47 protein-coding genes (1 of these 47 running past the window's edge) are annotated in these 57,671 nt (G+C 47.6%); 22 read left to right on the top strand and 25 right to left on the bottom strand.

Features of this window, described 5'->3' with window-relative positions; translation table 11 throughout:
• Together urtE and ABD744_RS11285 are read left to right on the top strand one after the other, a co-directional pair.
• On the top strand, positions 1–564 hold the 3' portion of the coding sequence (gene urtE, locus ABD744_RS11290) for an urea ABC transporter ATP-binding subunit UrtE (protein WP_344798562.1). 132 nt of this gene lie to the left of the window's left edge; 564 of the gene's 696 nt are visible here — the last part of the coding sequence; its start codon lies off the left edge, out of view; the stop codon is at positions 562–564.
• Positions 565–760: 196 nt separating this feature from the next.
• Positions 761–1,711 (top strand): DUF2167 domain-containing protein, encoded by a 951-nt coding sequence (locus ABD744_RS11285; RefSeq protein WP_344798560.1) that lies wholly within the window; start codon positions 761–763, stop codon positions 1,709–1,711.
• Between the two features lie 96 nt (positions 1,712–1,807).
• Here ABD744_RS11285 and ABD744_RS11280 read toward each other — a convergent pair whose 3' ends face one another.
• From ABD744_RS11280 to ABD744_RS11255, 6 genes are all read right to left on the bottom strand, one after another.
• Positions 1,808–2,320, bottom strand: a complete 513-nt coding sequence (locus ABD744_RS11280; protein ID WP_344798558.1) for a DUF3299 domain-containing protein — start codon at positions 2,318–2,320, stop codon at positions 1,808–1,810.
• A 12-nt stretch (positions 2,321–2,332) separates the two neighbouring features.
• Positions 2,333–3,595, bottom strand: a complete 1,263-nt coding sequence (locus ABD744_RS11275; RefSeq protein WP_344798556.1) for an ABC transporter permease — start codon at positions 3,593–3,595, stop codon at positions 2,333–2,335.
• Positions 3,592–4,329, bottom strand: coding sequence for an ABC transporter ATP-binding protein (locus ABD744_RS11270; RefSeq protein ID WP_344798554.1), 738 nt, complete (start codon positions 4,327–4,329; stop codon positions 3,592–3,594). The genes ABD744_RS11275 and ABD744_RS11270 overlap by 4 nt, the downstream gene beginning before the upstream one ends.
• A gap of 106 nt (positions 4,330–4,435) precedes the next feature.
• Positions 4,436–5,122, bottom strand: a complete 687-nt coding sequence (locus ABD744_RS11265; RefSeq protein WP_344798552.1) for a ZrgA family zinc uptake protein — start codon at positions 5,120–5,122, stop codon at positions 4,436–4,438.
• 102 nt (positions 5,123–5,224) lie between these two features.
• Positions 5,225–5,701, bottom strand: coding sequence for a transcription elongation factor GreAB (locus tag ABD744_RS11260; protein WP_344798550.1), 477 nt, complete (start codon positions 5,699–5,701; stop codon positions 5,225–5,227).
• A gap of 132 nt (positions 5,702–5,833) precedes the next feature.
• Positions 5,834–6,607 (bottom strand): ferredoxin--NADP reductase, encoded by a 774-nt coding sequence (locus ABD744_RS11255; RefSeq protein WP_344798548.1) that lies wholly within the window; start codon positions 6,605–6,607, stop codon positions 5,834–5,836.
• 128 nt (positions 6,608–6,735) lie between these two features.
• Here ABD744_RS11255 and ABD744_RS11250 point away from each other — a divergent pair, with 128 nt between their 5' ends.
• Both ABD744_RS11250 and ABD744_RS11245 read left to right on the top strand, forming a co-directional pair.
• Positions 6,736–7,623, top strand: a complete 888-nt coding sequence (locus ABD744_RS11250) for a LysR family transcriptional regulator (protein WP_344798546.1) — start codon at positions 6,736–6,738, stop codon at positions 7,621–7,623.
• Between the two features lie 113 nt (positions 7,624–7,736).
• Complete coding sequence (locus ABD744_RS11245; protein ID WP_344798544.1) at positions 7,737–8,336, top strand: SCO family protein; 600 nt, start codon at positions 7,737–7,739, stop codon at positions 8,334–8,336.
• A gap of 14 nt (positions 8,337–8,350) precedes the next feature.
• Here ABD744_RS11245 and ABD744_RS11240 read toward each other — a convergent pair whose 3' ends face one another.
• Positions 8,351–9,592 (bottom strand): methyl-accepting chemotaxis protein, encoded by a 1,242-nt coding sequence (locus ABD744_RS11240; protein WP_344798542.1) that lies wholly within the window; start codon positions 9,590–9,592, stop codon positions 8,351–8,353.
• Positions 9,593–9,825: 233 nt separating this feature from the next.
• Between ABD744_RS11240 and ABD744_RS11235 the strand changes: the two genes are divergently transcribed.
• The 4 genes from ABD744_RS11235 (at position 9,826) to ABD744_RS11220 (ending at position 15,136) form a co-directional block, all read left to right on the top strand.
• Positions 9,826–10,023, top strand: coding sequence for a (2Fe-2S)-binding protein (locus ABD744_RS11235; RefSeq protein WP_344798540.1), 198 nt, complete (start codon positions 9,826–9,828; stop codon positions 10,021–10,023).
• A 302-nt stretch (positions 10,024–10,325) separates the two neighbouring features.
• Positions 10,326–12,653, top strand: a complete 2,328-nt coding sequence (locus ABD744_RS11230; protein WP_344798538.1) for a methyl-accepting chemotaxis protein — start codon at positions 10,326–10,328, stop codon at positions 12,651–12,653.
• A 160-nt stretch (positions 12,654–12,813) separates the two neighbouring features.
• Positions 12,814–14,505, top strand: coding sequence for a thioredoxin domain-containing protein (locus ABD744_RS11225; RefSeq protein ID WP_344798536.1), 1,692 nt, complete (start codon positions 12,814–12,816; stop codon positions 14,503–14,505).
• A 100-nt stretch (positions 14,506–14,605) separates the two neighbouring features.
• The gene (locus ABD744_RS11220) at positions 14,606–15,136 is read left to right on the top strand and encodes an HD domain-containing protein (protein ID WP_344798534.1); all 531 of its coding nucleotides are present in this window, start codon (positions 14,606–14,608) and stop codon (positions 15,134–15,136) included.
• 163 nt (positions 15,137–15,299) lie between these two features.
• Here ABD744_RS11220 and ABD744_RS11215 read toward each other — a convergent pair whose 3' ends face one another.
• Positions 15,300–16,271 carry an SGNH/GDSL hydrolase family protein gene (locus ABD744_RS11215; RefSeq protein WP_344798533.1) on the bottom strand — a complete coding sequence of 324 codons (972 nt, stop codon included), beginning with the start codon at positions 16,269–16,271 and terminating at the stop codon, positions 15,300–15,302.
• Between the two features lie 253 nt (positions 16,272–16,524).
• On the opposite strand from ABD744_RS11215, the gene ABD744_RS11210 reads away from it, so the two are divergent.
• Positions 16,525–19,452 carry a DUF748 domain-containing protein gene (locus ABD744_RS11210; RefSeq protein ID WP_344798531.1) on the top strand — a complete coding sequence of 976 codons (2,928 nt, stop codon included), beginning with the start codon at positions 16,525–16,527 and terminating at the stop codon, positions 19,450–19,452.
• Positions 19,453–19,492: 40 nt separating this feature from the next.
• Here the strand turns inward: ABD744_RS11210 and ABD744_RS11205 are convergent, their stop codons facing one another.
• The 4 genes from ABD744_RS11205 to ABD744_RS11190 all read right to left on the bottom strand — a co-directional run bounded on the left by ABD744_RS11205 (position 19,493) and on the right by ABD744_RS11190 (position 24,684).
• Entirely contained in the window at positions 19,493–20,233 is a 741-nt protein-coding gene (locus tag ABD744_RS11205) for a substrate-binding periplasmic protein (protein WP_344798529.1), read from the bottom strand.
• 80 nt (positions 20,234–20,313) lie between these two features.
• A complete protein-coding gene (locus tag ABD744_RS11200) occupies positions 20,314–21,654 on the bottom strand; it encodes a transporter substrate-binding domain-containing protein (protein ID WP_344798527.1) in 1,341 nt (446 codons plus the stop codon).
• 16 nt (positions 21,655–21,670) lie between these two features.
• The gene (locus tag ABD744_RS11195) at positions 21,671–23,299 is read right to left on the bottom strand and encodes a methyl-accepting chemotaxis protein (protein ID WP_344798525.1); all 1,629 of its coding nucleotides are present in this window, start codon (positions 23,297–23,299) and stop codon (positions 21,671–21,673) included.
• Positions 23,300–23,415: 116 nt separating this feature from the next.
• The gene (locus tag ABD744_RS11190; RefSeq protein WP_344798523.1) at positions 23,416–24,684 is read right to left on the bottom strand and encodes a methyl-accepting chemotaxis protein; all 1,269 of its coding nucleotides are present in this window, start codon (positions 24,682–24,684) and stop codon (positions 23,416–23,418) included.
• Positions 24,685–24,951: 267 nt separating this feature from the next.
• Between ABD744_RS11190 and ABD744_RS11185 the strand changes: the two genes are divergently transcribed.
• Both ABD744_RS11185 and ABD744_RS11180 read left to right on the top strand, forming a co-directional pair.
• On the top strand, positions 24,952–25,551 hold the full coding sequence (locus ABD744_RS11185; protein ID WP_344798521.1) for a hypothetical protein: 600 nt from the start codon (positions 24,952–24,954) through the stop codon (positions 25,549–25,551).
• Positions 25,551–26,282, top strand: coding sequence for an oxygen-binding di-iron domain-containing protein (locus ABD744_RS11180; RefSeq protein ID WP_344798519.1), 732 nt, complete (start codon positions 25,551–25,553; stop codon positions 26,280–26,282). The genes ABD744_RS11185 and ABD744_RS11180 overlap by 1 nt, the downstream gene beginning before the upstream one ends.
• A gap of 70 nt (positions 26,283–26,352) precedes the next feature.
• Here ABD744_RS11180 and ABD744_RS11175 read toward each other — a convergent pair whose 3' ends face one another.
• Together ABD744_RS11175 and ABD744_RS11170 are read right to left on the bottom strand one after the other, a co-directional pair.
• Entirely contained in the window at positions 26,353–27,393 is a 1,041-nt protein-coding gene (locus ABD744_RS11175; RefSeq protein ID WP_344798517.1) for an NAD(P)H-dependent flavin oxidoreductase, read from the bottom strand.
• Between the two features lie 116 nt (positions 27,394–27,509).
• A complete protein-coding gene (locus ABD744_RS11170) occupies positions 27,510–28,154 on the bottom strand; it encodes a TetR/AcrR family transcriptional regulator (protein ID WP_344798515.1) in 645 nt (214 codons plus the stop codon).
• 289 nt (positions 28,155–28,443) lie between these two features.
• On the opposite strand from ABD744_RS11170, the gene ABD744_RS11165 reads away from it, so the two are divergent.
• From ABD744_RS11165 to ABD744_RS11155, 3 genes are all read left to right on the top strand, one after another.
• On the top strand, positions 28,444–29,487 hold the full coding sequence (locus ABD744_RS11165; RefSeq protein WP_344798513.1) for an efflux RND transporter periplasmic adaptor subunit: 1,044 nt from the start codon (positions 28,444–28,446) through the stop codon (positions 29,485–29,487).
• Positions 29,488–29,640: 153 nt separating this feature from the next.
• A complete protein-coding gene (locus ABD744_RS11160; protein ID WP_344798511.1) occupies positions 29,641–32,673 on the top strand; it encodes an efflux RND transporter permease subunit in 3,033 nt (1,010 codons plus the stop codon).
• Positions 32,674–32,868: 195 nt separating this feature from the next.
• A complete protein-coding gene (locus ABD744_RS11155; RefSeq protein WP_344798509.1) occupies positions 32,869–33,411 on the top strand; it encodes an Eco29kI family restriction endonuclease in 543 nt (180 codons plus the stop codon).
• Between the two features lie 56 nt (positions 33,412–33,467).
• Here the strand turns inward: ABD744_RS11155 and ABD744_RS11150 are convergent, their stop codons facing one another.
• Positions 33,468–34,619, bottom strand: coding sequence for a DNA cytosine methyltransferase (locus ABD744_RS11150; protein WP_344798507.1), 1,152 nt, complete (start codon positions 34,617–34,619; stop codon positions 33,468–33,470).
• Positions 34,620–34,972: 353 nt separating this feature from the next.
• On the opposite strand from ABD744_RS11150, the gene ABD744_RS11145 reads away from it, so the two are divergent.
• From ABD744_RS11145 to ABD744_RS11135, 3 genes are all read left to right on the top strand, one after another.
• The gene (locus tag ABD744_RS11145; protein WP_344798505.1) at positions 34,973–35,710 is read left to right on the top strand and encodes a glutathione peroxidase; all 738 of its coding nucleotides are present in this window, start codon (positions 34,973–34,975) and stop codon (positions 35,708–35,710) included.
• Between the two features lie 146 nt (positions 35,711–35,856).
• Positions 35,857–37,281, top strand: coding sequence for a dihydrolipoyl dehydrogenase (locus ABD744_RS11140; protein ID WP_344798503.1), 1,425 nt, complete (start codon positions 35,857–35,859; stop codon positions 37,279–37,281).
• Between the two features lie 564 nt (positions 37,282–37,845).
• Positions 37,846–38,157 carry a c-type cytochrome gene (locus ABD744_RS11135; RefSeq protein WP_344798501.1) on the top strand — a complete coding sequence of 104 codons (312 nt, stop codon included), beginning with the start codon at positions 37,846–37,848 and terminating at the stop codon, positions 38,155–38,157.
• Positions 38,158–38,232: 75 nt separating this feature from the next.
• On the opposite strand, the gene ABD744_RS11130 is transcribed toward ABD744_RS11135, so the two are convergent.
• From ABD744_RS11130 to glpK, 5 genes are all read right to left on the bottom strand, one after another.
• The gene (locus ABD744_RS11130) at positions 38,233–40,143 is read right to left on the bottom strand and encodes a hybrid sensor histidine kinase/response regulator (RefSeq protein WP_344798499.1); all 1,911 of its coding nucleotides are present in this window, start codon (positions 40,141–40,143) and stop codon (positions 38,233–38,235) included.
• A 31-nt stretch (positions 40,144–40,174) separates the two neighbouring features.
• A complete protein-coding gene (locus ABD744_RS11125) occupies positions 40,175–41,305 on the bottom strand; it encodes a response regulator (RefSeq protein WP_344798498.1) in 1,131 nt (376 codons plus the stop codon).
• A gap of 167 nt (positions 41,306–41,472) precedes the next feature.
• Positions 41,473–41,829 carry a glutaredoxin family protein gene (locus tag ABD744_RS11120; RefSeq protein WP_344798497.1) on the bottom strand — a complete coding sequence of 119 codons (357 nt, stop codon included), beginning with the start codon at positions 41,827–41,829 and terminating at the stop codon, positions 41,473–41,475.
• Between the two features lie 162 nt (positions 41,830–41,991).
• A complete protein-coding gene (locus tag ABD744_RS11115) occupies positions 41,992–42,162 on the bottom strand; it encodes a hypothetical protein (RefSeq protein WP_344798495.1) in 171 nt (56 codons plus the stop codon).
• Between the two features lie 302 nt (positions 42,163–42,464).
• Entirely contained in the window at positions 42,465–43,952 is a 1,488-nt protein-coding gene (gene glpK / locus ABD744_RS11110) for a glycerol kinase GlpK (RefSeq protein WP_344798493.1), read from the bottom strand.
• A gap of 209 nt (positions 43,953–44,161) precedes the next feature.
• On the opposite strand from glpK, the gene ABD744_RS11105 reads away from it, so the two are divergent.
• Positions 44,162–44,917, top strand: coding sequence for a DeoR/GlpR family transcriptional regulator (locus ABD744_RS11105; RefSeq protein WP_344798491.1), 756 nt, complete (start codon positions 44,162–44,164; stop codon positions 44,915–44,917).
• Between the two features lie 162 nt (positions 44,918–45,079).
• Entirely contained in the window at positions 45,080–46,585 is a 1,506-nt protein-coding gene (gene glpD / locus ABD744_RS11100) for a glycerol-3-phosphate dehydrogenase (RefSeq protein ID WP_344798489.1), read from the top strand.
• A 129-nt stretch (positions 46,586–46,714) separates the two neighbouring features.
• Here the strand turns inward: glpD and ABD744_RS11095 are convergent, their stop codons facing one another.
• From ABD744_RS11095 to ABD744_RS11085, 3 genes are all read right to left on the bottom strand, one after another.
• Positions 46,715–47,512, bottom strand: a complete 798-nt coding sequence (locus ABD744_RS11095) for a crotonase/enoyl-CoA hydratase family protein (protein WP_344798487.1) — start codon at positions 47,510–47,512, stop codon at positions 46,715–46,717.
• A 35-nt stretch (positions 47,513–47,547) separates the two neighbouring features.
• The gene (locus ABD744_RS11090) at positions 47,548–47,976 is read right to left on the bottom strand and encodes an STAS/SEC14 domain-containing protein (protein WP_344798485.1); all 429 of its coding nucleotides are present in this window, start codon (positions 47,974–47,976) and stop codon (positions 47,548–47,550) included.
• A gap of 251 nt (positions 47,977–48,227) precedes the next feature.
• Entirely contained in the window at positions 48,228–50,681 is a 2,454-nt protein-coding gene (locus ABD744_RS11085) for a hypothetical protein (RefSeq protein ID WP_344798483.1), read from the bottom strand.
• A 275-nt stretch (positions 50,682–50,956) separates the two neighbouring features.
• Between ABD744_RS11085 and ABD744_RS11080 the strand changes: the two genes are divergently transcribed.
• Positions 50,957–52,081, top strand: a complete 1,125-nt coding sequence (locus tag ABD744_RS11080; RefSeq protein WP_344798481.1) for a helix-turn-helix transcriptional regulator — start codon at positions 50,957–50,959, stop codon at positions 52,079–52,081.
• Positions 52,082–52,109: 28 nt separating this feature from the next.
• On the opposite strand, the gene ABD744_RS11075 is transcribed toward ABD744_RS11080, so the two are convergent.
• Entirely contained in the window at positions 52,110–54,083 is a 1,974-nt protein-coding gene (locus ABD744_RS11075) for an acetoacetate--CoA ligase (RefSeq protein WP_344798479.1), read from the bottom strand.
• 298 nt (positions 54,084–54,381) lie between these two features.
• Between ABD744_RS11075 and ABD744_RS11070 the strand changes: the two genes are divergently transcribed.
• Together ABD744_RS11070 and nudC are read left to right on the top strand one after the other, a co-directional pair.
• The gene (locus tag ABD744_RS11070; protein ID WP_344798477.1) at positions 54,382–54,849 is read left to right on the top strand and encodes an aminoacyl-tRNA deacylase; all 468 of its coding nucleotides are present in this window, start codon (positions 54,382–54,384) and stop codon (positions 54,847–54,849) included.
• Positions 54,850–55,023: 174 nt separating this feature from the next.
• Positions 55,024–55,866, top strand: a complete 843-nt coding sequence (gene nudC, locus ABD744_RS11065; RefSeq protein WP_344798475.1) for an NAD(+) diphosphatase — start codon at positions 55,024–55,026, stop codon at positions 55,864–55,866.
• A 31-nt stretch (positions 55,867–55,897) separates the two neighbouring features.
• Here the strand turns inward: nudC and ABD744_RS11060 are convergent, their stop codons facing one another.
• The gene (locus tag ABD744_RS11060) at positions 55,898–57,334 is read right to left on the bottom strand and encodes an aminotransferase-like domain-containing protein (RefSeq protein ID WP_344798473.1); all 1,437 of its coding nucleotides are present in this window, start codon (positions 57,332–57,334) and stop codon (positions 55,898–55,900) included.
• Positions 57,335–57,671 lie beyond the last annotated feature (337 nt).

Genomic DNA, 57,671 nt, shown 5'->3' with positions numbered 1-57,671 from the left:
AAATCCATCACCGGCCACCTTGCCCCCCAGTCCGGCAACATCAGCTGGGAAGGGAAAGCACTGAATACCACCAAAGCAGCAGACAGAGCACACATGGGCATTGCCTCAGTGCCCCAAGGCCGGGAGATTTTTCCACAATTAACCATTCTGGAAAATCTACAAACCGGTTATGCATGCTTGCCAAGATCGGAACGTCACATCCCCGAGCACATCTTCGAGCTGTTCCCTGTATTAAAAGATATGCTGAAGCGCCGGGGCGGCGACTTATCCGGTGGTCAACAGCAACAGCTGGCCATTGCCCGTGCGCTGATCACCAAACCGAAGCTGCTGGTACTGGATGAGCCTACCGAAGGCATCCAGCCGTCCATCATCAAAGACATCCAGCGAGTCATTGCCATGCTTCGAGACCAAGGCGAAATGGCCATTGTTCTGGTCGAGCAATACCTGGATTTTGCCAAAGAACTGGCCGATGAATATTTGGTGATGGATCGTGGTGAAGTGGTGTTGTCAGGAAAAGGGGCTGAGATGGACGAAGAACAAGTGCGGTCGTTTATGATGGTTTAACATCGCAACCCCTTTTTCTTTAAAACTTTCTTACACGCCAAAAGTACAAGAACCGTGTGAGAAAGTTCCATTCATCTCGTTCTTCACGTCATTTCCTTGCTTCCGCTATCAAGTTGGTTTCCAATTACTTCCCTCTGTAAATACACATGGAAGCCCAGCTCCGTCGGGCCTAATTACAAAAACAAAAGGAACTTGAATGAACATTAAAGCCTTCATCAGCAGCTTATTGCTGTTTTCAGCCGTCAGCAACTACGCTTTCGCCAACAGTTCAACCGACACTGAAACAAGCACCAGCGAACCTATTACCTCTGAGGCCGCTGCCGAAGCATTTTCGGCCGAAGAAGAACAGTACATGACCTGGGCCACCAACCTTTGGCAATCACTGAACCCGCAAACCGGAGAAATTAAGCTACCAAATGCGGTAGCAACCGTGAAAGTACCTGAGAATTTTTATTACCTGTCTCCACAAGATGCAGAAAAGGTATTGGTCGAAGTTTGGGGTAACCCTCCGGGTAACTTAACACTGGGCATGTTATTCCCGGCGGACACAACGCCCTTCGACCAAGAAGCCTGGGCGGTAACCATCCAATACGAAGAAGACGGCTATGTCTCTGACGAAGACGCCGACGACATCGACTACACAGACCTGTTGGAACAAATGCAAAAAGACACCGCCGAAGGCAGTAAGCAACGTGTCGAGATGGGCTATGAACCCATCGAATTAATCGGCTGGGCGACCACACCGTATTACGATGCCGCTTCAAATAAAATGCATTGGGCCAAAGAAATTAAATTCGGCGATGATCCTGTTCATACTCTCAACTACAACATTCGAGTACTTGGCAGAAAGGGTGTGTTGGTTCTGAATTTCATTGCGGGTATGCACCAAAAGCAGCTGATCGAAACCAATCTGGATGACGTCATTGCGATGGCCGAATTTGACCAAGGCGCAAAGTACGCCGATTTCGACCCAGACATCGACCAAGTCGCAGCCTACGGTTTAGGCGCTTTGGTGGCAGGTAAAGTGATTGCGAAAACAGGATTCTTAGCCGCAGCCATTCTGTTTCTGAAAAAGTTCGGTATCTTTATCGTGATCGGTATTGGCGCACTGCTGAAAAAGATGTTCAGTCGTAAGTCTGCGGAATAGACCGCCAGCCCAAGAACAATACTGACCAATAACTCAAGCCAGGAAAGAGAAATGAAACCGTCTCTGCTCTGGCTTTTGTTTGAAGAGGTAGTCTATTCACTCACCCTCAAACACAGTCACAGCATCCGCCGTCAACGTATAACTGGCGGCGCCCAGGCCATTGTCAAAAGAGTCCAGACTCAACACCCCTTCAATTTCATACGGGTACCAAATGCCTTCGACTTCGGCACCTTTTGGAAATTTCACATGAATCAGTTGATTCGGTGGTGGTGGCGGCACATGCACGCAAGCACCCATGTATGGAGCTAAAAAGAACTCGGTAATTTCACCTTTGTCATTCGATTCCAGTGGCACCATATAACCGGCAATGCGGATGTTCTTTTGCTCATAGGTATCAACTACGGAAGAAGAAAACATCACCTCCGGCAGGTTTTCTTTATCAAACGGCGTTTCATGGGTGATTTCCGGCATGGTTTCCATGGCTTCAAGATCTTCTTTGGGCATCAAGTCCAGCCACTTTACTTCGACCGCCTCTTTGGTGACGGCCCACGCTGCCGGAACCATTAAAGCCCCAGCCAAAATCAGCCAATAAGATTTCATTTTCAACATATTCAATACTCTCTACACTTTAACAATCAACCCATCAGACAAGCTGTTTTTATACGCTCGCCAGCCTGGAATTAAACTCATCAACAACGAAGCCGACACGATGGTCGCCAACACATACAGTTCTTTTACGCTTGGCGCACCTAATGCCACATGGAAGCCAAACATCTCCATCAGGTACGGCGAAACCAACGCCAATAGCCCATACAAAGCAAACCACCCCAGCAACGCGCCCAGCAGACTAATCACCAGTGTTTCCAGCCCAAGTAAAAAGAAAATATGGTAGGGCCGTGCCCCCACGGCCCGTAGAATCGCAATCTCCCTGCGCCGCTCCTGCAAGCTGGACAACATGGTAATCATCATACCTAAGATGGTGCTAAAGACCACCAACGCAGACACCACTAATAACGATTTCTCCGCCACACCGATCAACTGCCATAATTCCTGCAAAGTTAAAGCAGGCATGATCGCCAGCAGGGGTTCTTCCCGATACTGATTCACGGAGCGCTGGAACTGGAATGCCGCGATGCGGGACGTCAATCCGACAAACGTCGCCGTGATGGTTTCCGGTTCCAGGTGGGCATGTTCAAAGTCTTGGTGCGTTAACTTCAGACTTTTGGCACTGGGTGAGCCACTGTTCCAGCCGGCATGAATGGCTTCTATGCCTGCCAGCTTTACAAACAGAGTTCTGTCCGACGGCGTTCCGGTCGGGGCGAGAATACCCACCACCTGAAACGGCAAATTGTCGTGCTTAATAAAATTGACCTTGCCCGCACCATGAGCCACTGAGATCTGAGAACCTAACTGATAGCCCAGTTGCTGAGCAACTTCCGCCCCCAAGACCACATCAAAAGTTTCCTCGAAGGGTTTCCCTTGCTGAAACGACAAGGACTGCTTGGTTCCGTATTTAATGTGCTCAAAGTAATCTTTGGTGGTGCCCAGTACCCGAAACCCTTTATGAGAATCACCCAACGAAATGGGCACTGACCATTTCACCAGCTTGCTGTCACTGATGTCCTGATAACTCTGCCAACTGATGTTGTTGGTGGCATTACCTATTCTGAACACGCTGTACAACAAGAGATTCACCGGGCCGGACCGAGCACCTACAATTAAATCTGTGCCCGACACCGTATTAATAAAACTCTGTCGTGCTTCGGTACGCACTTTTTCAACACCGAGCAATAAAATGACGCCCAAAGCAAACGACAGCACCGTCAAAATGGAGGTCATTTTGCGGTTTGCCAAACTGCGCCAGGCCAAAGTCATCAGCTTCATGCCTGAGTTACCTCCGCAGTTGCTTTCAACTCGCGTGATTGAGTATCCCTGTCATCCGACCACTGAATAATTTCCGCCACCTTTACCGTACGGTCAAAGCGGCTGGCCAGGCTTTGGTCGTGGCTGACAAACAACAACGATGATCCATGGGTTTGACACTGCTCAAATAGCAACGCCAAGTAGCTGTCCCGGGTATCTGCATCCAATGCAGACGTAGGCTCATCGGCAATAATCAATTCAGGGTTGCCTGCCAACGCTCGCGCCGCTGCAACCCGTTGTTGCTGACCGATACTCAACGCAGTCACCGGACTTTTCGCCAACGCCTCATCAATCCCCAGTTCACTTAACAACTGCTTGGCCTGAGTTTCCGTCACGGAGCGCGCTTTAGAGAATCGGCCGGTAAGCAGCACATTTTCCAAACCGGATAAGTAAGGAATTAAATTAAACTGCTGAAAGATTAACCCCAAGTGCTCCGCCCGGAAACGATCTCGCTGCTTGGCTGACATCCCGGTCAGATCTTGTCCCAAGACCGACAGTTCACCAGCCTGAGCCACAGCAACACCACCAATTAAACTCAGCAACGTTGATTTTCCTGAACCACTGACGCCCTGCAAAAACACGCGTTCACCACGAGCCACCTGCAAGTTATCCACAGACATCACAGGCGCATCTTTCTGCCATGCAAAGCGCAATTGATTAATGTTTAAAATCATTTCAGCGGGTTTAGAACTCATAATGAAAACTTCTTCATGCTTACGACGACAGGCAGAAACTATGCTTGAATCATGACATTAATATGACAAGACCGCCGATCTCAACCATCGGCGCCTGGTTTATTCGTTAAAACGACATAACGGATTGCTTTGGTGTCAGCTCGGCTTTCTGAACCGCTGTTTCACCGAACCAATTTACGTCCACTTCTTGTAAGCTAGATGATACGTCAAACAGTTTCAGTTCAAAGCCGGACAACTTCTCCGGTTGTTCGCAATGAAAATGGTACGTCATTTCAAACTCACTGTGACCTTCATGACCTTCATGACCTTCATGACCTTCATGACCTTCATGACCTTCATGACCTTCATGACCTTCATGACCTTCATGACCTTCATGACCTTCATGATGATCGTGTCCATCATGGTCAGAAAGCAAAGCACTTTCGACGCTGGCTTTTTCTAAACGGCACTCCGCTTGTGGCGTAAATACAATGACATCAGACGCGCTTAAAAGTGCCGATTCAATTTTCTCGATCAACGCCTTTTGCTGTTTATTTTCCGGTTGATGCTCGAACCCGACCATGTCCATGGCCGGAACTTCCAACGCCACTTCCACTTCATTGCCTTCCTGAGCGACATTCATCACCGCGTGACCATGTTCATGGGCATCGTGCTGGCGTTGCTCAGCCATGGCCGAGCCACTCATTCCAGCCAACACAACCGTGAAAGCACCTAACCTTTTTCGAAACACTTCTTTTTTATCGTTGACAAAAAATGATCGATTTTCTTCTGTACTTACTTTTTGATATTTCATTGGTCACTCTACTGAATAAATGCAACATTTCAGAAATGTTATAACATTACATTTTTACAATAAAGTGACTTTTCAAAATAAAGAACAAAAATAATTGAAAAATTAATGAACAGAAATAACGACGACTTGTTCATTCTGATCAGGAAACAACACCTCATCGCCTTCATAAAGCCCTAATAACTTTTTCGCTAATGGCGCTTCAGGGGTAACCAGCATGATGTCTTCACCTGCCACCTTCAGCTGCATACCGCCTGCCATCGGGCCAATAAAAAATTGCTTCTGAGTGTGATCCTGATATTCAACCGTCACCAGCGCAGTGACCCGAACCGGCGTATCTTCATCAAACTGCGCCATCGGTAGGTTTCGATAACTCTGAATGGCTTCCTGAAATTCTGCCACGCGCATGGACTGCCCATGCGCCAGATAGGAGGCTTCTAAACCCACGGTATCGTACTGGGTTTCAGCAATGCTTTCTTCATGGGTTGCCAGATCTCTGGCTTCGTTGGCAGCATGGATCGCCAACCGAAGTTCTTCTTCCAGATTATTAAGAATGGCTTGTCGTATAAGTTCTTTATTCATCGGCAAAGTGTATCACCGACACCTGATAGTTGAAGAGAAATATCAAGCGAAAACAAAATTCCAAAAAAAACGGCCTGAAGATCCACTTTCAAGCCGCAAACACAGTAATGACAGAAACAATATCAATATTGATTACTTTTCAACGAACGCACGCTCAATCACGTAATGACCTAACTCACCACCGCGTGTTTCTTTGAAACCGCGCGCATCCAACATTTGGGTCAACTCTTCCAGCATTGCCGGACTGCCGCACAACATGAAACGATCGTGCTCCGGATCTATTTCAGGCAACCCTAAATCCTCAAAAATCTTACCATTGTCAATCAAGTCGGTAAGACGCCCCTGATTACGGAATTCTTCTCTGGTCACGGTCGGATAATATTTCAGTTTATCCTTCACAAACTCGCCAAAATATTCATTATTTGGCAGCTCGTTGGAGATCATGTCCTGATACGCCAACTCAGAGACATAGCGCACGCCATGAGTCAGGATGACGTTATCGAACTGATCATAAATCTCGTGATCCTTGATGATACTTAAAAATGGTGCCAGGCCGGTGCCCGTGCTCAGCAACCAAAGGTTTCTGCCGGGCAACAGATTATCCGAAATCAAGGTGCCTACCGGCTTGGTGCCCACCAGAATTTCATCACCGACAGCAAGATTTTGAAGACGGGAAGTCAACGGTCCGTCCGGCACCTTGATACTGAAAAACTCCATTTCTTCTTCATAATTAGCACTGGCAATACTGTAAGCACGAAGCAAAGGTTTATCTTCTACTTCCAAACCAATCATCGTAAAAAAGCCGTTTTTAAAACGCATGCCCTGATCTCGGGTGGTTTTAAAGCTGAACAATGTATCGTTCCAATGATGAACACTGGTAACCGTTTCCCGAACTAATTTACTCACTGTTGTGCTCCTAAGTGAATTTCATATCTTGCGTTAGACTTGGTTTTAACTGTATGCTTCAACCCTAAATCTGTAAAACAGATAATTTTTATTTAGATAATCGCTTTTATCAATAATGGTTTTTCATCATGAGATTTACTTTCAGACAACTCGAAGTATTTTTGGCCGCTGCTCACTTTCAGAACATCACCAAAGCAGCAGACAGTTTGGCCATGTCCCAGTCGGCCGCCAGCAGTGCGCTGAAAGACATTGAATCCCAGTTTGATCTGCCTTTATTCGACCGAATCGGCAAACGGTTACAACTTAATGAGCAAGGTCGATTAATACGCCCGAAAGCGGAACAGTTATTGGAACAAGCCAAAGAGCTGGAGCGCATCATGGCGCAACACAAAGACGCTGGCCATTTAAAAGTAGGGGCGACCTTGACCATAGGTAACTATCTGGCCGTCGCCACCATGGCCGAAATGATGCAGGAACAACCCGACGCCGAAGTCACCCTCAGCGTCGCCAATACCTCCGAAATCGGCCAAAAAGTACTTAATTTTGAAATCGATATCGGCCTGATCGAGGGGGAATTACAGCATCAGGATCTGGATCTCATTCCTTGGCGGGACGATGAATTGGTGGTTTTTTGTGCGCCCAGCCACCCACTGGCCGACCAATTGCAAACCACTGACCGGCAGTTAAAAGAAGCTGAGTGGATCTTACGCGAGAGCGGTTCAGGCACCAGACAAGCGTTTGACCGGGCAATGCACGGCATCTTACCGGAAATTCAGGTAAAGCTGGAGTTGGAGCACACCGAAGCAATTAAACGAGCCGTCGAAGCCGGTTTAGGCGTGGGCTGTTTATCACGAGTGGTATTAGAAGACGCTTTTAAACGAGGCAGTTTAATTCCTCTTCCTGTACCGCACAGAGACTTTCACCGAAAGTTCTATTTTGTTTTGCATAAACAGAAATACCGGAGCGCAGGCATCGAACGCTGGATGGAACTTTGCCGCCTGTCCAATAAGAAATAGTCACCACTCAAAAAGCCAATCACGGCAAGCCCGCCTAAACGACTTTCCTGACCCGAATTATGTGCTTAACTTAACTCAAAGGAAGCACATAGATCTCAACAGGGAGAGTCACCATGAACACAAACCGCACTTTAGGCCTCATTACCGCCGGATTGGTTTTAACCGCTTTGGTTTTGGCCACCATCCGATTCACCACAGCCCCTAAAGCAATGACGGTTCCTGAAAACCTCTACGGTCAGGTCACCCCTTTTCAGTTGCCTTCAGTCACCATGGAAAGCGACCAAGGTAAAGCCGTTCAATGGCAGGACTTTGACGATACGCCGCTCTTTTTAACCACCGGGTTTACCTCTTGCGAATACACCTGCCCGATGACCATGGCCTTTTATCAAAAACTGGCTAAGAAAGTAAATAACGACGCCCGACTCGCGTTTTTAACCGTTGACCCGGACACAGATACACCGGCTCAGTTAAACCACTATCTAAAAAGCTACGGGCAAGAATTTGTGGGTTTAAGAGTGCAACAGAAACAACAACTGGAAACCGTCATGAACTCGCTCAAACAAACCTACGCTCTGGCTGGGGCAAGTAAAAACATCGGTCACCAAAGCTACATTTACCTGAAACACCCAAAACTTAAAGGGCTGATCGTTTATACCGCCGACCAGCCCAACGTCTCATTAATGCAGCAGGATCTGAAAAAGTTAAGCCTGTAAACCGTACAACCGCGCTAGTTCAACGAAAACTGATTCATTTTGGCGTTCATCCCTTCGGCAAGCGCTACCAAACGCTTGGCTTGCAGGTGAACGTCCTTGGCGGCATGGACTGTATTGGCTGCAATCTCCTCAATGTCCGTGACGCTGCCGAACACACTTTCGGTATTCGTGGCCTGCCCGTGGGCTTCTTCTTCAATGTCCTTATTACTGCTCGCTAACTGAGTCACCGATTCTGCAATTTGAGAGAAAGAGTCCTGCGCCAAATCAGCATGTTCCACCGACTCGCCAACGTGCTGCTGGGATTGCTCCATCGCCACCACGACCTCGTTGGTTAATTCCGCAAACTTGGCCAGAATATCCCCGATCTTATCCGTCGCTTCATGCGTCTTACTGGCCAGACTTCTGACTTCATCGGCTACCACCGCAAATCCTCTGCCCTGCTCTCCGGCCCTGGCCGCTTCGATGGCAGCATTCAGCGCCAATAAGTTGGTTTGTTCTGAAATGCTTCGAATGACTTCGACAAAACCACTGATACTGGCACTGTCTTCCGCCAACCGATTGATCTGTTTTGAGTTTCTTTCAACGTCACCTGCAATGACTTTGGTGGCAGAAATAATCGCTTCAATCGACGAACGACCTTCCGATAAGACCTTCCGGGCGTTATCAGAAATGGATTTAGCCTGCTGGGCACTGGCCAACACCTGGTCGGAAGAGGATTTTAAAATTTCCACTTCCTGTTTGACCTGAGAACTGGAAGTCTTCTGGGAGCTTAAAGATTGGCAGGCACCTTCCGTTTTGGTAATAAAGCTCTGGGCCACGTCATTCACTTCAGAGCTGGTGGCCTGCACGCCGGACACAATGGCATGAAACGTGGTCTGCATGTGATTAAAGCTGGAGGTCATCTGGCCAATTTCATCACTGCAATCCTGTTTGACCTGCAAAGTCAGATCCCCACTGCGCGCCGACTGCTCCATTGCTTTCATTAACGCCTGAACGTGAGTGTGGACAAACGAAATCAGAACCTGAGATGAAAATAACACCAGACACATCAATACAAACACCCAAACCGCATAGCCGATGGCCTGGCTTGCGAAGTATCCCCAAAAAGCGTCTGAGCCAAACGATTCTGTAGGGTTCAACTGCTTGAAGCTATTGGTAATGGCATACAAAGATAAAATACACATACTGATGAAAGAAAAGCCATTCACCATCCAGAATTTAAACCTTAAGGGCATATCCAAGATCATTCGGTACATTACAATCCGTCCTGTTTATTTGTATTCAGTGCCAATATTCAGTTTTTAGCAGGAATCAACAGACCGTTTATCGACCAATCATCGAAAAACCTTACTTTTTGATCAACAAATAGTCGTAGCAATTTATTCAATGCCATTCGTCGCCTCAAATAAAAACGCGTTTGATAATATTTATCATTTAGAATAATATTCACTTATCGACTAAATAGTTTTCTGTAATGAGGTTTTCATCTATGTTCGTTTGTCTTTGCAACCAAGTGACAACTCGCGATATTGAGCAGGTAATGGCTGAAAAATCTATGTCTTTCGAACAAGTTCAAGAAGAACTCGGTGTCGCTAACTGCTGTGGCCAATGCGAAGACTTTGCCCGTAACCTTGTGGATGAAAATAACGCCAAGCTCTCCGACGACATGTTTTACGCTGCGGCCTAAACCAGACAACGCACCTCATATTCCTTCTTTTGTTCATTGGCTCACCCTCGATTGTGAGCCAATGAAACACACTTAACACCTCAAGAACCCCGTCAATCCGTTAAACTCTGAACGACCGTTCATCGGCATTTTTTTATTTCATCCCTGCTTTTTCTTTGTATTTCCTATGCTTACTTAAAGAACAAGGAAGTCTGTCCGATATACATATCACCTTGGAAGATATTTGGGCTCAAGAGCTGAGTCTTTCAATAACAAATGATTGAGCCAAGGTGTTGTAACTCAGATCGAAAGGTATTCTTGTTATGCGTCTTGCCACCAAACTCATTACTGGCGCAACCATTCTGGCATTGGTTCCCGTCCTTATTTCAAACATATTAATCGAGCGTGCTGCGTCGAATACCAGCCACCAGGCTTTGCAAGAAGCCTCCAAGCGCCACCTGATGAGCGTTCGGGACACCACCAAAAACCACATCACCGAATACCTGCAAAACATGGAACACCTGATTCTCACGCTTTCCCATAACCAAACCACCGCTCAGGCCGCCCGGAATTTTGGAGAAGCTTTTCGTGATCACGGCCCGGAAACCGGCAATTTCGATGTGGATAAAAACCGCCAAGCCGTTTCAGGCTTCTATAAGTCCGATTTTCAAAATAAATATCAGTCTCTGAATTCCGGGGACAGCGCCCCTGTGGATCAATGGATCGGCCAGCTATCCGACAAAGCGCTTGAGTTCCAAAGCATCTTCATTGCCAATAACCCGAATCCCATTGGCAACAAACACCTGCTGGTCGACCTGAAAGATTACTCCCGCTACGAGCAATACCATGAAAGCTATCACCCTAATATGGTGGAATATCTGGAAGCCTTTGGCTTTTATGACATATTCATTGTTCACCCGACCAATGGCACCATTGTTTATTCTGTTTTTAAAGAAGTGGATTTCGGCACATCGCTGCTGGAAGGGCCATTTAAAGACTCTGGCATTGCCGATGTCTACCGGATGGTCAAAGGAACAACGGATAAGAACTTCACCGCCATTACCGACTTTGCACCGTATCCTCCGTCTTACCAAGCACCCGCATCCTTCCTGGCGTCGCCTATCTTTGATGGCGATGACAACGTGGGCGTACTGATTTTTCAGCTGCCTCTGGACAAAATTAACGAAATCATGACCCACCACCAGCACTGGGTGGACATAGGGTTAGGTGATTCAGGTGAAACTTACCTGATCGGATCTGATTCAAAACTTCGCAGCGAAACTCGGTTCCTGATTGAAGACAAATCCCTGTATTTGACTGCTCTCAATGATGCAGGAGTTGACCAAGGCACCATCAACAACATCAACGCCAAAGATTCAGGTGTCGGTATTCATGCCATCACCAGTGACAGTGCCCAAGCCGGGCTGGCAGGCCAAACCGGTTATCAAATCATTAAGGACTACCGGAACGTCGATGTTATCTCGGCATATGCACCCGTTAAATTTCTGAACCTGAACTGGGCCATCATCGCTGAAATAGACAAAGCAGAAGCGTTTGCCAGTGCCGACGCCGTTTCCAATCAAATCATCAAAAGCGCCATCATCGTCATCCTTGTGGTGGCGATTGTCGCCATTGCCTGCAGCTATTTATTTTCACAAACCATCAGTCGCCCAATCATCCGTTTAAAAAACCATTTACAACACGTGGGCGAAAATTCCGACCTGACCTTAACCCTGGACGCTTCCGGCAAAGACGAAGTGGCCGACATTACCAGAACCTTTAGCGCCATGGTTTCTCAATTCAGGGATAGCCTGATTAAAGTTGCTGAAGCCTCCGAGCAATTGGGCAAAGCCTCCAATGAAACGCTGGAAATCACCGCCAGCACCGCCAAACGGGTTCAGCAACAACTCGGGGAAAGTGAGCAAGTCGCCACCGCCATGAATGAACAAACTTACGCAGTGCAGGAAGTGGCCACCCACACATCGGATGCCTCTAACGCCGCCAATGACGCCAATGACGCCACCATCAATGGTCAAAAAGATGTGCAGGCCTTAATTCACACCATCGAAAGCTTGTCCAATCGCTTGTCCGAAGCGGGAGAAGTAACCGACCGGCTCGCCAAGGAAAGCGAACAAATCAATACCGTGGTTGATGTCATTCAAAGTATTGCAGAGCAAACCAATCTGTTAGCCCTCAACGCTGCCATCGAAGCAGCCCGTGCCGGTGAACAAGGTCGTGGCTTTGCCGTGGTGGCCGATGAAGTACGCTCGCTTGCCGGTAAAACGCACGACTCCACTCAGGAAATCAATCAAATGGTAGAGGCCTTGCAGAAAGGGTCGAGAGACACTGTGGCGGCGATTGAAGCCAGCCTCAACGAAGTCAAAGAAGCGGTGGTAAAAGCCGGTGACGCAGGAAAATCTCTGGAGAACATTACCTCATCGGTGGATCAGATCAATCACATGAACCAACAAATTGCCACCGCAGCGGAAGAACAAATATCGGTTTCAAAAGAGATCAACGATAACATCACCCGCATCGCAGAAATGGCGGAGCTCACCGATCAGGATGCCAATAAAACCGCCGATTCCACCCGAACCCTCTCCGACCTGGCCATTCAGTTGTCTAAGTTAATTGCCAAGTTCAAGATTTAACCATGACATAGCTGAAACACTCGCTCAGGCAGTGCCAACTGCCTGTGCCTCAGTCCCTATTGCCCACCCGGTATTTGCTGCGACTGCTATAGTGAATTCAGCATAAAAGAATTGAACACTCGACCACAAAATAACAATAAAAATTCCTTCGAGATCGGTTATGAAGACACCTTTAAAAAATGGCGGGAATCGGCTACCCATAGTTATTCCGTCGATCCTTATGTACTCACTGATGATCACGCTGACGGGTTGCAAATCGGAGGTCGTTCCTCACGATGAACAAGTCCAGCTCAACACTTCGCCAGCAGAAGAAGCCTCCATCAGTTCTGATTCCAATGGCAGGCATGTTAGTGAGATACAAACAAATAAAACCGTGGTGGCCATCGTCAACGACTACCCCATACAACAAGCGGACGTTGATCAGAAAATCCGGCTACAATTACACGACTTGGAGTGGCAAAAATATCAGTTACGCCGACAAGCCTTATCGGCTTTAATTACTGAAACCATCGACGACGATACTCGCTCGACGCCCGCCACGACAGACGAGCAAGCCGACGTCAGTATTTTGCTCAAGCCTCCGATTCCACCTAAAGTCACCTTACCGGACAATAAATTACCGCCTCAAAATGAAGGCACAACGCCGCTCACGGTGTCGGTATTTTGCAGTTTTCAGTCGCCTCACTGTGCCCGGATGCAACCTGTGTTTCGGGCGCTGGTGAACGCTTACCCACATCAGATATCGCTTCAGCATTACGACTACCCGTTGTCGTTTCATCGCAACGCCAGACCCGCCGCCAATGCCGCCCGTTGCGCAAATGAACAGAATAAATTCTGGTCATTCAGTTCGGCCCTATACGCTCGCCAGAACGACCTGAACAACGCAAGATATTTACTCATTGCCGACCAACTTGGGATGAACCATCAAGACTTCCGGCAATGCATCGAAGGTTTAAATTATCGCCATGATATTGAACAGGACGTTGCCACCGGCGAGGCACTGGGCCTCAGCAACGCCCCCGTAACCTTCATCAATGGCCTGTACATCAAAGGCCCGGCCGATTTAAATACACTCAGGTTTTACGCTGATCATGCACTTCAAACCTTGCCAGCAGACACCGCCCGTCATCATTCATCACTCATCAAGCATTCTTCACCCATTAAAAGTCAGCTGCCACTCAGGCTGCTGGCCATCAGCGTCTCGAATAAAAAGGACCAATCTTCGGTGGTGATGGAACATGTGAAATATCAGCAAAGTCGCCGCTTTTACCAAAACGACACCATTGATTTAGTGACCAACACAGAGATTCAATTAGTCGCCATTGAGCCCAAACGCATCATCATAAATCACCAGGGCCGTCTTGAGTTTCTGATGCTTTCCGGCCAATCGGACTTGTCCAAAGGGCCTTCTCACGTCGAAGGCGACAACGCAGTGAAATCTTCGCCAGACCATGACTCAGTACGAACAAACTCATCAAACCAAACCGCCTCACAAACCGACGGCCCAACCTTCAATGAAGGGCACCGCGAATTACCCAGAACAGCCATCACACCACTATCAAGGGATTGGTTGGATCAACAATTGGTGAATCAGAGCCAACTGGAACAACATTTTCAGCCAGCGGAACATCAGGTCGAAGGCCAGCATTTGCTGAAATTGGAGCAAGTTGCGCAACAGGAGTTTTACCAAACCCTCGGTTTACAAGACGGAGATGTGGTGTTGAGAGTCAACGACAAGTGGCTGCACGACAGTCAGAATACGCTATGGGACACCCTCAGCCAGCAAAATGAAATTACGGTGCAATTAATGCGTCAGGGCTTGCCCGTACGTTTAGACTACGCTGTAGAGTAGCAACCCAGAAAAGGGCGTTTTCCCAATTCATAAAAGGCAGACTTCTATTTGCCAAACGCCCGCCCCTCTTCGATAGTTAATAGGAACGAGGGGCCTTTGAATGATCAAATTTTCAGAAACCATCGAAAGCGTCATCAAACCTTACCAAGGGTTATTGGGCAAAGATTTTGTGGGTTATCGCAACCATCTTTATCGCTTGGTTAACTTGTGTGATGCGATCAAAACGCTGACCGACACCGAGTTTGAAAAGATTGCCATTGCGTCCGTGTTTCATGATTTGGCGATCTGGACTGACCATACCGCCGACTACGTTGGCCCGTCGGAACAACTGGCCAAGAACTACCTGAAAAGCATCGACTTCCCCGAGTGGGAAGAAGACGTTTGTAAAATCATCCGTGAACATCATAAAGTCACCGCTTGCGACCCGAACCTGTCGCTGGCGGAAGTGTTTCGGCGTGCCGACTGGATTGATGTAACCTTAGGGTTTCGCACCTTTGGAGTCCCCCGCAAACAGATTAACTGGATTCTCCGAGAATTCCCCGACGCCGGGTTCCATCCGTTTCTGGCCCAATTCATTCGCAGCCAGGCCTTCAAACACCCATTTAACCCATTGCCTATGTTGAAGTGGTGACCAGTTCAACGCCTCAAACCGGCGAGTAAACGGAACAAAATAAGCGCCCTTCAGAAAGCTGTGACTAACATTCATTGTTTTCACATGCCGACTGATGAGCGCGTCTTCGGGCTGAGCACGATACCTTCATTATGGTGACGGGAACGTCACTCGTGTTTGATCATTACTTACTCGGGTTACTCATCCACAAAATATCAGAGACTAAGTTCTGACCTTTAATGCTCGGATGGAAGCAATCACCGCCGTCTATTTCGCTGGCACCGAATGAACGCGTACCGGCGGAAAGCGTGTCTTCGTCCACATAATCTGCCACCACTTCAATGCCACGCGGGTTCTGTCCTGCCGAGTTCACGTTGTAGGCTTCCGCTTCTTCACGCAGAATTTCGTTATAACGTTGTTGCGCGGCAGAAACGCCAGCATAGCGCTGGGCGTGGTTTTCACCATTGTAGTTACCGCCGGCGGTGGCGATTTCACACACATTAAACGTCGACCACAAGCTTTCGCAGTTCACTTTTCTGGATTGGCTCTGCTTCTCCAACCCTGCGGCTCTCAGGTCCTGAACTCGGGGCACACTGCCTAAGTGCACCGAAGAACCCGCAGGCAAATCCGCCACCAACACGTCTAGTCCGGCGCGCACCGATTCTCGCCATTGGCCATCGGTATACAGTGGATCATTGCAATTTGCCGGATAGGTACAACCCCGATTGCAGATGTCGTTGCCGCCAAGCTCTACCGTCACATGATCCGGTTTGGTGGTCATGGCGACGATCTGCTGCGCCTGAGTGGCAAAATTGTTGTCACCACCGCGCAACTCCGAACCGGAAGCGGCTGCCGCTTTAGTAGAATTCACGCCGGAACTCATAGCATCCCACTTATCGTCCATACTGTTAACCTGACTGGACGAACCGTTGAACCAACTGTGCTCCGGCTGGTCGCCGCCCAACAGACAGAATAAATCCCAGAACCAGACATTGCCGGTACAGTCGGCGGCAAAACCCATGGTAATGCTGTCTCCCACCACGGCCGCTTTATCTGGCACCTCAGCCTGAGAGATTTGAGAAGATAGAGAGAGTGTTGCCACTAACATGGCGAACAGAGAATGCTTGGCAAGCCAAGACTTTGGTGTAGTTTTCATCATTTACCTCGAATGTGCTGTATGTAATTATTTTTTTGATCAGCCCATTTCCCAGTCTAGAACCCGATTTTCACCGCTATGTTTGCATGTCTGCCTTTTTTTGTTGATTAGCGTCAGTTATGACTGATCAAAAGTCATACAGGACTGTTGTCGGTTTGATTAATATTTCATCAACATCAGCAATCTCCACTGGCATCATTGATGAATCTGTATAGACTAGCCATGTAGATCTTTTCGGAAGGAAAACACACTCATGGAAGCCCGCACCAGCCGCTCGACATTCAGTTTCAAATCCCACCCTGTTTTGTTTTCTGTGCTGGGATTCTATGTCCTCTATTTATTCATCGCCGGCTTACTGCTACCACACTACCTGAAAAGCCAAATTCCACAGTGGGTTGGACAATTACCCAAACTGAGCGCGGAAGTGGCCTCGGTCAGCTTTAACCCGTTTTTGCTGCGACTCACCATCAACGATCTCCGCATTTCAGAACCCGCCAGCTCGCAGCAAACCAGCTCAGCTCAAGCGGAAAAGCAGCCACTGTCACAGCTTGCCGGTTTTACCCAAGTCACCGCCGATTTGCAGTTGTCCTCCTTATTTCGTCAGGCGGCAGTGTTGTCTGAGGTGATCATCACCGAGCCATATGGCCGACTCACCAAAGATCAACAAGGGGCCTTTTTGTGGCAAACCTGGCCGGACAAGGCCGAGCAACCTGACAATGCACCAGCAAGCAAGCCTTTTCCTCTGATCATCGAACATTTAGCAATTACCCAAGGTGCGTTTGATTTTGAAGACTTCAGCCGAAAGACGCCGTATCAGACCACGCTGGGACCGATTGACCTGACCTTAACTAACCTATCCACCCTGCCGGAAGATGAAGGCAACTATCAGCTGAACATTGCGGTGAAGCAGGGCGAGGAAACGGCTGAATTCAGTTGGAAAGGCCTGATCGCTTTGGACCCTTTCTACAGTGAAGGCCGTTTGACGTTGGAAAGCTTGTCACTCAATTCAGTATGGGATTACATCAAAGACGATGTATTTTTTGAAATTCAGCAAGGTAAATTGTCTCTGGGTTTTGATTATCAAATCCAAAAAGATCAACAGTTCGAGTTGGCGCTTCAAAACGGCGAAACCGAAATTAACAACCTGATCATTTCAGAAAAAGGTCAAAGCACACCGCTAATCACGCTAAACCATCAAGCACTCACCGGTCTGTCGTTTAATCTTCAGGATCAGGCCCTGTTTATTGATGAACTCAAACACGACGGTTTGAACGTAGTTTTGAACCGAAACGCAGACGGTGAGCTGGAATTAATTCGGATTTTGTCTGAACGCCCGATCCAGCAAGCCACCAAAAAAGCCTCGGAACGTGCCAGCGGCAAAAGTGACTGGCAGGTGGCCATCAACCACACATCGCTGGTTGGCGGCCAGCTGACGATCACCGACCAAACCACAACACCTGCGGCCACATTTGAATTGTCCGACCTGGAATTGCAATTGACCAACGCATCAACGGACGCAGATCAAGTGTCCGAGCTGATGACCTCCATGATCACCAACCAAACCGGCAACCTGAAAATCAATGGCGAGCTGGCCTTACTTCAGCAACAGGGAAATCTGGAAATCGACTTAAAAAGTTTCCCCGTAGCCTCACTTCAGCCCTACCTGAATCAAGAAACGGAGTTGTCGATCGACAATGTACTGTTTGATGTGAATGGCCAGATCAAGCTCAAAAAAGGCGGCCACGCCTTTCACGGCTCCAGCCAAATACGCGACATTAAGTTAACCAACAAAGTACATAAACAAGCAATTCTGGCCGGAGACGGCATTTATCTGGAGAACATCGCGTTCAGTGAGTCGCAAAAATCACTGGCTATTGGGGAAATCCTGCTGGATCAAATGCTTTATCCACTGACCATTCTGGCACGCACCGACCAGGGCACCCGCACCAATTTGTCTGACCTGGTCAAGCCACCAGCTAGCGGTTCTTTACAAGACAGCACTTCACAAAACGGTACTTCACCGGCAAGCGAAGCCCCTATCACTGCACCCGCTGAAGAGCATGCCGACAACGACTGGCTGGTGGAAGTAGAGAAAGTTTCCCTTCGCAAAAATACCGTCCAGTTCAGTGACCGGGGACTACCAACACCGGTTTACTTTAATATCGAAAGCCTGAACGGCTCAGTCGATAAACTGTCCAGTAACAATTTAAGTCGCGCCGACGTCACCATATCAGGCGAGGTCAACGGCTATGCTCCGTTCAGAGCCGAAGGAAAAATTAATCCGCTCAGTGAAGAAGCCTACACCAACCTGGACGTCACCATGCAAGACGTGGCAATTTCCACCTTTTCACCCTACGCCAGCCACTTTCTGAATTACCCACTGACCCAGGGCAAGTTATCCACAGAACTGAAATACAAGCTGAACAACAAAGATCTGGTGGCCGATAATCACGTTTTCATTGATCAACTGGAATTAGGCAAGTACACCAAAAGTGAGGCCGGGCTAGGGCTGCCAATACCACTGGCGGTCAGCTTGTTGCAGGACAACAAAGGCGAGATAGACATTAATTTGCCGATTAAAGGCAACCTCAATGACCCCGATTTCCATTACGGCAGCGTCGTCATCAATGCCTTTGTCAACATTCTGACCAAAGCCATTACCTCGCCTTTCACCTTATTGGCCAATATCGCTGGCACCGATGAAGACCTCAGCGTGTTGATCTTCCAGCCAGCGCAATCTGCACTTACGCCAGAGGAAACCGCCAAGCTCGCCAGCATCGCTGAAGCCATGAACAAACGCGCTGCACTGAAACTCAGCATCACCGGTCAAACACTGACTCAGGATACCAGACAACTGCAAATCAACGCCTGGCAGCAACAATTAAGCAGAGACAATATTCAAGCCGACCCGGCGTCTCCTGAATACGCTCAGTACCTCGCTCAACAAACCAGCAAACCCTTGCCAACCAGTCCCGAGGCATTCAAGCGACTGGAACAAACACTCATTGAAGCCATGTCTGTGCAAGCATCGACTTTAACCGAAATTGCCCATCAGCGAGCAATCAACACCCGTAAGCAGTTGATTGAAGCTGGCATTGCGGAAAAACGTTTGTTTATTCGGGAAGCAAAACTGAACCAGTCCAACGATGTGTTGGAAGGCGTAACACTGGAAGTAAAATAACCACGTAGCAGCCTGGGATGATGGCGCGGATTACCACAGATCATTCATCCCAGTCTTTAATGCCGTATTTATCCAATAAGGTTTTGAGTTTGCCATTGATGCGCATCTCAATGATGCCTTTTGAAAAGTAATCTGCGTACTGCCGGGAAGATCGCTTTTCAGGCGAACAGGCAATGTAAATATAATCCGCCTGCTCCAGATCTCCGGCCGCCTGAATTTGATTCGACAGGCCAAGGTCTCTCAACTTGGCTTCCATCACCAAATCAAACGCCAGCACAGTATCAATAAACTTCCCCTTCAGCTTACCAATGTTCTGTCGCAACGCATTGTTGGCGTTGACGATCTGAACATTGGAATTCTTATGCTGATCAATGTAACGATCCATTTTATCGCCATAGGAATAGCTGCCAATGACCCCGAGCACCCTATGATCAAGTGAACCAAGACCGTCATACTGCCACTGGTCTTCTGCATCGACGTAAAATGTCGACTTAATTTTGCCCCAGGGTTCTTCGGCAAAGATAAAGTTCCTGGCTTCTACTTTATCCGTGCCCACCACACAATCAAACGCGCCTTTCTCCACCATTGCTAAACTGCCCAGCCAGGGCAGTACCTGATAGTCCACGGTATGACCATGCTCTTTTAAGATCATTTCGGCCAGCTCAATCATGTAACCGGGCCGATCCGAGTCGGGCTTGCCATTAAAAGGAAACCATTCATCCGCACGAATGGTAACGACCTCCGCCACCGCCACACTCAACCAACTGACACTGAGCAACAAGCCCAATATCCGGGTTACTGATCGCCTCCACCCTACCGCACTGCGGGCAGTTTTCATGCGATGGATTGGATCATGCCTGATCATGCCTGAGGAATGACTTTTCTGGTGACTTTCGGCGCCGGGACTTTTCTGCCCTTAATCAAATATTCACCGCCATTCTTACACTCTTTGCCTGGGTCCATCTTGGCTGAAAACACTTCAGGACGTACCAAGTCAGCGCTTTCGTCCACGATATCAAACAACCCTTGGCTGTTAACCCGGCCAATACGGGGACGCAAATGCGTATGCAGATTTTCCGAATCAATTTTGACTTTACCTTCCGGTGCCTGATATTCAAGCCCCCGACAGGCGGCAACAATCGCTTTAGGGTGAACACTGTTGGCTTTTCTGGCGCCCTCAATGAAGGCCGTAAATCCGGAATAAGCCGCCTGCATCACACCAGACGTCACCGCCGGACCGGAAACAATGCCCGGATTGGCCTTCAGGTACGCTGTAAAACGGGCCACAAAGTCTTTATTTTCCGGGGTGTCAATGGACTGGAAATAAGTAAACGATGTGTAGTGTCCCACGCAGTTCTCAATGCCCGCTGAGTGCACCTCTGGCTCAGTTAAGGGGTACGACATAATAGGGACATCCTCAGCGGTCAGCCCCGCTTTTTTATAAGCCCGCATGAAGGCGTCGTTTGAGGCCCCCACGACGTTGGACAACACCCAGTCGGCCTTCTTGGCTTTGATGTCTGAAATCGCTTTCTGAAAATCCGACTCCTGATCGGCTTCCAATGCTATGTACTGCTCACCTACCGCTACCCCGCCATGCTTTTTGAGCGCCAACTTGGCCGCTTTGTTCATGGTTCTCGGATAAATGTAATTGGAACCGATGAGGTACACTTTGCCTCCGTATTTATTAATCATCCAGGGGACAGAGTTATCCACTTGTTGGTTCGGACAAGAACCGGTCAAGATCATACTTGAGCTGCATTCCCGCCCTTCGTAATAAGTCGGATAAAACAACAACGCACCACCACGCTGAAGCACCGGCAACATGGATTCACGACTGGCTGAGGTATAACAGGAATGAAAGATATTGATGTTCTGATCAAGCAGCTCTTTACCGAAGCTGGCGTATTTGGACCAGTCACTGCCCGGGTCCCGGACTTCGGCAACAATCTTCGCACCGTTAATCCCGCCTGCGGCATTCGCTTCTTCGATCGCCATATTCAACACCGCAATCTGATACGGTTCAACCACGCCCATAAAGCCCGTACTGGATAACACCAAGCCTACTTTTACCGGTTTTCCGGGGTCAATGGCAGGCCAGGAGGCCCCGGCCGCGATTTGAAAAGTCCCCCATGGCATACTCAGCGCCAATAACGCCTGACCACTTCTGGCCAGCATTTGCCTACGAGAATATTTGCTGTTCATGTCTTACTCCAAACATTCAGTGCGTTTTAAATTCATTCAATAACGTCTTCACTTGCTTGGCATATCCGGCAACTTCCTGACTGTGTTGATCGGCCTCATTGGCTTTGTCTGATACGTCTTCGGCAATAAGATTGATCCGGCTTGTGCTTTGATCGATGGTATCAATCACGCTGGCTTGCTCTTCCGCCGCCGTTGCAATCATTTCATTCATTTCATAGATGCGGTTCACTGAGGTGATGATTTCTTCCAGCGCATGGCCGCCCTCTTCCGCTTTATCAATGGACCCCTGAGTTTCGGAGACGCTGCGGCGAATGACCACATCGGCCTCTTTGGTGCCGGCCTGTAAACGCTCAATCACGGTTTCAATTTCTTTGGTGGAGTCCTGAGTCCGCTTGGCCAACGTTCGAACCTCATCCGCCACCACCGCAAACCCTCGTCCCATTTCGCCGGCCCGCGCGGCCTCAATCGCTGCATTCAGCGCCAGCAAATTGGTCTGATCCGCAATATCCCGAATCACATCCAGCACCTTAGCCACATGAGAGCTCTCTTCGATCAACTCTTCCAACACTTTCAAAGTATTATTGGCATGACTGGACAACCCCAGAATCGCATTAGTGGTTTCCTGAACCACCTGCTTGCCTTTTTTGACACTGCCATCCGCTTCTTTGGCCGCACTGGCAGCATCGTTAGCGCTGCCCGCCACTTCGCTGATGGACGCAGCCACTTCGGTGATGGCACTGGCCACCTGTTCCACTTCGTTGGTTTGTTCGTTTATACGATCCCGGCTTTCCCTGGACACCCTCAACAGGCTTTCACAGGCTTCCGATTGCGCGACGGAGGTGTCATCCACTTTTTTCAACGCCTCAGCAAAACTGACCAACATACTATTAAACGACCGAACCGCCACACCGATTTCATCGTTGCTGCTGATCTCAACCTGTTGCGACACATCTTTGTTTTTCTCAACGTGGCGAGCGGCAATGCCTAATTTATTAAGAGGAATAACAATGGTCCGGATCACCCAGGACATCAGCAAAAAGATACCGATACCCAGTACCGACGTGGCCAGAATAAAGGTGCCAAATAACGCATCCACCTGTGCGGTAGACGCTTCATTCATTTGTTCCATATTGCTGGTGTGCCAATCCGCCACATGTTTTAGCCCTTCCATGGCTTTATCAAAGGCCACCTTCCCATCCCCCACCAGTAACTTGAGCGCATCTTCTTTGGCAAAGTTCTGACTCATCGCCAAAGCCTCGGTCAGAATGGTTTTTTCAAACTGATTCCAGTCGGCGGTGAATTCCGCAAACGGGGTTGAATCGAGGTTTTCAGAGACCGACGAAAATGCCAGGTATTGTTCTCTCAGTTGCTCAGCCTGAGCCGTCAAACTGTTGATTTTGGTTTCGGTATTCGCCATTTCAACGTCATCAAAATACGAGGTATGAACAATCGCATTAACCAACACATCCCAGGAAGTGTCCCGTAGCTGATTCAGCTTTAATAAAGGCAGCGTTTGTTCACTGTACAATTTGGAAGAGTTTTCGGAGAGGTCTTTCGCACTCCAGTAACCCAGAGTGCCTATAAATGCCACCGTGAAAAGAGAAACCACCAGGGTCAGATAGAGCTTTACTCGAATGGATAACATGAAAATACGGCCATGTTTACTGCTTAAATAGAAAGTAAAGCACAAGCCTGTTTATTTTTTGATCAAAAGTTAGACTGTTTAGGCTCATAAAATATCGTTTATAGCGCCAATCTGAATTAAAAAAGCTCAATGTCTTCATGAATGACCGCTTCCATTTCTTCATGACGGGTCGAAACTCTCAGTTCATGATCCACGGCTTTATCTGTCAAAATAAACCCTTCCAGCTTTTGATGCAGGCACCGACTCAAGTTAATTAAATCGTTGGCTGACACCGACTGATATCTGGCATTGTCGATGGTCGTCTGGTTAAACTGCATCAGCTGATCAATTTCATTGGCCGCTTCCGAAGAAATCACGTGCTGATCATCCACTTGCTCACGAATGATATTGGCATAGTCGGAGATGTCATGAATGGCTTCCACCAATTGATTTAATTTGGCCTGAGCGGACTGCACGGAAGACACGCTTTCTTCCGTCTGAGAGCTGCCTTTATTCATAGTTTCATTGGCAGAATTGGTGCGCAGTTGAATCGTTTCAACCGCTTTACGAACATCTTCTGTTGCTTCTTGCGTTCGAACCGCCAAAGACCGAACCTCATCAGCCACGACGGCAAACCCCCGACCGGACTCTCCGGCTCTGGCCGCTTCAATGGCAGCGTTAAGCGCCAGAAGATTGGTCTGATCGGCAATGGAACCAATCACCGCAATGATGGAGTTAATCTGCTCGCTCTGAGCTTTAAGTTGGCTGATATCAGACGAAGCCGCAGCCACCGATTCAGACAGCAAACCAATGTCGCTCACGACTTTATTCATCGCAGTAATTGAGCCATCCACCGACTGCTGTCCCTGATTCGACGCCTGGTGTATTTTTTTCACATTATCCGTTACTTCATCCTGTTTCTGGTAGAGCTTACTGTTGATGTCTTTCACCAGGTCGGCGTGTTGTTTATTGATGATCGCCCCTTGCGCGAGCGCATTGTAGGAATCCCTGATGCCCTCCGCCATTGGCACCAGCCGTGAAGCTGAACGGTAAATACCGCTCAACGCTTTATCAGTCTGAGCCATGACGGTATTTAATATTTTCCAGTTTTTTCTAAAAAAAAAGCGGCTCAATGCTTTTCTGCCAGGCATGCGTAAAGTCAGATCAACAACTACGGTTTTATCTTCCTCTAAAAATGCAAACAACCGGGGAATACGCTGCGTCGGTGCCAACACCAATAAATAAACCAACGCAGCCAATAAAGAAGCCATCACCAGATCATGCACGGTAAGCCAGAACAACAAGCTGTCCGGGTCAGCCAGCTGAACGGCGACTAAGTTAAGGAGAAAGCTGACGGAAAACAGCACCAAACCAATCAAAAAAACCAACAATAACGTACGACTCATAAAAAAACCTGCTACGAATGGATCAACTCAGCCCGTTTAAGATTAGTTGGTCTTTGAAGGTTTACAGTTAAAACTCGATATAAAACGATTAAAGCGGATGTTTTTTAATCAAGTTCGGAAGAAACAATGCCGATATATCTCCTACACTAGATTCATGAAGAGATTAAACAGACGCTGTTAAATCAGACTATTTAATTCAACACGATTAAATAAATGCGGCTTCAATCAGCACACTTCAATCGTGAGCCAAAGGAATGACGACCAACCATGCCTAACAGTGCCAGCCTGTCGATCAAAACTGCGTCAGTCGCCGCCGAACTGGACAAAGCAGAATCCATTGCCAAAGAACTCTCGCTGGCTGCAAAAAACGCGCGTTTTGTGGTGTTTAGGGCTGGCAGCAAAGCCGCTGGACTGACCGTAATCACCAGCTATTTTGCTGAATTGGCGGAAAATACCATTCAACTCGCTCATACCATCAATGATATTTCACTGCGGGTCGCCACGGATTCGGTCAGGGAATGGAAAGCCAGTTTATTGATTGAACATCTCAACCATGCTGCCGAGCACCTCTTTGAGGACGCGCATAAACAAACGTTGGCCACGGTCATCCACAATGCCCAAAAGACCTTAAGAGCCATTTCAGATCAACTCAAAAAAGAGCTGAGCAAACTGGACGCGCAACTGGAAGAAATTCAAACACTGATGCGGGCTGCCAGCGTTATTGTGGTGACTTCACGTCTGGAGTCCAACCGCACCGGAGAGTTTGAACAAAACCTGCGGGAAATGGCCGATAACATTCAACGGTTAACGACAAAAATCAAAGATCATGCAACGGAATCACGCAGAATTTTAACAAGGGACACGTAATGAAAGCGCAAAAGATTTACCAGGGAAATCACGATTGGGTGTTGTTTGGCCGAGACCCACATAAACCCGATAAAATCATCGACACGAATCAATATATGATCGTTGCTGACGGCCAGGCCCTGTTGCTTGATCCCGGTGGTATTGAACTGTTTTCTTCCATGTTTGCCAGCGTTCTGAAGCACGTAAAGCCAGAGCAAGTCACCGCGTTGTTTGCCTCGCACCAAGATCCGGACATCATCTCCTCCTTAGGACTGTGGGATCAGGTCATCCCCAACGCCAAACTCTACAGCCCCTGGTTGTGGGAGGGTTTCATACGCCATTTCGGCATGGAAAATATCGAGTATTCGCCCATCAAAGACGAAGGCGGCAGCTTTAAGCTCGGTTCTCTGGAGTTACAGTTTATTCCGGCCCATTACCTGCATTCGTCCGGTAATATGCACATATACGATCCGGTGGCCAAAATTCTGTTCAGCGGCGACATCGGCGCAGCTCTGGAGCACGGGGATTTCCCTTTATACGTGGAAGATTTCGATCAGCAAATCGATAAAATGCGATACTTCCACCAACGATGGATGCCATCCAATCAGGCCAAACAAAACTGGATCAACCGCGTCCGTCAGCTGGACATCGAATTCATGTGTCCACAGCACGGTCGAATCTTCAAAGGTGAACAGGTGCAAACGTTTTTAAATTGGTTTGAAGCCTTGGAAGTCGGCATTGCCGTCAATTAATTCGTTCGCAATACTCGAGTTCTTCACAATAAAAAAGGTACTGAAATCAGTACCTTTTAAGCCAGACAAATTACACGCCTTGTTGTTTACGAACCAGCTCCAACGACAATGTTTCCGCATCATGAATGATACGATCCATCAGAATTTGAACGTTCTCCACATCATTGATAATGCCTTGGGACTGACCAATGAACTGCACGCCTTTATCCAAATCACCGTCAATGGTTGCGGCTTCCAGTTTTTCAGTGGCGGCACCGAATAACGACAACATCCGAATTTTATCAAACTGAGCCAACATCCCCGCCATCAGCTTCCATAACGGCATATCGACCATTTTGGCCGCTTTAAACGATTTCAGCGCCGCCATAATAAAATTCATTGGCCGGCGAGTGGCTTTTTCAGCCATTGGTGTTTTCATCACCCGTGCGTACAAGCCATCAAAGTTATTTGAATAAATGGTCTCTTCCACCCGCTTATTCACCACCGTCGACTTCACATTCGAGTGCAACGGGCTTTCCTGACTGGTTGCAAACCGCGAACCCATGGCAACCCCGTCCGCACCCAGCGCAAGTGCCGCCAATAGCCCCCGGCCATCGGCGAACCCACCGACTGCAATCACCGGAATGTCCACCAAATCGGCAATGGCAGGCACGAGGCACAAAGACGTCACCGATCCGCCGTGCGCCGCAGCTTCGTGACCTGTCACCATCAATGCATCCACCCCGGACTTCTGAGCCGCCAAAGCATGCTTTTCAGTCACTACCGTCGCAATGACCTTGCCGCCGTATTCTTTAGCCGCCTGAACCAACCAATCTCCCTTCCCCAGGGAAAAGTTAATCACCGGTACTTGTTCTTCCAGGGCAACTTCCGCATTTTCTTTGGCGCCCGGCATCATCAAAGTGACACCAATACCGAACGGTTTATCGGTCAGTTCCCTAATACGTCGAATCGCATCACGCGTTTCCTGACGGCTTAATGGCCCGGATGCCAAGATACCAAGGCCTCCGGCATTAGATACCGCAGCCACCAATTCAGGAACTGAAATCCAACTCATGCCAGGTAAAATCACCGGATGTTGAATGCCCAATAATTCAGTAATGCGTGTTTTCATTTATCACCTATTCAATCTTTACCGACTCAGTCTTTTTCGACTGAGGTCTCCGACGGTTATGTAGTCAGTACTTAAGCAACCCACATTCAAGTCATCTACGTTTAAGCCATCTTCGTTTAAGCAAGAATGCCATGCATGATCAATCGCAGATTATTCTCCAACAGTGTCTCCAGCGAACACTCGCCAGACGCTGGACATGCGATGCTGAGCTGGCGAAACTTCTGAGCATCCTGCTCAAAAAAACCATCAATCAACAAACTTGAAATGCCGTGTACCATCGCCCACGTCGGATCGGCCAGATCCTGAACCGGTACATCACGAAACACGCCCTGCTCGATCCCTCGCCGAATGCTGCGCAGCAACATTTCATAAGAGTCGCCGGCGGCTTGAACCAAATCGGGATCACCCAAACGATCTCCAATGGCTGGCCCAAACATCAATTTGTATTTTTCCGGGCAGTCTCCGGCAAATTGAATGTAAGCCTTTCCTTTCAGCTGAAACTCATCAAGCACGTCTTTGGCGATGTCCTCAACTTCTTTCATTCGCTCGACCAGCTCTTCAAAGCCGACCACAGCAATGGCAATCAACAACGCACGCTTATCCGAAAAATGCCGGTAAGGGGCATTCGCAGAAACCCCAGCCTGTTTGGCAATCGCCCGTAAACTTAAGCCGTCTACGCCTTTGTTCCGAATATGCTCGCAGGCAATATCCAACAGCGTCTGACGCAAATTACCATGATGATAGTTGCTTGTTTTTTCCATGAATGCTCCAAGTTCAACCGGCGGAATAATAACACAGCTACGCGCTACCCTACGATTCAAACACGCCAAAGATGACTCAATATCCGATTTTCTTATTTTTATGTGTTCACTGCACACATTTCATGTTGACACTGCATACTTTACGATATTAACATGTGGGCATCGTCAACATCAACGAGATCTTTACACTGTAAAATTCAAAATGATTTTGACTCACCATAAAATAAATGGGCACCAAACAATCATGGGTAATTTGAACGTCAACCGCAGCGGTCAATTAGGGGGCATTATGAATAAGCTATTATTGTTAATTTCTTTTGTGATCAGCAGTACATCAGCAATTGCCAATCAACCAGTCGACACACAACCCATCGAAAAAACCACCAGCGCCATTCGCTTTTATTCGTCTGGCCTGGTCACCAATAAAGCGCAATCCCGGTTATCGTTTAAAACCTCGGGCATCATTGAAAAGCTCACAGTGGAAGAAGGTCAAAAGGTCAAAAAAGGTGACTTACTGGCCCAGCTGGATCTTTCTGAAATAGTGGCCCAGCAACGTCAGGCTCAGGCAGACTACAAACAAGCCAATCTGGACGTAGCCCGTTTGGAAAAGTTGGTCAGCCAGCGTCTTGCTCCGAAAGAAAAGCTGGATAACGCTCAGATTCGCCAGGACAAAGCAAAAGCGGCACTGAACATTGCCGAATTCAACCTGAAACACTCCCAGATTAAAGCCCCTACCGACGGCATTATCATTAAAAAACACATAGAGAAAGATGAGCTGGTCAACGCAGGACAACCCATTCTGGTCTTTTCACCCAACAGCCAGGGCTGGGTCGTCAAAGCAGGCCTCATTGACCGCGAAGCGGTGTACGTGAATATTGGCGATCAAACCACCATTGAACTGGATGCTTATCCTGGCCATCAATTAACGGGCGTGATCAGCGAAATGGCGGCGCAAGCCAATGAAAATACCGGGCTATTTGAAGTTGAGGTTCGTATAGAAGATCAACAGTTGAGATTGATGTCCGGCCTGTACGCGCACATTAATGTACTGCCAGCCCAACAACCGGTGTTATACCGCATACCAACCGCCTCCCTGATTTCTGCCAATGGCAAAACGGGCACGGTGGCGCAAATGAACCCGGTCAGCCGCAACATCGAACTTAAAACCGTCAAAATGCACTCGTTAAGTACCGACTCCGTGTATGTTGCGTACGGATTAAATACCGAGTGGCCCATAGTGTTAGGAACCCCATACAACCTCAGGGCGCAATTAACGACGACACCGACAACCCTCCCGGCGGAAGCGGTGAGTTCAACCCTTTCGGGTCTATAATGACCACCCATCTTTTTTAGAGCCAGCGGCTACGCTGAACGTCTATACCAGCCTTCTGGTAGATGAACAGCCAACCGCTATTTGCGGCCTTGCTCAGGCAAGGTTCGCTTTTTTTCTGTGACTTATTTGACCACTCAGACGTGAGGTTCTAACGTGCGCTTACCAGCCATTGCCATCCAAAACCACCAATTCGTATGGGTCGCCGTGTTAATTCTGACCATCCTTGGGGTCGTGTCTTATCAGACCATGCCGCGCTCAGAAGACCCTCAATTTAACTTCCCATCCAGTCTGGTGACCGTTATTTATTCCGGCACCAGCCCGTTGGATATGGAAAGCCAGATTGTGGATAAGGTGGAAGAAGCCTTAAATGAGCTGGACGACATCGACGACGTGAAAACCACCATTCGCGACAGCGTCTCCACGACCCGCATTCAATTCGTCTATGGCACAGACCCGGACGATAAATACGAAGAGGTCATTCGGGCCGTCAACCAGATTCGGGATCAACTGCCGGATGGCATTCAAAAGCTGGAAATCAAACGCATCTCACCCACCGATGTCAACATCATGCAGGTGGCTTTAACGTCCGAAACCAGCCCGTACCACCAGCTGAAGTATTACGCTGAAAAACTGGAAGATCAGTTAGAAAAAATCAAACATGTCAAAGAAAGCGACACCTGGGCCTTTCCGGAGCAACAAATTGAAATTGGCCTGGATTTACGAAAACTTGCAACGTTAGGCATTTCATCCAATCACGTGCTGGATGTGTTAAGCGGTAACAGCCGAAACATTCCAGCAGGTTTCATCTATTCCGGTACCGAGCGACTCACCGTACGAACCAGCGGCTTATATCGCTCCATTGAAGAACTCGGCCGTACTCCGATTTACTCTCAGGATTATCAGGTGCTTCACCTCGAAGACATTGCCACCATTCGCCTGGCCGACGCACCGGCCAGACACATCGCCCGTTACGACGGTTTTCGCAGTGTGTATGTCTCTGCCGTACAACGAGAAGGCTCGCAAATTTTCGCGGTCATGGACGAAATCCATCAAGCGGTGAACCAATTTGAAACCGGTTTACCGGACGACATCAAACTGGTGTGGATTTTTGACCAAAGCACCAGTGTTAAACGCCAAACAGACAACTTCTTCGCCAGCCTGATGCAAGGCATCGGCGTCGTTGGCGCGGTGTTGTTGCTGCTCCTCGGCATTCGCCCTGCGGTCGTCGCCATGGTTTCAATTCCGTTATCGATCATCATCGCTGTCGGCTGGGTGGATACCGCCGGTTTCGGCATTCAACAAATGACCATTGTCGGTTTAATCGTTGCCCTGGGGTTATTGGTTGATAACGCCATTGTGGTGGTTGAAAACATACAACGCTTCTTAAAAGAGGGTTACAGTGGCCTTGATGCCACACTCAGGGGTGCCTCTCAAGTGGGTTGGGCCATCACCAGTGGTACAGTTACCACCATACTGTCTTTTCTACCGTTACTGTTGCTGCAAAGTGGCTCCGGCACCTTCATGCGCTCCATGCCGGTCACTGTGGTATTAACCCTGATTTGTTCGCTGCTGATTGCCTTAACCATTATCCCCTTGATCGCCCGGTTCTTATTAAGCAATAAAAATGGCCCGATTGCGGCCACCAGCACCGCCGGTTTCCACTGGCTGAACACAAAAGTGTATGGCCCTTTATTGAACTTTTGCCTGCGCTTTCCATGGCTGGTGATCATTATCTGCATCGGCCTGTTCATCAGTTCGCTGGGTTTAATGAAATCAGTCGGTGTCTCCATGTTCCCCAAAGCCGATAAGCCCCAGGTTCTGATTGATATTAAAATGCCGATAAACAGTCGCATTGATCACTCCGATGCCATTACCCGGAAAGTCGAACACGTCATCAGCAAACATCCGTCGGTCACCCACGTCGCTACCAACGTCGGCAATGGCAACCCCCGCATTTACTACAATAAAATTCCAAAACAGGGCCTGCCGAATTACGCTCAACTCATGGTTCAGCTGGACAGCGAAAGCATTGAACAAACCATCAAAATCACCGAAGAACTGCGCGGGTTATTGGTCGACTGGCCAGAAGCCGACATCAAAGTGGAGCAGTTTCAACAAGGCCCGCCGTACGAAGCCCCCATCGCCATTCGGGTGATCAGCGACGATCACGACCGTATTCGGATGATGGCAGCGAAAGTCGAAAGCGTCATGCGCCAAACAGAAGGGGTGATTAATCTGGACAACGCCGCTGCGGACGAAATGATCACCGCCCGTATCCGGATCAAGTCCGACAAAGCCGCTCTGCTAGGCGTCAATGCCTACGAGTTGGATCAGTCCGTTCGAACGGCCTTAAACGGTGCTCAGGTTGGGGTTTACCGGGATAAGTTAGGTGAAGATTACAACATCGTATTGAAAAGTAATCACTACAATCAGCCCGACAGCAAAGAGTTTGATCGCATCATGCTGACCAGTTCTACAGGCGCTCAAATTCCGTTGCGTCAGGTGGCCGACATTGAGCTGGAATCCTCCCAGGCCAAACTGCAGCATTACAACCTGCAACGCATGATCTACGTTACTGCGGACGTGTCTGACGGATACAACGTGGCCGCCGTCACTCAGGACGTCATTCAAGGGCTGAATGCGCTGGACTGGCCAGACGATGTCAGTTGGGTCGCAGGTGGTGAAGAAGAAAGCCGAAACAAAAACTTTGCCGGCCTGACCAAAGCCATGGTGGTCTCATTGCTGGGTATTTTCGCCGTACTGGTACTTCAATTCCGTTCGTTCCTGCAACCGGCCATTATCTTCATCGCTATACCGTTTGCATTAACTGGCGCTATCTTAGGGTTGTACATCAGTGGCTACTCGTTCTCGATCATCGCCTTCGTGGGTTTAATCAGCTTAATGGGCATTGTGGTAAACAACTCCATTATTCTGGTCGACTACGCCAACCAGCTGATCGCCCAAGGGATGGGCGTCACTAATGCCATACATGAATCCGCTTCCACACGATTAATGCCGATCATTCTTACTACCCTGACCACCGTAGGCGGGCTCTTACCTCTCACCATTCAGGGTGGCATCATGTGGGCACCTATGGGCTGGACCATCATTGGCGGGCTGGCGGTATCCACCGTGTTAACGCTGATCTTAGTGCCAGTGCTTTATAAGTTGTTCACTCGCGATTAATACTTCTCCTACCTTTCAGGCAGATACTTAATCCTCGCTCCGGCGGGGATTTTTTATGTCTGATCAACGTGATCTGATTCATAAATCCATCATCCCTATCTGACTGGCTTCATATTTTCCGGATCACCGACTGTCCAATAAAAATGCAGTGAAATAACATCCGCTTTCCACAAGGAAATCAAAAGGAGAAGATAAGTGGTAGATGTAACAAGACAGGTTTACAGGTCAAATGTTCTAATTCAACTTTCAAAAAATGCAATTCAATTTCTGGAAAATACCCCAAAACACTCATTTCCTATACCAGCGACTTTTTATGGATCTGGCGTTTACGCACTGTATTACACGGGAGACCACCCTAAGTACAAAAGTATATCAAGAGGTATAAAGCCCATTTATGTAGGAAAAGCAGTTCCTACAGGTTGGCGAACCGGCGCCATTTCCAGAAAAAACGAACCAAAGCTGAAGTCCAGATTATCTGAACATGCCAGAAGTATAGAGCACGCAAATGACTTAAATATAAAGGATTTTCAATGTCGGTTTATTATTATTCCACCTGAAGACGCTGCTATTATTTCAGTAATAGAATCAACATTGATCAGTTCGTACAGGCCCATATGGAATACAACCATTGACGGTTTTGGAAACCATGACCCCGGTAGCGGCCGTTATAATCAGGCAAAATCTCAGTGGGATATATTGCATCAGGGCAGGCCATGGGCAAATAAGTTAACAGGATAATTCAACGAACCACTTACAAGGCCATTCTTGTGAGTGGTTCAAAGCTATGTATTAAATTATTTAATTTCCTTTAACACACTTCTGCCAATGATTTCTGCCAATTTGACCGGAACAGCGTTGCCTAGTTGGCGCATCGCCTCAGTCCAAGAACCTGTCAGTTTGTATTCATCAGGAAACGTCTGAATCCGGGCACTTTCTCTGACTGTAAAGTATCTAAATGTAGATTCGTCATACCGAATCATATTCTCACCACCAGGCACGCCATGCACCCCAGCTTTTAGCGTTTTTGAGGGTGAATCAATGTGACTTCCAGTATGCCCCGGATAGCTTCTTGCTCCCCCTCTAAATACATGATTGTGGAATTTTTGATTGTCTTCATCTATATATGGTTGCGGCAAATCATTTAAAGCATCCCTGATAGTTACCCAAGGCTTTTGAACAGGAGCAAACATCCCAAACTTTTTAAGTAAAAATTTCTTTTTAGCTTCTTCTTTAACGGATTGCTGGGGCACAAGTAATCCATGATCTTGCCAGTATTCTTTAGTGACCAGTTGATGCCATAACAACGCGTCTTCAGAGTGCGTCGCTTCTGGAAAAGTCCAATGTATATTTAGATCATTTCTAAAGCCAACAATGAAAACCCGCTCTCTTTTTTGAGGAACCCCATAATCGGCTGAGTTCAAGAGCTTGAAAGTAACATTGTAATTAAGTCCTTTTTTGTCCGGTTCTATGTGGTACTGATCTAACTGTGACCGATGTTGTTCCCAGGACTCTCCCTCCTTTTTCTGAACACTTGGGTACTGAAGCTGCAGAAGAATGTACTCAAAGTAATCAGTAAATGATTTTCTTAACAACCCTTTCACATTTTCAAAAATAAACGCTTTCGGCTGTAGTTCACGAATGGCCCTGACTGCTTCAGGAAACATATCCCTGTCATCTTCATGGGCTGAATGTTTTCCGCCCAATGAAAATGGCTGACAAGGAGGTCCTCCTGACACAAGATCAATTTTTAGGTAATTAGAGTAATCAATGGAGCGCACGTCACTTTGGATGATCTGACAATCTTTACCCAGAAGATTATTAATTTGAAGCGTATCGCAAGCCGCTTTATTAGTTTCAATGGCTGCAAGTGTATTGAACCCGGCTTGATGAAGCCCTATTGCTAAACCGCCTGCGCCAGAGAATAACTCGATAGAGTTGTTTGTCATGAGAGTAACGAGTCGAATGGATGGTGTAATACCCGCTGATAAACAGGATCACTGACTTCGCACTAAATCCAATAAAATCAAAAACTTAAAAAATGAAGCACGACTACTGTTTATCATTTTATTGGCTGCCTTTAGTTCATGCAAGCGTCGATTCATGATCCAGTTACTTTATTCAAGCAAGATCACGCCTTATGTAAGCCTTCAGCGTGCCATCTTATTCCTATTCAAACAATAATAGTAAAAAACTATTAAATATATTTTTATAATTAATTTTAATTAATACCACAAATCCCAGATACTGCCCTTATCGAAACAAAACAACTTAATGCAACACAGTGAACCAGGAGTTCAAAATGACAAACTTAATAAACAAAGAAGGCCAGCAAGTACCACAAGTTACGTTCCCGGTTCGCCAAGGCGATGAGTGGAAGCAAATGACCAGCGACGATTTGTTCAAAGGTAAAACCGTCGCAGTATTTTCTTTACCGGGCGCATTTACACCAACGTGTTCATCCACACACTTGCCTCGCTACAACGAGTTGGCAAAAGTATTTAAGCAAAACGGAGTGGATGAAATTGTCTGTATCTCGGTGAACGACACCTTTGTGATGAACGCATGGGCAGCCAGCCAGGAAGCAGAAAACATCACCATGTTGCCAGATGGCAACGGCGAGTTTACCGAAGGCATGGGCATGTTAGTGGATAAGAATGATCTGGGCTTTGGTAAACGCAGCTGGAGATACAGCATGTTAGTGAAGGACGGCGTGGTCGATAAAATGTTCATCGAACCAAACAAGCCAGGCGACCCGTTTGAAGTGTCAGATGCAGACACTATGTTGGACTACATCAATTGCGAAGCCAAATTGCCGGAATCAATTACCGTTTTCTCAAAGCCAGGTTGTGCTTACTGTGCTAAGGCAAAACAACAGCTAACGGACAAGGGTTTGGAGTTTGAAGAAATCGTCTTAGGCCGCGATGCATCCATCACCAGTATCCGGGCCGTGACGGGTAAAGAGACTGCGCCACAGATCTTCATCGGCGGCCAATACATCGGTGGCAGCGAAGCGCTGGAAGCTTACCTTCAACAGTAAGAACGTGCCTGAGAGAACTGGCAGACGACTTAGCCCAATGGGCTAAGTCGCACTGACCGGGCCTTTCAGACCGAGTCCTTCAGACCGAGTCCTTCAGACCGAAACATCACAAAACAATCAGTTAATTAATTTATGGAGTATTTGTAATGCAACCGATCAGAACCATAGAAAAAGAGGTCGTTGTTATTGGTTCAGGTACCGCCGGCTTGGCTGCTTACCGGGCGGCCAAACAGTCCACGGACAGCGTAGTCACTGTCGAGAGCGGTGCTTACGGCACAACCTGTGCCCGAGTAGGTTGCATGCCATCCAAACTTCTCATCGCTGCCGCTGAAGCCGCACACACCATAGAACACAGCAACCCATTCGGGGTGTACTCAAAAGGTGGGGTTGAAATCAGCCCGGAAGCCGTAATGGATCGGGTCAAAAGTGAGCGAGACCGTTTTGTCGGCTTTGTCTTAGAAGGTGTCGATAACATCCCAGCTGAAGATAAAATTCAGGGACGGGCGAAATTTAAAGACAGTCACACCCTAAGCATTAACCTGAACGAAGGCGGTCAGCTGGACGTAAAAGCTAAGCGTATTGTGATCGCTACGGGTTCTCGTCCGAATATCCCTGAGTTTTTCAAACAAGCAAAAGACCGCTTGGTCGTCAACGACGACATATTCAGCTGGAATACGCTCCCCAAGGCCGTCGCGGTCTTTGGTCCAGGCGTCATCGGTCTGGAACTGGGGCAATCCATGAAACGCCTTGGCGTCGAAGTCCACATGTTCGGAGCCGGTGGTAAAGTAGGCCCGATTACTGACCCGGTCGTGCATGAATACGCCGAAAAAACGTTCGCCGAAGAGTTTTACCTTGATCCGAAAGCCAATGTATCCTCAATCCAGCGTGTGGATGACGGCGTAGAAATACAGTTCACTGACAAACAAGGCAACGAACAAACCATCCTGGTCAATTACTTGGTCGCAGCCACAGGTCGCCGAACCAACACCGACAACCTGGCCATTGAAAACGCAGCACTCGATCTGGATGCGTTTGGTGTTCCGGTGGCTGACCCACGCACGATGCAAACCAGCCAGTCGCATATTTTCATCGCCGGCGATGTATCAAATCAGCTGCCATTGCTTCATGAGGCGGCCGATCAGGGAAAAATAGCAGGAGACAACGCCGGAGCCTACCCGGACATCAAACCAGGGTTGCGACGCAGCCCTATCAGTGTGGTGTTTTCAGACCCTCAAATCATGATGGTTGGCAGCACGTACCAACAGCTGGCGGAACAGATAAAGGCGGGAGATGTGGTAACAGGCGATGTCTCTTTTGAAAATCAGGGACGAAGCCGGGTGATGTTAAAAAACAAAGGAGTCTTGCGTATTTACGCAGAGAAAGCGACCGGTCAATTGTTAGGGGCTGAGATGATCGGGCCTAGTGCTGAAAACATTGCTCACTTACTGGCTTGGGCACATCAGCAAGCCATGACGATTGACCAGATGCTGGAGATGCCTTTCTATCATCCGGTGATCGAAGAAGGGGTAAGAACTGCATTGAGGGACACCGCATCTAAAATAACCGCTTAAATTTAATGCCCTAGGCAGGCATTGACCGACGCTCAGGAAAACACAACTGAGCGTTGGTCTTCTTTCGTTTTATCTTTCTTAAAAATCCCTCATATGGATCTCTTAATTTCCCTCTTGAAAGTCAAGCGTTTTATGCATTATTAACACATAAAACCTCATGACACTTCCATGTAGAACCCAAATTCAAAAAAACACTCACATTCCCCCACAAAAAATAAGCCACTGATTTTAAACGATTAATTATAATCGTCTATTTTTGAATCTATTTTCATAGAGCCATATAAAACGGGCGTTTGAAGTGCTTACGAATAACTTACTCACAAACTTATCCACAATAGCTGTGCATAACCAAAATTTCTGCTTTAAAAGTAACTTATTAGCCTAAAGAGTGAACAATATTTCCGCATTAACTACACTGATTCAAATGCCCGTTATTCTCTAATAGCACAGACCAATGCTAACTCACCTTGTGCGACAATTAGTCTCTAGGCGTGTGAGAAATAACCAAGTAAGATAAATGACTTACCGTGGAATACATAAGTGACTCTTGATGAGGGATAATAAATGAAAGTAAAAACAATCATCGCAGCAGCCATGATGGCTGGTTTATCATTTACAGCTCAGGCAGCCGATATTGCAGCCGGCAAAGCGAAAGCCGCAACGTGTGCAGCATGTCACGGGGCAAATGGCATAGCGGCCATTCCAACGTACCCAAATCTGGCGGGACAAAACGCAGGTTATCTGGAAGCGGCACTGAAGGCCTATAAGGCAGGGCAACGCACCAGCCCACAAGCGGCCATCATGAAAGGCATGGCCATGCCACTTTCAGACACAGACATTAAAAACCTTTCTGCTTATTTCAGCAGTCTGAAGTAAGTTCTCTTTTAGACAGCCAGCGCCTTCTCAGCACTGGCTTTCTTTAAACATTCCAAGGCCATCCAACTAAGCCTTTTAACTCGATAATGCCTTCAAGACCTTTTCCAGCAAAATGAAATCTACCGGTTTGGTATGAACCAAGTGAATCCCCGCGTATTCACAGGCTTGCCTGGTTTCTTCGGAAGCATCCGCCGTCACGGCGATGATCGGAATATGCTGTGTGAGTGGCGAGTGATTCAACATGATCGCAACTTCAAGGCCATTTACGTCCTCTAAGTTAATGTCCAATAAAATGACATCCGGCTGAAGATTCTGAGCCAATTTAGGCGCGTCCAGGCCTGAACGCGAAACATGAAACTGCCATTCAAGATGATCATGAATAAAACGTTCCATCAAAGCAATGTTACTTTCACTGTCTTCAATATACAGCAGCTTCAATGAAGCATCGGCGGTCATTGAAGTGGTGCCGGTATGCATTTCAGCAGAAGGTTGTGGCCGATGCGGTTCATTGTCTTCGGCGAACGGTAAGGTCAGACTGAAACAACTGCCCTTTCCTTCCTCACTGGAAACGCGTACAACGCCCTTCATGCTTTCCACCAAACGTTTAGACAACACCAGGCCAATGCCCGTCCCCGGAATGCCCGACGACTCATAGCCCAATCGATTAAAAGGCTGAAACAAAGACTTCAGGTTTTCTTCTGAAATACCCACGCCCGTATCAATGAACGACACTTCAAGCATCCCCTGATCATCCACTCTGGTTATGATTTCAATGGAGCCTTTGGGCCGATTGTATTTAATCGCATTATCCATAAAATTCAACAAAACCTGTTTCAACCGGGTACGGTCTGCGCACACCCAGGCTGTCTCCTGAGCCAGTAAGGTTTTGCAGTGCACGTTATTGCTGTCGAGTCTTTGGCCAAACATATCCAGCACTTCCAGCAATAAAACCGAAAAGTCGAAAACAGAGGAAGTGATGGACAACCGACCGGCTTCGATGCGGGCTAAATCCAGAATGTCTTCAATCAGGTTTTTGAGATGCTCTCCCGCCTGAGCGATATAGGACACTGAATCTTGTTGATCTTCATTTAACGAGTTATCTTCATTCAATAAATGAGCAAAGCCAACCACAGAATTTAGCGGCGTCCGCAGTTCATGACTCATATTCGATAAAAACTCAGTTTTGGCGCGATTGGCCATTTCAGCCCGCTTGGTTTCCTTAACCAGTTTCGCTTCCGACGCTTTTAAAGAAGTGATGTCTCTGGCAAAAACCGTGACAAGTTCGACCTCCCCTTCATCATTCAGTACCGGCGAGATCAGGTTTTCATAGTAGCAACCGTCTCTTGTATCCATAAAACGTTGCGCCTTGCCGGTTCTGAACGCCTGCTGAATCAAATCATTTCGAGTCGAGGCCAAATCCGCCTGCATGAGCTGCCCCAAAGATTTACCCACCATATCGGACACCGCAAAACCTAAGGATTTAGCGGCTGCGTCATTCGACAACACAATACTTCCGGAGTCATCAAATACCACAATCACTTCATCCGGCGCATTCAGAACCCCTTCAAGAATTTTTTCACGCTGAGCCAACAACGATTGAGTACGTTTTTGTTCGGTTAAATCACGAATGACTCCGGTAAAAAAATGTCGGCCTCTGATTTCACAATGACCGATAGACAAGTGGATAGGAATCAAGCGGCCATCTTTGGTCACCGCTTCCACTTCCCGCCCCTGGCCAATCACGGAACCCGTTCCTGAATTAAGGTATTGCTGAATGAACGAGTGATGCCGACGCGCCAACGCTTCTGGCATCAGCATTTGAACCGAAGCGCCCACCAGCTCATATTTTGACCAGCCGAAGACCGCCTCAGTGGCTGCATTTGCGGCCAGAACGACCCCTTGATCATTAATAATCACCAGAGGGTCTATCACCGTATTAAAGATTGCTTGAATGAACTCCTGATCCTGAATATTAGGTTCGATCATGTCCACCTTTTAAGCCGTTGCCGTCAATGACTTACTGTTCATCCAGAGATTTCCTAAGAGTTGAACTTGCCTCGATCAACTCACGTTCGAAATCATCGGTTTGGTCATACAGTTCAGCTATCCGGACATTATGCTCACGCATTTTATTTACCAAAGAGGCTTCCTGATCTTCAGACAACCCCAAAATAAACATCGATTCCTGCAGTTCCGTCATCATTTGCTCTAACCTCTCTTTCATCTCATCTGAAAACTGACTGAAGCGCTGATCAATCTTAGAAATGCTTTGCTCAACCTGAACAATCCCTGAATTTAATAACGAATTTTTATGCTTACGGGCTGAAATGTGTAGATCCAGGTTGCGAACTTTTTCCTCCACAATCGTAATGGCAATCGCAAGATGATCCCGCAACCGACCTGCAATGTTTTCATCTTTAGGCATATTCTTAACCAGAATCGAAGCCAGCGACGAATTAAACATATATAAGTGCTTATACGAAACGATCCTTTCCGCCCCGCAGCCCCTTTCCATTAAAGTACGCTCTATGGGCGTCAATGCTCCGCTAGGTGAATAAAACTGAGCACCTAAATGCTGCGAACGGAACACCACCGTGCCGGTTAATTGCAACCCTTCCAGCATACTGAAAATCAGCTTTGCGACTTCCTGAAAGTCTGTGGTTTGAAGTGAATTCACCAAAAAGTCCAATACCTGGCCAATTTCGCAGGTGCTGGTCATCGCAGTAAATGCCGCGCTTTGCGCCAAGTCTGCATGGGCCTTGGCCTCCACCAGCTTTTTACGAACATCTAACGACGCCTGAACCTTGGCTCTCAGTTCACTGGGTTCAAAAGGTTTACATACATAATCATCCCCACCCGAGCTGTACCCCTCCAATCGCTCCTCGATGGAAGCCAGCGCGGATACAAAGATCACGCCTACGTGATCCAGTTCCGGCTTTGCCCTTAAATTACGGCAAAATTCATAACCGGATTGCTCTGGCATGTTCACGTCGAGCAAAATCAAATCAGGCTGAAACTCATCGATTTTATCCCAGCCTTCCTGAGCGCTCATAGCCAATAAAACATCGTAGTGCGGAGACAGAACCTTATTAATCAGGGCCTGATTCGGGGGAGTATCATCAATGGAAAGTATCTTATTTAATGTCATCCTGAACCTCTCATACAACACATTCTACCTTCGAGTATGGACTAGAAATTGCGCAAGGTACGAAAGAGAAATGACAGACCCAGAGTGCGAATCTGGCCATGGCTTATGACATATTTCAGGCAAAAAAAAAGCGATCAAATGACCGCTTTTAAAAAATCCAAATCAGGCTAAAGCTCCAGTATCTGCTTATAATCATCGTCACTGAAGCCGGAAACTTTTCGGTCGCCCACGACCAAATAGGGAATGCCCTGGCCACCTTCCGCTTCCAGGCGATCAATGTATTCGTCGGAAACATCCAGATCCAGATTGGTGTAATGAATATTGTTCGATTTTAAAAAAGCTTTGGCATCATCGCAGTAACCGCACCAAACGGCCGAAAACAGCACAACCTCTGAGGACGTGACCGCAGATGAATCATTTTGGGCAAAAGAAGCCGAAGAAGAGAACAGCACAACAGGCAATGCAACAGCAACCACTGACTTACGGAAAACGTTCTTAACAACGTGAGTACGAAACAACTTCATACGACTACACCCTAACGGTTAAACAACTGACAAGAATTGTACGTTTTTTAACCAGCCATTCTGTATGCTTTTCACCCTATTTCCGTAAAATTATGTAAACCATAAAAACATGAACGTAAAAAAACCCCTGACAATATCAGAGGCTTTTTTAACAAGCAGTGATTAATTGGCGCAATCCAAATCACGCTTGCGATCCGTACGTTTTCCGTATGGACAAACGGGATTTGCCTTGTCTACGTCAGTAAAGCCAACACCGGTAACTTCAGAAGCGGTGGTCACTGTGGCAAACGAAGCAAAAATCATGGCGAACAAAGTTGATGTAATGACTTTCATAACTTACCCCTCACTCTTACGAGCAATAGAACGTAATTATAATTGTGTTAACTTCCACAGAATTAGAGAGAAGAGTATTCGATTAGTTCAAGCGTTATTAAGAACAATCATGCATATACTGATCAAAAAACGATCTATAAATTAATGAAACTTTCCATCAAACCATAGAAACAATGGCATTTATTGTGACCAGTAAAGTAAATAATCTGTGATTACGAAAACAGCGCTAATGTTAAGAAGAGCATGAAAACAGAAAAGAATGATCGGAAATACCAGAACGGTATTTCCGAAACGATCAAAGCTTAAGACTTGGTTTTAACGCGCTCAACCGCATCCAGCCAACCCTGATACAACTTATCGCGCTGCGCCTCATCCATTTGAACATCAAATGAACGCTCGCAATACCAAAGATCGCGAATCTGATCCAACGACTCAAACAACCCTACCTGCATTCCCGCCAGGTATGCCACCCCCAACGCAGTGGTTTCCGTGACTTCCGGTCGCTCAACTTTGGCATCGAGCACATCCGATAAAAACTGCACCAGCCAGTTGTTGCTCACCATACCGCCATCCACGCGTAACGTAGTGGGTTTGGCTGCACCGTCAGCCTCCATCGCCAGCATCAAATCTTTGGTTTGATAACACACCGACTGCAAACCGGCGGCAACAATTTCCGCAATGCCTGTATCACGGGTTAATCCAAAAATGGCGCCTCGGGCATTCGGGTCCCAATAGGGCGCACCCAACCCGGTAAAGGCAGGCACAAGATAAGCGACAGATTCGGCGTTTGCGTTTTCAGCCAGTTCTTCGGTTTCACGCGCGTGTTCGATCAAGCGAAGTCCGTCACGTAACCATTGCACCGCTGCCCCGGCAATGAAAATACTGCCTTCCACAGCATAAGTGACTTTACCATTCAGTCGATAACCGACCGTGGTTAATAACCGATTTTCCGATTTAACCGCTTTATCACCGGTATTCAGTATCAGAAAACAACCCGTGCCATAAGTACTCTTCGCCATGCCGGCTTCAAAACATGCCTGACCAAACAAGGCCGCTTGCTGATCGCCCGCCATGCCTGTCACCGGAATTTCACCACCAAAGTGCGACGCATCGACCAGACCAAAATCTGCGCTGCAATCCATCACTTCCGGCAACATCGCTTTTGGAATATCAAATAAAGCTAATAGTTCATCATCCCAGCATTGCTCATGAATATTAAACAGCATGGTACGAGACGCGTTCGTCGCATCCGTTTTATGAGAAGCGCCATTGGTCAAACGCCATAATAAAAAGCTATCAATCGTACCGAACAAAAGCTCTCCCGCTTCTGCACGTTCGCGGGCACCCTCTACATTTTCCAGAATCCACCGAACTTTGGTTGCCGAAAAATACGGGTCGATCAACAAACCGGTTTTATCAACAATGCTCTGCTCGTGCCCTTCCAGACGAATCTGTTCGCAATAATCGGCCGTCCGTCGATCCTGCCACACGATCGCATTGTACACTGGCTCACCGGTAACTTTGTCCCAGACTACGGTCGTTTCACGTTGATTGGTGATGCCCACTGCCGCCACATCGCTGGCGGACAAGTGCCCTTTCTTCAGACAACCACGGCATACCTCCAGTGTGGTCTGCCATATCTCATCGGATGAATGCTCTACCCAACCATCGTGGGGAAAGATCTGACGAAACTCTTTTTGATCACTCCATAGAGGCCGACCTTTATGGTCAAATACAATCGCGCGAGAACTGGTCGTGCCCTGGTCTATGGCAAGAATATATTCAGACATTAAGAGAGTACCTTTTCGATTTCGTTATTATCAGAGTGTAGGGTCAATCCCAAGCCCCACCGCTAATTCTTGTATTTATTATTAAACATGTTCTTTATACTGAGCGAAGAATGTTCGGTTTATTTTCGATTTCGAACATATTACTGCATAATACCGAAAAAAACGCGCATTACATCACTTATCAATTATTTATCCGGTAATTCTGGTTTATGGCAAAACAATCTCGTCACGATCTCATTCTGAAATTGGTCTCGGAACACGGCTACATCAGCATCGAAGAACTGGCCAGCCGATGTCAGGTGACCCCCCAAACCATTCGCCGGGATCTCAACGAGCTGGCCGATAATCAACAACTGAGCCGCCACCACGGAGGCGCCGCCACCAATACCAGTGTGGCCAATGCGGCCTACTCTGAACGCAGAGTGATGCAACATGAACAAAAGCAACGCATCGCGCAAACCATCGCCGACAGCATTCCGAACTTCTCATCCCTTTTTATTAATATCGGCACCACCACTGAAGAAGTGGCTAAAGCGTTACTGCATCACACCGGCTTACAGATCATCACCAACAACCTGAATGTTGCCAATATTCTGTGCAACAAAGAAGACTTTGACGTTTTAATCGCCGGAGGTACCGTCCGCAAAGACGGAGGCATCGTCGGTCAGGGCACCGAAGACTTCATCAATCAATTCAAAGTCGACTTTGCCATTCTGGGCATCAGCGGCATCGACGAAGACGGCGCTTTGCTGGATTACGATTATCGTGAAGTGCGTGTTTCTCAAGCCATTCTCAAAAATTCAAGACAAGTACTGTTGGCCGCTGATCACACCAAGTTTGGCCGCAATGCAACAATCCGCCTGGGTAATATTACCGAAGCCAGCCAGGTATTTACCGACCAAATGCCCCCTTTGAGCATTAAGCAATTACTCAAAGAACACAAAGTCACCCTTAACGTCTGCTAACGCGAAACACCAACAACCCGAAACTCTGCTATGTTTTGTTCATAAATCATCATAAAGACGTTTTTCATCGCAAAAATATGTTCGAATACGAAAATTAATGTTTGTTTTCGAACATAAAGACGTCTAAACTCAATCGCAAAATAACCTTTACGAAAGAACATTATGACTTCCCAAACATTCGATCTCATTATTGTAGGTGGTGGTATCAATGGCGCAGGCATTGCTGCGGATGCAGCAGGTCGAGACCTTTCGGTATACCTTTGTGAACAAAACGACTTCGCTTCAGCCACATCGTCGGCCAGTAGCAAGTTAATTCATGGCGGTCTGCGTTATCTGGAACATTATGAGTTTCGACTGGTAAAAGAAGCCCTCAAAGAGCGTGAAGTACTGTTAAACAATGCTTCGCACTTGGTAAAGCCCATGCGCTTCATCCTGCCACATCAGCCTCACTTACGACCGGCCTGGATGATTCGCTCCGGCCTGTTCTTGTATGATCACTTAGGCAAGCGTGAAAAACTGCAGGGCTCTCACAAAGTAAAATTCAAAGGTGAGTCTTCGCTGGATGAAAAGATCAAAAAAGGTTTTGAGTACGCGGATTGTTGGGTGGACGATGCCCGATTGGTGATTACCAACCTGATTTCTGCTCAGCAAAACGGGGCAAGCATTCACAACCAAACCCGTTGCATTGATGCCAAGAAACACAAGGGTTTGTGGCATTGTAAGATGGAAAACCTGTTAACCGGTGAACAATACGATGTGAAGGGCAAAGCCTTAGTGAATGCAGCCGGGCCTTGGGTTGCCAGCTTCATCAAGGATCAGGTAGAAACCAAATCCCCGTATGGCATTCGTTTGATCAAAGGCAGCCACATCGTAGTACCGAGAATTAACAAGGGCGACGAAGCCTTTATTCTTCAAAATGAAGACCAGCGCATTGTTTTCGTCATCCCATACCTTGAGAAGTTCTCATTGATTGGCACCACAGACGTCGAATACCAAGGAAATCCATCGGATGTCACCATTTCAGCCGAAGAAGTCGATTACCTGTTATCCGTCACCAACAAACACTTTAAGCATAAATTAACGCCAGCGGATCTGATCTGGACGTATTCAGGGGTTCGCCCGCTCTGCGACGATGAGTCCGACAACCCATCGGCGATCACTCGCGATTACACTTTGGCCATTGATGACCCAACGGAGAATCCACTGTTGTCGGTATTTGGCGGGAAAATCACCACGTACCGTAAACTGTCAGAAGCGGCGATGACCAAATTGTCGGATTTCTTCCCGGAAATGTCCCCCGCCTGGACGAAGGATAAACCCTTACCTGGTGGCGACTTCCCGCACGGCAAAGCACAGTTCATCCATATGTTGTCAGAGCGTTTTCCTTGGCTCAGACAAGACACCATCCAACGCTACGCCGATGCATATGGCACCCTGGCAATGAAATTTCTGGAGAACATTCGTTCGCCGGAAGACATGGGCGAACATTTTGGCGGCGGCTTATACAGTTGTGAAGTGGACTATCTGGCCAACCACGAATGGGTAACCAGCGCAGAAGACTTATTATGGCGCCGCTCCAAGTTGGGACTGTTCCTGACTCACCAGCAAAAGAATCACTTAAATTATTACTTAGCGAAGCATTATCAGATCACGCCCAACTTCAGTTAGGAGCCGCTTCAGCTAGGGGTTATTGCAACCAGAAATACAAAGGTTTACACCAGCTTCCTCTGGTGTTTCAGGTCGTTTAGTCTCCCCGGGCTAATACGACCTTTTCTTTTTCTGAGCACGCTGAAAACATTATTTCCCCTGAAAGGAAGGGGCCCGCTTTGCCAAAAAAGCGTCCACCGCTTCTTTATGATCCTGTGTGTGATGCATACGCGCCTGAACCTGAGCCGACGTTTCTAACAACTCATCCAAACTGGCAGAGCGCCCTTGTCGTAATAACCTTTTGGTTTCTCGGATCGTCAATGGGGGGTTCTTGGCGATCCGCCCGGCCAATTCAAAAGCGACATCCAACAACCGGTCGTGTTCAACCACACGGGAAACTAACCCCCATGCCAGTGCTTGTTCAGCCGAGACCACATCCCCGGTGAAAGCCATTTCAGCGGCACGTTCATAGCCTGCAACACGCGGCAAAAACCAGGCTCCACCGTCGCCAGGAATGATCCCCAGTTTGATAAAACTTTCAGCAAAACATGCCTTATCACTGGCAATCCGAATGTCCGCCATCATCGCCAGGTCACAGCCAGCACCGATTGCAGCACCGTTAACGGCGGCGATCACCGGCACATCCAAATTGAAAATAGCTCGCGGAATGCGTTGAATGCCTTGCCGATAATTCTCGGCCAGCGTTTCCGTATCTCCGACAAACATGCCGGATTTGTCCTGCATGTGTTTAACGTTGCCACCCGATGAAAAGCCTTTCCCTGCCCCGGTAATAATAACCACACTGATGGACAGATCCGCCTGAACATCAAAACACATGCGCTCAATGGCCTCAATCATGTCAGGCTCGGAAATCGGGTTTCGTAAATCAGGACGATTAAGCGTGACTAATAACACCTGTCCTTGTTGTTCCTTCAATAGACAACTCATAGAAACGTCCTTTGTTGTTGAATGCCGGAGTGTATTCAGCTTACTTTAGATTGGTTTATTCCTGCTTGCGACTCACTCACCGTCGGCGACAAATGCTGTTCCAGCCACGATAAAGCAGCTGCTTCATCGTCAAATATTTTCATCTCTAGCCCCGATGAACCAATGTACTGCTCCACCAGAAAATTCATCATTTGCGACTTGGAGACCACCGCCAGCCACTGACAGTTATTCTGAGCGGCCCAAGCGAACTGAGCGCCAAAGCGCGTCATTACCTCCGGACCCGCCGTTTCAAAATTATCTAAGACTTCCATGACAGCCCAAGGACGAGCGATGACGTGTGCTATTTCCTGCGCAAAGTACCGCTCATATTCTTTGGCTCCTTCCATATTAAAGCCGCCTTGCGGCCTGCAGATAAACAGCTGCCCTTGCCGGGTAATATCCGTATGACCATGCTGATTTGCCATACATACACCTACTACTCAAATCAGGTTTTATGACAGTTTGATGACTTTTCAAACTTCTCAACCGGAGTGTAATGATTTCTCGTTGCGTTCATCAAGCCTTTCGCTCATTTATCCCTACTGGAATAGCGCCAACGGTTCTATTATTTTAGTTCATGGCTATTTATAAGAAAGGAGCGGTCAGCCCTGGCTGGGGCCCAAAACAAAAAAACCGCGCCGAAGCGCGGTAAAAGTTGCATTCTAACGCAGTAAACTTATAACAACTCTGGCGCTTCCGTCACATTGTCATCGGCCGTCGAAGAAAACGTCGATGTCCAGATTTCGCCGGAGCCGTCCGGAAAGTCAGAGTCATTTCCGTACCACAACGAGTTGGTGGAGAATATTTTCAATGACAATCGGTTATTTTCAGCATCATAACCAACCGGCGCGTAATGCTCAGTAAACGTAAACGCCACCCCTTCCAGTTCCGTTTCAATGACAGCAACGACCGTTCCATTCGGGATATTGTCATCCGCAGTGGTATTGACACTCCAGGTCAGCGCTAACGACACTTCCTCTTCTACGCCCTGATCATTTTCATCCAAAAAGGACACAGAACCGGAACCGTCCGCATTAAACGTATAAGCATCGCCGTCTTCGTACCAGGTATTTGCCGTCAATACCGCCTCGGTCACAGCAGAGTCAATCCCGCCACAACCGGCAGCATTTACTGACGCAGTGAATGCTTTCAGAGTATTGGCTTCCAAAGGTGCGCCCAGACCGTCAAATGCGTCGTCATTCCAGCCAGACTCATAGTCACAGTTCACTAAGAAAGCGTCCTGATAGAGCGGGTTAAATGCGTTCAAAACATCTCCGGCCGCTACAGTGTTAAACACCCAGGCACTTTCATCTTCTTGCTGCCCGGCCATTTGATACGCACCCGGACGAACAAAGCCATCCACAACCGCATAAATCAACGTGGTTTCACTTTCATCCAAGTCCGACGCCTGATGAATACCTTCCGGAATCGGTAACACTATGATCGACTCTCCTTCCGCCAGACCTGTCGGCGATGCCAGCGACCACACAGTATCGGACTCATCTTCCGGTACAAACAATACCCGATCTGGAGCACCGGGCTCGTCACTGGTATTTTCTGTAAAGAAACGCGCAGTACGAACGGTTGTAACGTCCTGCGTGTCTGCATTGATTGTTTCGGTTTCAAGCAACTGAACTAAAATGCCACCATCAATCCAGATACCGACAAAACCTTGTTCACCCGGTAAAGAAGCGATATTGGTCACCAAACTGTTTAACGAGGTTGGCGCAGTTTCTTCACCATCCAAATAAACGCGTTCACAGTTACCACCAAAATCTGCTGGCGTAGAGTTCTCACCCCAACAGCTATTTTCATCGCCATCATCGTATCGTAATGAATAAAGCTCATTAACGTTGGTAAAACTGATTTTCACTGCACTGGCATTCGCACTGAACATCGCATCCGACGCCATAAAGACCGCAAGATCTTCCTGATCGGCATTGGTATCCATAAAGCTTTCTACACTTTTACCTTCCAGGTCGAGTGCCTGCAATGTGCCAATGTTCATCTGAACAGATGCGACGGCTGCGTCCTGAATGGTGATGGAGCCACTTTCAGTATCTATATCCACCACGCTGAACGCGTCCGCACTGTTGGCCCAACCATTCGCCGTCAAAATCAAATCCTCAGTAGCCGTATCTGAGGTTGGATCAAACGTCTCCGCTTCACCCCATTCGTCTTCGTCGAAGTCATATTCATAAAACAGCTCAGTGCCTGTGGCACTGATTGTGCCTCGCTCTACTTCAAGATCGTCAAAATCAAAAGAATATGGGGCATTGTTCTGGCTGAATTCTACGTCCACATCCGCTTCAAACCAGTTCAAACCGCCACTGTTCACCAGATCAGCAATCGAAGTGGCCGTTGCATCGGCTATTTGATCAATCTGCTCTTCAATAATATTGCCTACGGTTTGTTCAATTTGAAGCTGAAGCGCTTCATCATCACCCAGTAAATCCGCCAAAGACGTATTGGCATCGTCTAACAAGGTTTCCAGATCCAATGCCTCAAGTTGCTGTTCAACGTTGTTAATCAGCTCTTCAATGGCTGCCACTTGGGCGGGATCATCGACGTCGTAGTCGTCAAAGTCGTCAACGGTTTTTAAGAACTGTTGATAAGCCACTGTCGATTCTAAATCCAAATCAATTTCTTTGGCTGTCGTTGGTGCAAATAAAGAATTAGTTTCAGTAATGTCATCTCCAACCTGAATAACTAATGGACCATCTAAATTGACTGCAATCAGACAATTCAGTTGCTCACTACCAGGCACAGTAATTTCATATCGCCCATTCCCAAGTTCCTCAATGACAAGATCTTCAGCATCGACCGTTTCGACCACATTTCCATCTGCATCCACCACCACAACTGAGAAATTACTGAGATCCAAGCCGGTTTTCGCTGCATACGCTTTGGGCATCAATAACGACAAAGGATTTGTCCAATCAAAAGCCGCCGAAGCAACCGAATCAGGCGCATCCGCCAAAGAAACCGTAAACGCGGTACTGCTTGCCGTGGTAGGGGTGACAGTCGTTGAAGAGCTTGAATCGCTGTCAGAACCACAACCCGCCAATGCACCAGACACAGCCAGTGCCAGCAACCCTTTCTTGAATTTAAAATGATTCGAAAGTGCCATTTCTTTCTCCAGAAAATTATTCCAACTAATGTCTTCTCAAACATTTATTTATTATTTTTTTGTCGTTTTAGAATGGAACACCCACTCTAAACAGCAACGTTATAATTCAATTTAAAGATTAAAAACTGATTACATATACGCTTAAGTAATTAAAGGTAGACCATTATTTCTAAAGTATCAGCCCTCAAAGTTTTACAAACATCTACCATCTGGTATAAAAAATGTGTCACTGCGTAAACCGATTGTTAAAGGAATAAACAACGAGGCACGATTGAATGAGTCAGATCACCACACAAATCATTCAGCAAATATACGACACCATCGACAACCCGGATCACTGGCAAGAGGTTCTGAACGAAATAAGCAAAACCACCCGTTCCAACCACACCTTCATGGTCACACGTTCAAGCGTCGATGACGAACCTCTAGGGTTCTTTGAAGAGGGCTTTGAAGAAGGCCACTTTGACCTTTACCGGGCACATTATTACCAAGTTGATGTCTGGACTAAAAATCTGGCGAACCACCCATTCAACCAATTTCACCCCAGTCACAAAGTTTTTGATGACAGACAGTTTTTGAACACCGAAATTTACAACGACTTTGCCAAACCGGCCGACATTCGTCATTCCATCGGGTGTTTATTATCGCCGGCAGGAAGTGATTTCATCACCGAATTAGCGTTCATGCGCGGTAAATCTCAGCAGCAGTACGATCAACAATCAATAGATACAGTGAATGCTTACTTACCCCACATTGAGCACAGCATGTCACTGGCCCAAAAGCTATACGCTCAAAACGTCAAAAGTAAAAATCTGTTTTCAGCGTTCGACCATTTACCGGAAGCAGTCATTGTCTGTAAAGAGGCTTTTAAGATAGAGTTTTTTAATCAAGCAGCGAGTGACATTTTTTGCGGTTCCAATCTATTTCGGGTTTCTTCGAACAACACACTCTCGTTCCAATCGACGGATACCCAAGCACGCTTTATTAAAGCATCAAATGACAGCCTTCACTCTTTGTCGGGTACGGGAAAAGGGATTCATTACCTGTACCTGAACGATCAAAATACGGCCTATCGGTTAACCATAAAACCTTGGTTACACAAACGAATCTCTCCTTGTGGAGAACTCACCTCGCCCGGCCTGATTTTAACCCTTCAAACATGCGCCACCAGCCGTACCGTTCATCCTCAGGAGATCACCTTACACTTTCCTTTAACGTCCGCTGAAGCTCATATTTGTGCGCAATTGTGCAACGGACTGAGCGCAGAGCAAATTGCCCACTACAGAAACGCACAACTCAGCACGGTCAGGCAACAAATTAAAAGCTGTCTGGCCAAAACGGACTCTTCCAGCCAGCTTGAAATGATCAACAAAATATTGAGAGCCATTTTGGTTTATTGATGCTTCGGCTGGCCCCTCCATTCGACCATCAGTCCGTTAACTCAGACAGGTTTTTAAAATAATCCAACGCTTCCGGGTTTTTCAGCGCATCGGTATTTTTGACCGGCTCACCGTGAATCACATTACGCACCGCCAGTTCGACTATTTTTCCGGAGATGGTTCTTGGGATGTCCGCCACCTGAATGACTTTCGCCGGTACATGACGAGGCGTGGTGTTTTGCCGAATGACGTGTTTAATTTCATGGATCAATGTTTCATCCAGGGTCACGCCCTCACGCAACACCACAAACAACACCACCCGAACGTCATCTTGCCACTGCTGACCAACAGCAATGCTGTCCACAACCGCATTCACCCGCTCAACCTGACGATAAATTTCTGCGGTGCCGATTCTTACCCCTCCTGGATTCAAAACGGCGTCCGAGCGACCATGAATGATCACCCCATGATTCGGTTCGGCCGTCAAAGAAGCAGGAAGGTGCGTGGTGAGTTCACCGTAATCACCGTGCGCCCAAATGCCTGGCCAACGTCCAAAATAGGCATCATGAAATTTTTGTCCGTCGGGGTCATTCCAAAACTGCACCGGCATCGAAGGAAAGGGCGTCAAACACACCAACTCGCCTTTTTCACCATACACCGTTTGGCCTTGATCATTAAATATTGAAACATTCATCCCCAAACCCAAGCATTGCAGCTCCCCACGCCACACGGGCAACGTCGGACAACCCAGAGCAAAACAAGAAATAATGTCGGTGCCCCCCGAAATAGAAGACAAGCACAAGTCGGCTTTGATGTCCCGATAGACGTAATCAAAGCTCTCATGCGCCAAAGGAGAGCCTGTGGATAACACCGCTTTTAAGGCTGACAGATCATGACTTTCTGTCGGCTTTAGTCCCGACTTTTCCAGGGCCGCGATGTATTTTGCGGAAGTACCAAACACTGAGATTTTTTCGTGTTCGGCCAGATCCCAAAGCACTTCCGGCCCGGGATAAAACGGCGAACCATCAAACAACACCACCGTCGCCCCGGTCATGAGAGACGAAACCAACCAGTTCCACATCATCCAGCCGCAGGTGGTGTAATAAAAAACCGTGTCGTCTGATGACACATCCGTATGCAAAATAAGCTCTTTAGCGTGCTGCAACAAAGTACCGCCAACGCCGTGCACCATGCACTTAGGCACCCCGGTCGTACCACTGGAGTACATGATATAAAGCGGGTGATCAAACGGTACTGGCTCAAACTGCACTTCCTTTGCCGCCGGATCAAGAAAATCATCCCAGTGTTGTGCACACCCAGGCAATTCCGACAAATCCGCCTGAATAGTCACGTAACTGACCACCAGCACTTTAGCAACGGACGTTAAATGGTCGGTGATTTGCTTCACCCGATCCAAGGAATCCAGCGTCTTACCGCCATAATAATAGCCGTCTGTCGTGATCAGTACTTTAGGTTCAATTTGACCAAAACGATCCAGCACACCTTGCAGACCAAAATCCGGAGAACAGGAAGACCAAACAGCCCCGATCGACGAGGTCGCCAACATCGCAATGACGGATTCAGCAACATTAGGCATGAACCCGGCAACCCGGTCGCCTTTGCGCACACCAATCGCTCTGAGCGATGAGGCCAGCTGCGCCACTTTCAGGTAAAGCGCTTCATAGGTCAGAGATACCCGATGGCCTTGTTCATCACAGGCCACCAGCGCTTTTTTACCGTCCCGTCGTTTTAACAGGTTTTCTGCAAAGTTAAGTGTTGCACCAGGAAACCACTCCGCCCCAGGCATTTGACCCTCTTTCACCAACACCGGGTCATACTTACTGTGACTGATCACGTCCGTAAACCGCCAGATGCTTTCCCAGAACTCACTGGGCTGAGTCACACTCCATTTCCACAGGGCCTGATAGCCCAAATCCTGCTTGCCCGCAAACGCCTGAAATCGAGATAAATTGGTCAAAGCCACCTGTTGTTCAGAGGGTTGCCACAGCGGTTGTTCAGTCATAGTGATTTCCGGTTCGTCCGTTTAATTTATTCTCTTTATTAATTTAGCAATTCATCCGGAATAAGCCTTGATCCGAACGTCAAAAATTTTCATCAAGACTAATTTACCTTAACGTAAACGTAAAGCAATATTCATTCAAACCCATGACACCGCCTGTCTAAATCTGGTGCCTGTTCATTGCAAACCCCGCACTTTAGACCTTTATTAAATAATAATGTGAAACGAACGCTCCTTTAGGCTGCCAACCTTCCGCGTGTTTCACATCACACACCCTCTAGCCGTATTGGAGGAAAGACTTATGCCCGTCCGACAACTTGAAGAATACCTCGAGGCTAACCGCGTGCGCTATATGGCTCACAACCACAGCCCGACATTCACAGCCCAGGAAACCGCAGAAGCCACCCACATCTCTGGCAAAGAGATGGCTAAACCCATCATCATCGAAGTGGCTGGTAAGCATATGATGGTCGTCACTGCCGCTTGCGAGCGCATTAATTTTGATCGCCTGAGTGATGCCATAGGTGGCGAAAAGGTTCGGCTTTGCCATGAAGATGAATTTGAAGACGAGTTTCCGAATTGTGAAACCGGCGGTATGCCGCCCTTTGGCAACCTGTTTGGTATGCCAGTCATACTGTCTGCTTATCTCGCCAGTAACGACACCATCAGTTTTAATGCTGGCTCACATACCGAAGTCGTTCAAATGGATATGTTGGATTATTGCACGTTAACGCGCCCCAGAGTTGCACGCTTCACTATCCTGCACTGAAACCTTCGTGTTGACGTGCAGGTCACGCTCTGGAGGCAATCTCAATGCCTGTACAGAGCATTCATCTGTTCAGCCAATTTATCACGCTCTCGATAACTGGCCGGAGAATTTACTCTGGCCTTCTGTCGTGCTAGCTTTAGGCCTCTGTAATCGGCTCACGGACTGACTGGCATAATGATCAACAAAGACCAACTTGAACACCCTTTGAGACTTTCCCTGCAACTGAATCTAAGCGCAGGTACCCGCTTTGTTTTATTCAAAGGCACTCAAGTCATTCTTGGTGAAGATCATTCGCCATTTCTGGAAGAACACCAAGCGAGAGCGTTACTGGCCAAAAACACCCCCTTATTCATTGGCTTTACCAAAGAAGATAACACGTCAGACATATACACCGCTCGAATTAACGACGACCAACCCTTACCCGAAGGTCTGATGACATCTAACCTCCGGTCATTAGTACTCCTTGAGCACCCGACCTTACCAAAGTTACTGGGGCGCGCTCGCCAGCTTCTCGATTGGCATGAGAACCACAAGTTTTGCGGAAGGTGTGGCGGCAAAACCGAGCAAGTTCCTCAGGAATACAGTTTCAAGTGCAACGGATGCAACCTGTTTTTCTATCCCAGAATATCGCCCTGCGTGATTGTTTTAGTTAAAAAAGGGGATCACTGCCTGTTAGCGCGCGGCACCCAACGGGTTAATAATTTCTACAGTACCTTGGCTGGATTCATGGAACCCGGTGAAACACCGGAACAAGCGGTGAAACGTGAAGTCTGGGAAGAATCCGGTATCAAAGTTAAAAACATTCGTTACTTCGGGAGCCAAAGCTGGCCATTTCCTTCACAACTGATGCTTGGTTTTATTGCCGATTATCGTGCCGGAGACATCCAGATTAACCCGGATGAGTTAGAAGATGCACAGTGGTTTCACTTTGATGACTTACCTACGTTCCCACCAATCACCAGCATTGCTGGACGGTTAATTGAGGAAGGAGTCAGAGAGTACAGGGAAGGACATTAACCCTTCCCTGCCTTGATCACGGAACTTAAGCCTACTGGTCGGCCATCCCACAGGCCATCTTGCCTAATGTACGGATGGCGTTTTTTACGTCCTCAGTCCAGGGCACACCACAACTGATCCGCAGGTAGTTTTTGAAATGGTCGGTCCCGGAAAATACTTCACCCGGAACAATGGTAATGCCCATCTGCAGCGCTTTTTCCTGCAATTCAGCTACTCGAACTTTTTCTGGCAAACAAATCCACAAAATAAAGCCGCCTCTAGGCTCCGACAGTAAAGTGCCATCCGGAAAATTGCACTTAATCAGCTTAATAAAGTTACTGACATTATCTTTGTAAGCAGCCTGAACCGTTCTCAGGTGACGATCATAATGGCCGCCTTCTAGGTAAGCATTTAATGCATACTGCGAAATACTGGCGGCAGAAAAGGTGTTAAATGTCTGCAACCACTCAAGTTTGTCTTTATAGCGCCCCGGTATGGTCCAGCCCACCCGTAAACCCGGCGCAATGGTTTTCGAAAATGAAGAGCAATAGATAACCCGGCCATCCACATCCAACGCCTTGATCGTATGTGTTTTTTCACCTTCGAAACCCAGGTCACCATAAATGTCATCTTCGATGATGGGCACGTCGTAAACCTTACACAGCTGGTAGATTTGTTTCTGCTTAAATAAAGGAATCGACGCACCGGTAGGATTGCTGTGACGACAAGTTAATGCCACCGCTTTAACATCCCATTGCTGCAAAGCCAGCTTAAGCGCTTCAAAACTGATGCCTTCGATCGGGTCGGTGGGTATTTCAATCAATTTCAGCCCCAACACATCGGCCAACTGATAAAAACCGTAATAACAGGGCGATTCAACCGCCACGATATCCCCGGCTTTAGTCGTGGCACGCAAAGCAATATTGAGGGCTTCCGAGCAACCATTGGTAATAATGATGTCTTCCGCCCCACAGCGCACGTTACTGTATCGCATTCGGCGCGCAACCTGAGACCTTAAGGGCTCGTAGCCAGGCGTGAACTGGTAACTGAACACTTCCCGACTGTTAAAGCGCGATACTTTATGAATATAAGTCTGTAGCGCTTTGGCCGGAATGAAATGAATATCAGGAATGGCCGCACCTAAGTTCACCATATCCGAACGATTGCAATGAGCTAACATGTGCTGAATCATGTCGCTTTTCGTACAAATACTGGGTTCCGAACCGATGGACATCGGTGGCGGCGTGACCGGCTCATTTGCGCCCTCTCTGACGTAATATCCAGCCTGGGGCTTTGCAATAAGGAACCCCTGATCTTCTAGTAAGGCATACGCCTGTGTCACTGTTGAGATACTGACGCTGCGTTGCTTGCTCAGCTTCCGAACACTGGGCACTTTTTGACCAGCGGTATAAATGCCGTTCTGAATATCTTCGGCAATTTCATGCGCAACCAATTCGTACAAAGTGCTCTTTTCTGCTGTTTGTGCCACAACTGTCCTCCAATAGAGTTCATCACCATATCAAATAGCAATACAGTTAATTTCCTACGTAAAGCCGATACAAAACCGCACAATCCGCTGTTTTACTGACTTTTCATCGTATTTATCAAGATATCAGTAAGTGTACACCCATTTCTGTGTTGCGACTGAGTACAGTTTATCCGAAAACAACCAGTACAGTTTTGAAAAAATTCAAAACTGTACTGGTTTTATAAAACTGTACTGCCTCTAACTGAGCTTGTTTATTTTCTGGACAATGGTTCTACGTTGAGAGGCAGTGACAACACGCCCTCTTCAACAATCATAAAAACACATAAAACAATCATCA

This window comes from Litoribacillus peritrichatus (assembly GCF_039537985.1).
In the GTDB taxonomy this organism is placed as follows: domain Bacteria; phylum Pseudomonadota; class Gammaproteobacteria; order Pseudomonadales; family Litoribrevibacteraceae; genus Litoribacillus; species Litoribacillus peritrichatus.
The sequence above is the reverse complement of the archived record's forward strand: the minus strand, read 5'-3'. Positions and strand labels throughout refer to the sequence as shown.

What these genes read in the sequence shown, in the direction of transcription:
- ABD744_RS11285 (WP_344798560.1), top strand. Translation starts at nt 761, where the DNA reads ATGAACATTAAAGCCTTCATCAGCAGCTTATTGCTGTTTTCAGCCGTC.
- ABD744_RS11280 (WP_344798558.1), bottom strand. Translation starts at nt 2,320, where the DNA reads ATGTTGAAAATGAAATCTTATTGGCTGATTTTGGCTGGGGCTTTAATG.
- ABD744_RS11275 (WP_344798556.1), bottom strand. Translation starts at nt 3,595, where the DNA reads ATGAAGCTGATGACTTTGGCCTGGCGCAGTTTGGCAAACCGCAAAATG.
- ABD744_RS11270 (WP_344798554.1), bottom strand. Translation starts at nt 4,329, where the DNA reads ATGAGTTCTAAACCCGCTGAAATGATTTTAAACATTAATCAATTGCGC.
- ABD744_RS11265 (WP_344798552.1), bottom strand. Translation starts at nt 5,122, where the DNA reads ATGAAATATCAAAAAGTAAGTACAGAAGAAAATCGATCATTTTTTGTC.
- ABD744_RS11260 (WP_344798550.1), bottom strand. Translation starts at nt 5,701, where the DNA reads ATGAATAAAGAACTTATACGACAAGCCATTCTTAATAATCTGGAAGAA.
- ABD744_RS11250 (WP_344798546.1), top strand. Translation starts at nt 6,736, where the DNA reads ATGAGATTTACTTTCAGACAACTCGAAGTATTTTTGGCCGCTGCTCAC.
- ABD744_RS11245 (WP_344798544.1), top strand. Translation starts at nt 7,737, where the DNA reads ATGAACACAAACCGCACTTTAGGCCTCATTACCGCCGGATTGGTTTTA.
- ABD744_RS11240 (WP_344798542.1), bottom strand. Translation starts at nt 9,592, where the DNA reads ATGTACCGAATGATCTTGGATATGCCCTTAAGGTTTAAATTCTGGATG.
- ABD744_RS11235 (WP_344798540.1), top strand. Translation starts at nt 9,826, where the DNA reads ATGTTCGTTTGTCTTTGCAACCAAGTGACAACTCGCGATATTGAGCAG.
- ABD744_RS11230 (WP_344798538.1), top strand. Translation starts at nt 10,326, where the DNA reads ATGCGTCTTGCCACCAAACTCATTACTGGCGCAACCATTCTGGCATTG.
- ABD744_RS11225 (WP_344798536.1), top strand. Translation starts at nt 12,814, where the DNA reads ATGAAGACACCTTTAAAAAATGGCGGGAATCGGCTACCCATAGTTATT.
- ABD744_RS11220 (WP_344798534.1), top strand. Translation starts at nt 14,606, where the DNA reads ATGATCAAATTTTCAGAAACCATCGAAAGCGTCATCAAACCTTACCAA.
- ABD744_RS11215 (WP_344798533.1), bottom strand. Translation starts at nt 16,271, where the DNA reads ATGAAAACTACACCAAAGTCTTGGCTTGCCAAGCATTCTCTGTTCGCC.
- ABD744_RS11210 (WP_344798531.1), top strand. Translation starts at nt 16,525, where the DNA reads ATGGAAGCCCGCACCAGCCGCTCGACATTCAGTTTCAAATCCCACCCT.
- ABD744_RS11200 (WP_344798527.1), bottom strand. Translation starts at nt 21,654, where the DNA reads ATGAACAGCAAATATTCTCGTAGGCAAATGCTGGCCAGAAGTGGTCAG.
- ABD744_RS11195 (WP_344798525.1), bottom strand. Translation starts at nt 23,299, where the DNA reads ATGTTATCCATTCGAGTAAAGCTCTATCTGACCCTGGTGGTTTCTCTT.
- ABD744_RS11190 (WP_344798523.1), bottom strand. Translation starts at nt 24,684, where the DNA reads ATGAGTCGTACGTTATTGTTGGTTTTTTTGATTGGTTTGGTGCTGTTT.
- ABD744_RS11185 (WP_344798521.1), top strand. Translation starts at nt 24,952, where the DNA reads ATGCCTAACAGTGCCAGCCTGTCGATCAAAACTGCGTCAGTCGCCGCC.
- ABD744_RS11180 (WP_344798519.1), top strand. Translation starts at nt 25,551, where the DNA reads ATGAAAGCGCAAAAGATTTACCAGGGAAATCACGATTGGGTGTTGTTT.
- ABD744_RS11175 (WP_344798517.1), bottom strand. Translation starts at nt 27,393, where the DNA reads ATGAAAACACGCATTACTGAATTATTGGGCATTCAACATCCGGTGATT.
- ABD744_RS11170 (WP_344798515.1), bottom strand. Translation starts at nt 28,154, where the DNA reads ATGGAAAAAACAAGCAACTATCATCATGGTAATTTGCGTCAGACGCTG.
- ABD744_RS11165 (WP_344798513.1), top strand. Translation starts at nt 28,444, where the DNA reads ATGAATAAGCTATTATTGTTAATTTCTTTTGTGATCAGCAGTACATCA.
- ABD744_RS11150 (WP_344798507.1), bottom strand. Translation starts at nt 34,619, where the DNA reads ATGACAAACAACTCTATCGAGTTATTCTCTGGCGCAGGCGGTTTAGCA.
- ABD744_RS11145 (WP_344798505.1), top strand. Translation starts at nt 34,973, where the DNA reads ATGACAAACTTAATAAACAAAGAAGGCCAGCAAGTACCACAAGTTACG.
- ABD744_RS11140 (WP_344798503.1), top strand. Translation starts at nt 35,857, where the DNA reads ATGCAACCGATCAGAACCATAGAAAAAGAGGTCGTTGTTATTGGTTCA.
- ABD744_RS11135 (WP_344798501.1), top strand. Translation starts at nt 37,846, where the DNA reads ATGAAAGTAAAAACAATCATCGCAGCAGCCATGATGGCTGGTTTATCA.
- ABD744_RS11130 (WP_344798499.1), bottom strand. Translation starts at nt 40,143, where the DNA reads ATGATCGAACCTAATATTCAGGATCAGGAGTTCATTCAAGCAATCTTT.
- ABD744_RS11125 (WP_344798498.1), bottom strand. Translation starts at nt 41,305, where the DNA reads ATGACATTAAATAAGATACTTTCCATTGATGATACTCCCCCGAATCAG.
- ABD744_RS11120 (WP_344798497.1), bottom strand. Translation starts at nt 41,829, where the DNA reads ATGAAGTTGTTTCGTACTCACGTTGTTAAGAACGTTTTCCGTAAGTCA.
- ABD744_RS11115 (WP_344798495.1), bottom strand. Translation starts at nt 42,162, where the DNA reads ATGAAAGTCATTACATCAACTTTGTTCGCCATGATTTTTGCTTCGTTT.
- glpK (WP_344798493.1), bottom strand. Translation starts at nt 43,952, where the DNA reads ATGTCTGAATATATTCTTGCCATAGACCAGGGCACGACCAGTTCTCGC.
- ABD744_RS11105 (WP_344798491.1), top strand. Translation starts at nt 44,162, where the DNA reads ATGGCAAAACAATCTCGTCACGATCTCATTCTGAAATTGGTCTCGGAA.
- glpD (WP_344798489.1), top strand. Translation starts at nt 45,080, where the DNA reads ATGACTTCCCAAACATTCGATCTCATTATTGTAGGTGGTGGTATCAAT.
- ABD744_RS11095 (WP_344798487.1), bottom strand. Translation starts at nt 47,512, where the DNA reads ATGAGTTGTCTATTGAAGGAACAACAAGGACAGGTGTTATTAGTCACG.
- ABD744_RS11090 (WP_344798485.1), bottom strand. Translation starts at nt 47,976, where the DNA reads ATGGCAAATCAGCATGGTCATACGGATATTACCCGGCAAGGGCAGCTG.
- ABD744_RS11085 (WP_344798483.1), bottom strand. Translation starts at nt 50,681, where the DNA reads ATGGCACTTTCGAATCATTTTAAATTCAAGAAAGGGTTGCTGGCACTG.
- ABD744_RS11080 (WP_344798481.1), top strand. Translation starts at nt 50,957, where the DNA reads ATGAGTCAGATCACCACACAAATCATTCAGCAAATATACGACACCATC.
- ABD744_RS11075 (WP_344798479.1), bottom strand. Translation starts at nt 54,083, where the DNA reads ATGACTGAACAACCGCTGTGGCAACCCTCTGAACAACAGGTGGCTTTG.
- ABD744_RS11070 (WP_344798477.1), top strand. Translation starts at nt 54,382, where the DNA reads ATGCCCGTCCGACAACTTGAAGAATACCTCGAGGCTAACCGCGTGCGC.
- nudC (WP_344798475.1), top strand. Translation starts at nt 55,024, where the DNA reads ATGATCAACAAAGACCAACTTGAACACCCTTTGAGACTTTCCCTGCAA.